This window comes from Ferdinandcohnia sp. SAFN-114, from assembly GCF_059415045.1.
On the sequence record NZ_JBPFDQ010000050.1, the window covers coordinates 1 to 40,870 of the forward strand.

Genomic DNA, 40,870 nt, shown 5'->3' on the forward strand with positions numbered 1-40,870 from the left:
ATCAAATTAATGAAAAAGTGTTAAATTTAATATGGATAGGTGTTTTATATATGTCTCATTTGGCTAGGTCAGTTCAAACCGCGCTTTTTTTATCACCCATTATGATACTTATACATCCATAATACCCCTGATTTTAACATACGAGGTACGCGTCCTGTGAGAGCTCGTTCTGCAACTAATCCAAATCCTTCTTTTTTACCAAGAGAACCAAGAACACCTTTTAGTTTAATTTTAGGAAACTCAGCTGGAGGTCCTTCACCCTTCCAACGTTTTAAAAGGACCTGAACAATTTGTTCAGCCTGACCTTCGGCTAGTTGAGCACTTGGTGCATGTGGTAAGCTTGCACAGTCACCAACAACATATACATGTTCATCATTTGGAAGATTGTGTTGTTTTGTTAATACTACTCGGCCGCTTCCGTCTTTTTCAACATCTAAGTCACGAACAATTTTATTAGGCTGGATACCAGCTGTCCACACAACTACATCACTTTGAACAGGTTGGTCGTTATTAAAGAGTACATTCTCTTCCACTCTTGTAATATTTGAGTTATTGATAATCTCTACTTCGTTTTTATCAAACCAGTTTTCTACATACATACTCAATTTTTCAGGGAAAGCTGAAAGTATATGTTTCCCTCTATCGAATAGTTTGATTTTTAAGTCAGGTCTGCTTTCATACAGCTCACTCGCTAGTTCAACTCCACTTAGGCCTGCACCAACAATGGAAACAGTAGCACCAGCAGGAAGATTATTAAGCTTTTGATAGGTTTTTCTTGCTTTATCGATGGTTTGGATGCTATCTGTGTATTCTTTCGCACCTGGAACATTGTGATATTTGTCCTCGCATCCAAGTCCAATTATTAAATCATCATACTTAACTGGTTCTACATCATTAATGTGAACAAGTTTTTCATTTAAATCGATGCCTGTAATCTCCCCATACTTTACGTGCAAACGTGGATGTTCTGGAAAAGTTACACGTACATGTGAGTCTGAAATAGTCCCTGCTGCTAGCGCGTAAAATTCCGTTTTTAAACTATGATAAGGCGCACGGTCAATTAAGGTAATCTGTATATCCTCGGGTAATTGACTTGGCAAAAGGCGGTGTAAAACCCGCATTCCACCATAACCTCCACCTAAAATGACAAGATTTTTCATGATGATTATCCCCTTTGTTACTCTCTTTAGTTAAAGCGTATTCATCCATTGTTAGTACAAAGTTTATAGCTAATTCGTTATCCTTTTCAAACACTAAAAGTATAGCGAAATTATGACAAAATAACAACCGATATTCTAAAAATTGACGAATCGAAAAAAAGAGAGTACGATAAATAGTTGTAGTGAGGTGAATACCAGTGAATCCTATCATTGAGTTTTGTGTTAGTAATTTGGCAAGTGGCTCACAGAAAGCTAAGGAAATTCTTGAACAGGATCCAAATCTTGATGTGATTGAATACGGATGCCTTAGCTATTGTGGACAATGCTTTGAGTCGCTATATGCTCTTGTAAATGGGGATGTAGTTACTGGTGAAACAGCTGATGAGCTTGTTGAAAATATCTATACCTATTTAGAAGAAAACCCAATGTTCTAATACAAAATATTATATATACGAGAAAGCAGTCTATTTTGACTGCTTTTCTTACATTTTGGGCAAAAAAAGAAAACCCTTCATTAAATGAATGAAGAGTTTCTAAAAAAAACGGGGGATAATCTTATTGTGCTCCAAATAATACCATTTTATACTAGAAGTAATAAAAAAAGTTAGCATTAGACAGATTATTTGTAACAAAACCCGATTACCATTATACTAATAGTAATAACCTATTTTAGTAAGCTTGAAAAAGAAGGAGGTTACAAACATGACAGATCGTGTGGTTACCATTTCTGAAGCGGCTGCTTTTCAAATTAAAGATATGATGAAACAGAATGAAGAAGAAGGATCATTCTTACGTGTTGCTGTAAAGGGTGGCGGTTGTAGTGGGCTTTCTTACGGAATGGGCTTTGAACAAGAAGTAAATGAAGATGATCGCCAGGATGAACAGCATGGTATTAAGATTATCATTAATAAAGAAGATGCTCCAATACTATCTGGTGTGAAAATAGACTTTAAACAATCCCTTATGGGTGGCGGATTTACGATCGATAATCCAAATGCAATTGCATCATGTGGGTGTGGTTCTTCCTTCCGTACAGCAAAAGTTACGGGTACACCTGAAAACTGTTAATTGTAAGTTGGGCTTCTAGTGTGGGCCCGACTTTTTTATCCTAAATATGGCAAGTTTTAGTCTAAAAAAATAACAAATTTCCAACAACCTCCAAAAAGGGTTGTTTTTTTATTTTTTTAATATTTAAAAAGGTCCTCAAACACTTGAAAAATCAATATAAAAGGCATAATATAGGATGTGGGTAATAAATAGTACAACTTATCGACAAATATCGGAATCTTTTTTGTCCAATAATGGTATCTTACGTGAAAGATATCACAAACTATTTAATCAATAAAATTAGAGCATACAGTTGAAAATAGAAATAAGTATTTTTGACTGCAAAAAAGAAAAGGTGGGCGTGATTACAGTGAGAAAGCCAAAAATCGTAGTTTTAGGTGCAGGATATGGTGGATTAACCACTATTGTTAATTTACAAAAGACTTTGGGTGTAAATGAAGCTGATATTACACTAGTTAATAAAAATGATTACCACTATGAGACCACTTGGTTACATGAAGCTTCTGCTGGTACTTTAGAGGCAGATCGTGTACGTTACCAAATTGAAGACGTAATTAGCGGACATAAGGTTAAGTTTGTAAAAGGCTCTGTAGCAAAGATTGATCGTGAAGGCAAACGTGTAATTCTTGAGGACGATTCACAGGTTGAATATGACTATTTAGTTGTAGCACTTGGTGGAGAATCCGAAACTTTTGGAATTAAAGGCCTAAAAGAATACGCATTTTCAATTTCAAATGTAAATACAGCTCGTCAAATTAAAGAACATATCGAATATCAATTCGCAACATATAACACGGAAGAAGAAAAAGACGATACTCGTCTAACAATCGTTGTTGGTGGAGCAGGATTTACGGGTATTGAGTTCTTAGGAGAACTTGTTAATAGAGTTCCTGAACTTTGCCGTGAATTCGATATTGACCAAAATAAAGTAAAGATTATTTGTGTGGAGGCTGCACCAACCGCATTACCTGGATTTGATGCTGAATTAGTTGAATATGCAGTGAACCACTTGGAGAAAAAAGGTGTGGAATTCAAAATCGGAACTGCGATTAAAGAAGGTACACCTGAAGGAATCATCGTTGGAAAAGACGACGTAACAGAAGAAATTAAAGCGAAAACTGTTGTATGGGCAGCGGGTATTCGTGGAAACAGCGTAATAGAAGCTTCTGGTTTTGAAGCAATGCGTGGTCGTGTGAAAGTTGAAAAAGACCTTCGTGCACCGGGTCATGAAGATGTTTTCTTTGTTGGAGATAGCTCACTTGTTATTAATGAAGAAATCAATCGTCCATACCCTCCAACTGCACAAATCGCAATGCAACAAGGTGCATTAGTTGCGAAAAACATTGCGGTACTAGTTCGTGGACAAGGAGAACTTGGTGAATTTACCTTTGATAACAAAGGAACTGTATGTTCACTTGGTGAGCATGATGGAATCGGTGTAGTATTTGGCAGAAAAATTTGGGGCTCAAAAGCAGCATTCATGAAGAAAGTAATTGATAACCGTGCTCTATTAATCGTAGGCGGACCATCACTTGTTCTTAAAAAAGGTAAATTAAAATTCATTTAACATAATAAAAAAGGAATGCTTTTATCTTAGCATTCCTTTTTTACATAATTGTCCGTTTTGCTAAGTGAAATCAATTGACTCATTAATCATACCTTTAGTAAACTAGGAAGGGATTTGTCCTTATTCGTCCAGCACAAGTGCCTAGCCCTCTAGGTCACAAGCCAATCTGTCATTTAGGTCAAACAGTGCGCCTTTTGCCAGTTCGTCTTGTGCTGTCGCGGCTGATCAAGGAACTTGCGCATTTGTAATGGAGGTGAGTTGCCATGTCACTCAGTTTTTTACCGATATTTTTAATTTCGATGTTATTATTTTTCGTTTTATTTTTTGGAATAGGATTCATTCTTAACATGCTATTACGTATGTCGTGGATTATGGCCATTATTTATCCAATAATTGCCTTGGCAATCATTCAAGAGGTATCCTTTCTAGATTATTTTACATCACCGGCTAGTGCATTTAGCTCTTTAGGAGAGAGTATTACGACATTAGCTCCGCTAGATATTGCGATTTTACTTAGTGGTCTTGCTGGTGCAATTTTATCAGGAGTAATCATAAAACTCCTACGAAAAAAAGGATACAGAATGTTTTAGGTAGTCACTTCTATTGAGAATTTCCAAGAGGAAACGTAAGGATTTAGTTATAAAATCTTTACGTTTATTTTTTTCTACAATTATCTTCCACTCATAAACGAATATTTTTTTGCCAAATTGGAAAGAAATAGAGTCGTGAGAGGAGTGGAAAAATGTGTTTCGTTTAAACACAATGATAAGAAGAAGTGCAATGACATTCCTATTTGCATTAGCACTAATTACTACGTTCCAATCTTTTTCCGGAGTGCAGACGAAAGACCTTACAAACTGGATAGGCAACCAATTTCAAGAGAAATCGCAATCAGTAGGAATTAAAAGTGTAGAATGGGTATCACAATTATTATTTATAAATAATGGAAATAAGGCGGTCTCGGCCACTGGCTTAGAAACCACATTACCAATTGAAGAAGCGATTGATTTTTCAAAATACCCAACACAAACAGTTGTCGCGACTGGATATACGGCAGGTGTTGAATCAACAGGTAAGGATGCGAAACACCCTTCCTATGGGATTACCTATTCAGGTGTTAAGGTGAAACGTGATTTGTATTCAACCATTGCTGCGGACTTAGATGTGTTTCCAATAGGAACAATTCTATTTATACCCGACTACGGGTATGGAGTAGTCGCTGACAAAGGCGGAGCTATCAAAGGAAATAAAATAGATTTGTACTATGATACAGTTGATGATGTCTATAAAAAATGGGGGAAGAAAACCCTTGATGTTTATATCATCAAGATGGGTGACGGAAGAATATCTGAAGAAGAAATTGCTGCAATGAATGAGGATAAGTCAATGCAAGTATTTCGACAACAAATTTTAGGTGAAAAAAGTTAAAGGCTAATCATAAAGATTAGCCCATTTTGTATTTTAAAGGATATGAAGTAATAAAGTTAACAAGACCCCAGTTAATCCACCAAAAAATACCTCAATCGGTTTGTGACCTAATAACTCCTTTAATTCTTTTCTTTTACTATCCTCATCAAGCTTAGGCCATAGTTTTGCATCATCTGCAAATTTCTGGAAATCCGCAACAAGCTGATTGAGAACGGTCGCCTGTTCACCAGCATGTCTACGAACGCCAGAAGCATCAAACATGACAATGACAGCAAATACTGTTGATATCGCGAAGAAAGGGGAATCTACGCCTTGTTCGAGGGCGATACCGGTTGTTAACGCAGTAACTGCTGCTGAATGGGAGCTGGGCATCCCACCAGTACTTGTAACTAACGACCAATCAACTTTTTTTGTTACAAAAAAATGTAGTGGGACTTTAACAAATTGTGCAAATCCTATTGCAGCAAGTGCAGCCCAAAGTGGAAAATTTGTAAAAAGCTCCATGTAAACTTCTTCCTCTCGTTAACATCCATTTTCTAACTTTGTTTTTGTTTAAAAAAATTTTGACATTTCATCTAATATAAAGTTACTTTTTATCATTATAAAAGAATTTGGTTGAGCCTGCAAAATGAATTTTAAACTGGTGGATTGATGATGAAATTTAGTGCCTCGAAGTTTATAATAAAAAGGTAAAATATAATGGAGGTGTAACAGTGTTTAACGTTAAAAATGAAGCAAAAGCAATAGAAGCAAATGAAGCATTACTAATCGGTATTTTCGCGAAAAACCAAAAGACAACAGGTCTTACAAAAGAATTAGATTTATTATTAGATGGACAGATTACAGAACTGTTAAAAGAAGGCGACATTCGTGTAGAACAAAATAAGGTTTCAAAGGTACATACTTTAGGGAAGACACCGATAAAAAGAGTTTATTTTTTAGGTCTAGGAAAAGAAGAAAAGCAAACCCTTGAATCTCTCAGAGAGGCGTTTGGAAAAGCTGTTAAAATAATCTCAGAAACAAAGGTTGAAAGCTTTGCCGTTAGCTTAGATTCCTTTGTATCTGAGGAATTAGATGCACTTGATGTTGCCCATGCGTTCGGAGAAGCCCTTGCATTGTCTACATATAAATTTGCAGATTACAAGCAAAAGTCAAATGAACCAGAAAAGAAAATTGAAGAAGTCGTTGTTTATTCTAGCAGCGATTCAGAAGAAATCAAGGCAAGTATAACTGTCGGATATGCGTATGGACAGGGAACAAACTCTGCCAGAACCCTAGTAAATCTTCCAGGTAATATGTTAACAGCTACAGATTTAGCAAATTATGCAGCAGAGCTCGGAAAGAAATATGGATTTGAAGTGGAAATACTAGAAAAAGAGGATATGGAAAGGCTCGGGATGGGCGCACTCTTAGCGGTTAATAAAGGTTCTGCAGAGCCTCCTAAAATGATCGTCCTTAAATATCAAGGTAAAGAGAACTGGGAAGATGTCATTGCACTAGTTGGAAAAGGAATTACCTTTGATACAGGTGGATACTCCATCAAGCCAAAGGACGGCATTGTTGGCATGAAATCAGATATGGGTGGAGCAGCAGCTGTTTTAGGAGCTATGGAGGTCATTGGGGAATTAAGACCTGAAAAAAATGTTGTTGCTGTCATCCCATCAACCGATAATATGATTAGCGGTGATGCATTCAAGCCAGATGATGTAGTAACCTCTATGAATGGTAAAACAATTGAAATCTTAAATACAGATGCAGAAGGTCGACTTGCATTAGCAGATGGCATCACCTATGCGAAATTTCATGGTGCCTCTTATTTAGTAGATGTTGCGACATTAACTGGAGGAGTGATTGTCGCTTTAGGTAATGATATTACGGGTGCAATGACAAACAACGAAGCCTTTTTTGAGGAGGTTTTAGAAGCATCCATTGAAGCTGGTGAACCTATTTGGCGTTTACCGATCACTGAAAATCATAAGAAGCGTGTTCGAAAAAGCCTGGTTGCCGATTTAAATAATTCACCTGGTCGCGATGGTCATGCGATTTTCGCTGGTACATTCATAGGTGAATTCGCAGAAGATACACCATGGGTACATCTAGATATCGCAGGAACAGCAACGACGACTTCAGCTCACAATCTTGGCCCAGCCGGTGCAACTGGGGTTATGGTCCGTACACTCGCAACCCTAGTTGAGCGTTTTGGAGAAACAGAAGAATAAATGACAGAGAAGTCTACCTAACGGGTAGGCTTCTTTTTAATAGGAATGCGTATCATCATATCGCTATATGATAACTGAAATGGCGTATTGCCCGATTTATGATATATCTCTATATCGCAGCCCGATATGTGGTGTATAGAAACCGTTTAATCGGTCTATCAGCATACCGCAATACGCTTGCTTACTTAATAGTGTATTGGTACCCGATATGTGGTATATCGCAATATATTAAACGATATATCGGCAAAATACTTAAATGTTAATGCTATAATCACAACCTGATTTATCGAAATATATCCCTATATCGCAACCCGATATATCGGAACATCCTTATATCACAAGCCGCTTTTATAAGTTTCGTCCTATGAAATCCCAATCAACAAAAAAGTGTTCCACCAGGATCATAACCAACTTCTCCTATAAAAAACCATTGACGATTTCTAATATCATATGGTATTTTAGTTTAGTATTTTAATTCTCTACCAATTTAGCAAACTAAAGTATTTGAAGAATAATAACCATACTAAAAGGAGTTTTCACCATGAATGCAGTTGTTATAGCAGTTCTTGTCATGCTAATTCTAAGCTTATTCCGTATAAATGTGGTTGTAGCTCTTGCTATAGGGGCAATTGTTGGGGGACTAACAGGTGGTCTCGATATTGCAACAACAGTATCTACATTCACAGAAGGCTTAGGTGGAAATGCTACAGTCGCATTAAGTTATGCACTACTTGGAAGTTTTGCAGTAGCTATTTCAAAAACAGGATTACCAGATGCGATGGTAGACCTTGCCATCAAACTTGTTGGGAAGCAAGGAGATAGCAAACGGAAAACCTATTCAAAGGTACTAATCATCTTAATTATTCTAGCAATTTCTATTTCATCACAAAACATAGTACCGGTTCATATTGCTTTTATTCCTATTTTAATACCACCTTTATTAAAGGTATTTAATGAACTCGAAATTGATCGTCGACTTATCGCTACCGTTATTACTTTTGGTTTAACAGCTCCATACATTGCGCTACCAGTTGGATTTGGAGAGATTTTCCACGGACTTCTGCAGCAATATATGCAAGAAAGTGGATTAGAAGTAGTAAAACGAGATATCCCAATTGCCATGTTGATTCCATCTGCAGGGATGGTAGTTGGTTTACTTATCGCAGTTCTATTTTCCTATCGTAAGCCAAAACAATATAAAACGATCGAAATTGCAAATGAGTCAGGTTCAGGAGTAAACACAACTTATACTAAAAAGAGCCTTAGCTTTGCTACACTTGCCGTGATTGTTACATTAGGTATACAGTTAACACTTTCGCAAGTATTTGATGTGGATGGCATGATTTTTGGAGCATTAGCCGGAATAGCTGTTCTTTATTTCAGTGGCTCGATGAAAGTAAGTCAAGCTGACGAAGTCATAACTAGTGGTATGAAAATGATGGCATTCATTGGATTTGTTATGATCACAGCTTCAGGGTTTGCATCTGTTATTAAAGAAACAGGGCATGTTGAGGCACTGGTTTCACAATCTGCGGATCTTATCGGTGGAAATTTATCACTTGCTGCTTTAATGATGTTAATTGTAGGTCTTTTGATTACCTTAGGAATTGGTTCATCATTTTCAACGATACCAATCATCGCAACGATTTTTGTTCCATTATGTATTGAAGTTGGATTTAGTCCAATGGCGACAATTGCTCTTGTAGGAACTGCGGCAGCTCTAGGAGACGCTGGATCACCCGCATCAGATAGTACGCTAGGTCCAACGGCTGGATTAAATGTCGATGGTCAGCATAATCATATTTGGGATACTTGTGTTCCAACATTTTTACACTATAATATTCCACTCATTATTTTCGGCTGGATTGCTGCAATTGTCTTATAAAAACTTACCCCCACGAATTTTCGTGGGGGTATTTCACTTAATTTCATAGATTTGTTGAAGACGGATTTACAGAGTTCCTAGAAACTGCTCGATAAATTCTTGGTGAAATAAGTGCGGCGAAAATGGTAAAAGCAAGGTCCTTTACAATAAACCAAGCCATAACAGCCCAAGCTGCTCCATAGCTCATTTTAACCTCTAACCAAAAATTGAAAGCAAAGTACATATAGTTCGTGCCAATGAAATAGTTCATAAACAAACCAACAAATGCAGCAATCACGAACGTTTTTAAGGTTGGATATCCCTTAGCATGCTCAACGATCTTTCCTGAGAAATAAGCTGTTGCAATGAACGAAAATATAAACCCACCCGTACCGCCAATGATTGGAGCAAGCCCTGCTTCGAACCCTGAAAAAACAGGTGCTCCAGCAATTCCAATTAACATATACACAGTCATAGAAATCGCGCCTAATCGACTTCCGAGAAGAAGCCCAGCCAATACGGCAAAAAAGGTTTGCATTGTTAAAGGTACACCCGCAACCTGTAAAAAAGGTACCATTGAGGTAATGTTTGCACCAATCGCCATAAGTGCTGCAAACATCCCAACATATGTAATTTCGATTGCTCGAATGCGTGGTTTTGATAGTGTTGTCATTATGTGTTAACCTCCGTGTATTTTAGTTAACAAAATCGTAAAACAAGATTCATTATATGTCAACAAAAAAAAACAGAAGTTAACAAATGAAAGTGAAGTCATATGATTAAGATGACGTTGATAAAATAGATGTAGATAATCTTAAAGAATGACAAGTAATCATCTCTAATTGTTATATTTAAAAAATTTTTTTGCCGTTCAAAGTAATAAAAAAGTGTCAAAAGGGATGTCTTTTAAATATAATGCCCATATCCGAAAATGTTGGGAGCGGTCGGAAATGAGTATTGGAATTGTATTAATGGGCCTTTTTGTCGGTTTTTTGGTCGGACTAACAGGTGTTGGTGGAGCGGCATTATTAACCCCATTCTTGATCTTAATTGGTATTAATCCACTAATTGCAGTTGGAACAGACTTTGTTTATAACTCAATTACGAAATTTTTTGGATCTGTACAGCATTTTCGGCAGAAAACAATTAATTTTAAGCTTGTAAAATATTTGGCTATAGGAAGTGTTCCTAGTGCAATTCTAGCGGTGACTACTTTACATTTTGTTGGAGGAGATAAACTCCTGCAAGGGGAAATCGTAAAGCATGCACTTGGATATGTTCTTATGATGGTTGCCGTTGCGACCGTAATAAAAACCTTGTTCAGTTCTCGTTTTAAAAGCAGGTCCTATAGTATAAAACCTATTGAGGATAAAGCAAAAGCAACCATTCTTTTAGGTGCCATCCTTGGTTTTATAGTAGGGTTAACCTCAGTTGGTTCCGGGTCGTTATTTGCCCTGGCCATGTTGTTATTTTATCAGTTGCGTGCTTCGGAGTTAGTTGGAACGGATATCGCACATGCGTTTATATTAGTCACGGTAAGTGGTTTTTTTCACTTAGGTTTTGGAAATGTTGACCTGCTATTAGTTGCAAATTTACTTTGCGGTTCGATTCCAGGTGTAATCATTGGGAGTACCCTGTCTGCAAAGGTTCCTATGAAACCATTGCAAACGGTAATAGGAGTCATCATTTTTATAAGTGGTTTGAAGTTAATTTATTAGTCCAAAAAAGGTGAAAATATTGCTTACTATACTGCCTTAGTGTAAAATTACACTAAGGCTTTTGTGTTTGTTATAATAAGTAGCAGTACTTTTGAAATAGGTGATTAACATGGATAAAGAACAATTAACGAAATTGCTTTCTGAAAAAATGAAGCTTATAAGGATTGAAAAAGGATATACACAAGATAAAATGGCAGAAATCTTGGGGATCTCAAAAAAGACGTTGGTGCAAATTGAAAAAGGAAGAATTCAAGCAGGTTGGACTTGTGTTGTCGCTGTTTGCGCATTATTTCGGGATAGTGAAATTATTCAAACGACGTTAGGAGGAGATCCAGTTGATGTCATTGAAATCGTTGGTCGCAACGGGATTGACCGGGCTAAGGAACGTACCCTAGGCGGAAAGCTTTGGTGGAAAGATCTTCAGAGGGAGGGGAAGTTTCGTCTCCAACAAAATGTAATTAGCCAGCATTATCGTATTTTGGATGAAGCTAATTTTCGATGGTATTCTTCGTTTGACAAAGAGGAAGCTTACATTAGACTAACAGAATTTTCAATTGAATCCAATTAAAACGGGGCAAATTACTTAGCCCCATTTTTCTTTTTCTTTGCGGATTTACTCTTTGAATACGTAGATGAAGTTAAGTTGTTGTTTACCGCTGCTTCTTCGTTAAGACGTTCTTTATTAGCCATTTAACTTCCTCCATGTCATTCATTAGTGGTCGATGGAAAAATCGTCGAAGCGTTCATTTAAGTATTCATTTTCGCCTGTTGCGAAATTTATATTTCGAAGATCAAGCTCTGGATCAAGCTGATTAACAAGCTGTTCTTCCTTGCTTCGTTTTAGTCTAAACATGTCTCTATCTCTATCATTCATTGTTTTTTTACCTCCTCGTATTTTATCATGTCCTAAACCGAATAACTTTCATTCTTTAAATAAAAAAGAACGATAGGCAATTTTTTACCATCGTTCCACAGCAGGGTATTCATACTAACGCCATCTTAATGCAATTGTTAACTCACTGGCTTTAGTGCCGCCTACACTAGCTTCTAATTTAAGATTTAAACTATCTGGATTATAGGTCGCCTTAACATCTGACTTAATTCCTGTCGATTTTAACAGGCGAACTACTTCCTTACTATTTGATGCCTGTGCAGCAGCCATTACTTGTTTCGCAAACTCCTTTGAGCCAGCTAATTTAGCCAGCATTTTGCTTGCATCCAACATTAGAATTCTCATTTCTTGTGCGGATTCCTTAAATAAACTCGGGTCTACCTCGGGTAATTTTCGATAATATGGGGATGGATAATTCGTCTTTGGGTCAGGAAACACGGAATGGTGTGTGATGTTTGAATTATAACCTGGATATAAAACCGTCCTTGGTGGCCCTTGATGCCCATAGTTAAACGGATAATAGTACAATTCTAGACCTCCCTTATCAAAATTCCCTTACAATATATGTTAATTTTTTGATAAGGTGCTTTTTACCTATGTTCTTCTGTTACTTCCGTTCAATGCCCAACATCTTTAACACCAGCCTTTCCCACATGGTCCAAGGAAGAACATTCTTAAGAAATATAGAGGTTCTTACTCCTTTTCCTACAGGGTAGCGAAGTTTGGACAAAGATTCCTTTTGGGCTAGCTTTACAATGAATTGCGCAACCACATGCGGGTCTCCGTATGATGCTTGGCCTTTTTCAAGTCTTGCTTCGATTTTTTTCATCATATATTGATATGGAGACGTGAGTTGCATTGATTGTTCCGCAATCTTTGTTCCACTGCTCCAAATATTGGTTTCGAATGAACCAGGTTCAATTAGGGCAACGTCTATACCAAAGGGTCTTACTTCTAGTTGTAATGACTCACACCAGCCTTCTAAGGCGAATTTAGAGGCAACATAAGGAGATAGACCTGGAAATCCGATTTGTCCACTGATACTACTAAGATTGATGATTTTTCCCGATCCTTGATTTCTCATAAATGGAAGAATAAGTTTTGTAACCTCGATTAGACCAAAAAAGTTTGTTTCAAATTGAGCTTTGTATTCATTCAGTGAAATTTCCTCGACAAACCCACCTGTTGCAAATCCCGCATTGTTCAAGAGGATATCAATTCCCTTTAGCTTATTTAAAGTTCGCTTAAAATTATGTAAGGACGTAGCATCCGTCACATCTAACTGACAAAAAAGAAGATTTTCTTCTAGAGTAGAATCATTTAATTTATGTAGTACGTTTTTTTTCTTTTCTAAATCTCTCATTGTTGCTACAACAAAGTATCCTTTTTTTAGAAATTCGATTGAAGTTAAGAGTCCGAATCCACCTGAAGCACCGGTTATGATCACAATGGGTTTTTTCACATTTTTCTCTCCTTAAACCATTTAAAAAGGTTTCTAATATTATCCATTTAATCTTATAATAGAAAGAAGTAAGTATCTACAATTTAGTAACTTCAACCTGATAAGGCAGGGATAAGATGGATATAAATGAAATCGTGTCAATTATTCAGGAACACGGATATATAGGACTTTATTTATGGTTGTGGGTGGGGGCCTTTATCATTCCAATCCCTAATGAGGTCATTGTTTCAACAATTGGATTTTTTGCTTCAGAGGATGTTTTTGTACCTTGGAGGATCTTTTTAGTTACATATGCTGGCATTCTCACAGCTGTCACTACCAGTTATATCTTTGGTCGCTTTGCAGGACATGCGATGGTTGTCCTCTTAAATAAACAAAACAAAATGAGAAAAAAAATTGCACGTGGATTATCTCTTATTGAAAAATACAATACGTTTGCGTTGGCTTTTTGTTACTTCGTACCAGGCTTTCGTATTCTATTTCCGTTCTTATTCGGTTTTAGTAAATTATCCTTTTTAAAATTTGCAACTACGCTTTACACAGCTATATTTTTATGGGTGTCCATCATTTTTTCAGTAGGGTATTTTGCAGGTGAAGAGTTCATAGAGGGTTTTATTAAATATTATGATATTGTTATTGGAATAGGTGTTGCAGCATTTGCAATAATTGTGTTGGTTAAGTTAAATAAGACGAGAAAACAACGTAAGCTTTCACATTGAGAGGATGTCCTAAAAAATGAAAAAGCTGTCTTTATTACTAGTATTTTTAATAATAGCAGGTTGTTCACAGAAACAACCCCTTGATGAACCTATAAAGGAAACTGTTTCAAACCCGACTATTATTGCGACAAACCTTACCATTCCATGGATGATAACCATAACAGACGGTACCTTCCTCATACCTGAACGTGTAGGGAGGTTGTCGGAAATTGAAGAAGATACAGGTAAAATAACTTCACAACGGCTAAACCTTCTTAAAGAAATTGTACACCAAGGGGAAGGAGGTTTTCTTGGGTTTACGCTTGCACCTGATTATGAGAATTCTAAACAGGCATATTTGTATCATACATATATGGAGGACGGGGAAATATTAAATCGCGTAATCCTTGTCGAAAGAAGCGATACAACCTGGGAAGAGAAAAGCATTTTACTTGAAGGAATTCCCGGAGGAAGAATCCATAATGGGGGACGAATTAAAATTGGCCCAGATCAAAAATTGTATGTTACTGCAGGTGATGCAGGAGTTCCGGAAAACTCCCAAGACATAACAAGTCTTGCAGGCAAAATCCTCCGAATAAACCTTGATGGTTCTATCCCGACAGACAACCCTATTCCTAACTCTTATGTCTATTCGTATGGTCACCGGAACCCACAAGGGCTTGCATGGGATGAAGAAGGAACATTATACAGTACAGAACATGGACAAAGTGCACATGATGAGATTAATCTGATTGAACCGGGGAAGAACTACGGATGGCCTGTTATTGAAGGGGATGAGACAGAGGTTGGTATGATTTCACCAATTTATCATACGGGCGAGGAAACATGGGCACCTTCTGGAATTGATTATGCAAATGGCAAGCTGTATATTGCCACGTTACGCGGATTAAAAGTGAGAAGCTACGATGTTGCATCCGGTAAAATTGAAACGTTCCTTGATATCAATAGCAGAATGAGGGATGTATACATAGTAGATAATATCCTTTATACCATTACAAATAACACGGACGGACGTGGGAATCCAAAAGAAGATGATGACAAACTTCTTTCGATCCCATTATCAGGAATTCGTAAATAAACAGAAATGAGGAGAAGAAGAGTGACAGAAAATTCGTTAATTGAAGCTTTGGGGATTACACTTGAAGAGGTGACACCTGACCGAGTGACGGCGACTATGCCTGTTGATGAACGGACGCGTCAGCCTTTTGGTGTTTTACATGGTGGGGCATCTGTGGCGTTAGCGGAAACGGTTGCAAGTGTAGGCACATACAATTTAGTAGATAAAGAAACACAAGGTTGTGCAGGTTTAGAAATTAATGCGAACCATATTCGTGCAAAAAGGGATGGTATCGTAAGAGCAATCGGTACATCCCTCCATAAAGGAAAAACAACAATGGTTTGGGATGTGAAAATAGTGGACGAAGAAGATAACCTAATCTGTGTATCACGCTGCACCACAGCGATTATCAATTTGAAAAAATGAACTTTTTAGGTTAGGGACATTTCGGTGATAAAGCGGGAATCTGAAGATAACGCGATTCCCAGTTGAAATAACGCAATTACGAAGGAATAGAGGGCAAAAAAAAATAGCATGCATTTACCGAAAACAGCACATAATCTCAAACCTAGCAGTCAGAAAAAGCGAGGACTTTACAAGTCCTCGCTTTCCTTTATGGACTAATTCTTTCTTTTGAATGATGTACCTTGTCTTTTAAATCATCCTGAGAGCTTTTTTCCCAAAGTGGAACCTTTGTATTATAGGCAGCACGGCTAATTAAATGTCCGGCAACTGGTGATGTCAGAAAGAGAAAGACGAATCCCAGAATCAACCTCGCATTCATATAGCCTTCGATGAGCCAGAAGTATAGAAACGTTCCAAGTAATATTGAAAGAACCCCTAATGTCCCACTTTTAGATACTGCATGGTTTCTTGTGTACACATCCGGTAAACGAAGTATTCCTATCGCACTTAACACGCTTAAAAGCGCTCCGAACAAAATAATGACTGCAAATAATATCTTAAGCGTCTCGGTCATGTTCAATTACGACTCCTTTCTCAAGGAACTTCGAAAAGGCTACCGTGCCAACAAAGGCTACAATCGCAATCAGTAAGATGACCTCAAGGAATGAATTTGAGCGTAGAATGACTGATATAATCGCCGTGATTCCAACTAAATTGACTCCAATTGCATCGAGTGCAATGACCTTGTCAGAAATCGAAGGTCCCTTAATGACACGGTATAAATAAGCAATCGTTGAAACCGATAAGCAGACAAGTGCAATATTAAGTATAATCTCAAACATTATCGGCTCACCTCCATAATTGCTTTTTCAAATGTACTTTTAATTGAATCTATTGCCTCATCCACATCTTGTAAATCCATGGCGTGAACATAGATTAATTTTTTATCATCTGAAATATCCATTACCAAAGTACCGGGAGTAAGTGTAATTAAATTTGAGAGTACCATGATTTCCCAGTCTTTTTCGACTTCGATAGGTAATGCAAAAATCCCAGGTTTGATATCAAGCTTTGGCCTTACAACTACCTTCATAATGGCATAATTTGATAGAATTAATTCTCTAAAGAAAATTAAGATTAGTTTAATCACTGCCCACACATTATTGAGATAAAATCGGTGTGCGAAGGACCGACGTAAGACAAAAATTAGAAAAAGACCAATCAAATATCCGCCAAAAAAGGCCCCAAAGTCATATGAATTCGAGATAAACATCCACGACACGGCAATAAATATATTTAAAACTAATTGCAACAACATAATATCTACTCCTTTAAGACAGCTTGGACATAGATGGATGGGTCCGTTAAATCTTGAGCTGCTTGCGAGATATACGGATAGAACCATTCAGCACCAAATCCAAGTGCAATTGAGAGTGAAAGTAGAAGAGTGATCGGAAATAGCAGTCCTTTTGTTGTTCCTTTTTCTTCTTCTTTCCTAAGCTTTGCTTCGCCCCAGAAACCGTTAATAAAGATTTTCATTACCGAATAGAGGACTAGAAGACTTGAAATTAAAATTGCCGCAACCAGTGCATAATGCTCAGCAGCAAGGCTACCTTTAACAATTAGAAGTTTGCCGATAAAACCACTAAATGGAGGAATACCTGCAAGTGAAATGGTTGCAATGAAGAACATCCAGCCTAAATATGGATGATGGTTAATTAAACCGCCCATTTTCTTCAAATTGCTTGTTCCAGTTATGACAATCATCGCCCCAACTAATAGGAAGAGGGCCGCTTTGATAATCATGTCATGAATTAAATAATAAATCGAGCCAGTAAGTGATGTCGGTGTTAAGGTTGCAACACCTACTAAAATCACACCTACTGCGGTTAAAATATTGTAAATAATAATTTGTTTAACATCCCAGTATGCAACAGCTCCAATTACTCCTACTAGAATTGTAAAACCTGCAAGGATGCCGATTAAGGTATGAGTAAAACCCGTATCGTGATAAAAAATAATTGTAAACGTACGAATGATTGAATATACCCCAACCTTTGTTAATAAGGCTCCAAATAGAGCGGTAATCGGTGTTGGTGGAGCATTATAAGATCCAGGCAACCAGAAAAATAGCGGGAAGATTGCACCTTTTAATCCGAACACGACTAAAAATAGGATTGAGATAACAGTCACAATACCTGGCTGTCCAAGTTGACTAATTTTTGTTGATAAATCTGCCATATTAACTGTTCCAGTTACTGCGTATAAATAGGCAACTGCAATAACAAAAAGGGCAGATGAGATCACGTTTACCAAGATATATTTAATGGATTCACGTAATTGTGGCTTTGTCCCACCATGAACAATTAAGACATAAGAAGCCATTAGCATGACCTCGAAAAAGACGAAGAGGTTGAAAAGATCTCCTGTTAAGAATGCACCTAGTACCCCAACCATTAGGAATTGTACTGCTGCATAGTAGAAGAAAGCTTCTCTTTCTTTCCCGATATTCTTGAATGAATAAATTGTACATGCTAAGACTACAATACTGCCTGTTGTAACTAGTAATGAAGCAAGCATATCGGCTACTAGTACAATTCCAAAAGGAGCGTCCCAGTCACCGAGGTTAAGAGTTTGAATCCCATTATGATATACCTGATTAACAAGGCTTAGTGACACAATAACAGTTAGTATAGTTGAGATTAAGCTGATAACTCTTGATGTTTTTGTATATTTATTTACAAAGATAAGTATGATTCCCGTCATGAGAGGAATCAATATTGGAAGGATTACAAAATTATTCATCGCTATCATTTCCCCTTAATTTATCCATGTTATCCGTTCCAAGCTCTTGATAGGAGCGATACGCGAGTACTAGAATAAACGATGTTACTCCAAAGCTAATTACGATCGCTGTTAAGATAAGGGCTTGTGGAAGTGGATCAACATATGCCTTCGTACCTTCTACTAAAATAGGAGCAGCTCCATGCTTTAACCCACCCATTGTTAAAATCAATAAATGGGCTCCATGACTTAGCAAACCTGTCCCAATAATGACACGAATAAGACTTTTTGAAAGCATCAAATATGTCGCTGCCGTAAATAAAATACCGATAACAATAGCCATTAAAATCTCCATTAATCATTCATCCTCCCCGATTGTTTGGATAATGGTCATGGTTACTCCTACAACAACTAAATAAACACCGGTATCGAATAATACAGCAGTGGCAAGTTCTGTTTTCCCGAAAATTGGTAAATTAAAGTAACCAAATGTATGGGATAAGAAGGGAACATCGAAAAAGAATGAACCCATTGCAGTTAAAGTTGCAATTAATAACCCGAGAGCCGCAACCTTTTTAAAGTCAAAAGGCAAGGCTTTTTTTACTGTTTTCATATCGAATGCTAATAGGAGAAGGACGATTGCTGCAGCAGAAATCAGTCCACCGATAAATCCTCCTCCTGGAGTATTATGACCTGCAAAAAAGAGATTCAAGGAATAGGCAAGAATAATGAAAACAGTTATTTTTGTTGCTGTTTGTAGGATTAAATCATTTGTTTTCATCCTTCTTTCCTCCTTGTTAAACGTAATTTGATCATTGTAAATATACCTAGTGCAGCAATACCAAGCACGGTAATTTCAAACAATGTATCAAAGCCACGGAAGTCTACTAATATGACGTTAACTATATTTGTACCTCCGCCTTCTTTATAACTATTTTCTACAAAATAACTTGAGATAGAATCAATCAATCTTGTGCTATTTGCTGAAATTGCAAGCAAAGTGACAATGGTTCCAACCCCTAATGAAATAATTAGGTTTGTAAGACGAAAACGCATTGGTTTTTCTTTTTTGTGTAGCTTTGGTAAGTGATAGAAACACAAAAGGAATAATGAGACTGACACTGTTTCAATTACGAGTTGAGTCAACGCTAAATCAGGTGCTCGGAATAGCACAAAGAATAACGAAACTGAATAACCAACTGCACCAAGTGCGATAATTGCCGTAAGCCTTGATTTCGCGAAAACAGTTGTCGCAACTCCACCAACCAGAACAAATGCTAGCACAGCTTCAAAAAGTCGAACTGGCGCAACATGTGTTAAATCAAAAGCAAATGCATTTTTAATAATAAGCGCACTTCCAATTGCTAAGATAAAGAACGCAAACATAATAACTAAATAGTCACGAATAACTCCAGTCATATAGAAGCGATTTATCTTTGATGCAGACCTCTCCATTCCAATAATCCCATTGTCATAAAGATTGTTTAAAGTTAAACGCTTGGAAAAGACATTATAAATGCCTGTCCATTTTGCAAGCGAGAGAAACATAAGAGTTCCTAACACAACAACTCCAATTGACATAAAGAGCGGTGCATTCCATCCGTGGAAATATTCAAAATGAACATGATAGGTTGAATCGCCAACAAGTAAGCTTGGAACGATGGATGTCACAGCTGGTTCAATTAAACTTGGAGCCAGAATGTTTGAAAATAAACCGAAAATGATAACAAGTGAAGCTAGGATAATTGGTGAAATTAACATCCCAATTGGTGCTTCATGTGGTTTTTTATCTAGCTTTTCAAACTGAGCCTTTCCAGTAAAGGTTTTAAAGACAAGGATCATACTGTAAATGAACGTGAAAACACTGGCAACCCAACCAATGATAGGGAAAAGAATACCTAATGTTTCCATATTGAAAATATCAAGTGTTGTTGCATTTACAATTGCTGTAAAGAATGCTTCTTTACTTAAGAAACCATTAAATGGTGGTAGACCTGCCATTGAAAATGCACCAATAACAGCCAATGTGAATGTAATTGGCATTACGGTCATTAATCCACCAAGTTTGCGAATATCACGAGTACCGGTTTCATGGTCGACAATACCTACAACCATGAACAAACTTCCTTTGAATGTCGCGTGGTTTATTAAGTGGAAAATAGCGGCTACTATTGCAGCCAAATAAATATTGGTATCAAGATGATCATAATGAAGAGCAGCTGAACCAATTCCTAGTAGGGACATAATCATCCCCAGTTGACTTACTGTTGAAAATGCAAGAATACCTTTTAAATCTGTTTGTTTAACCGCACTAAATGAGCCCCAGAACAAGGTAATGATTCCGAAGGTTGATATAATCCAAAACCATTCACTTGATCCAGCAAAAATAGGACTTAAGCGCGCAACTAAATATATACCTGCTTTTACCATTGTCGCTGAGTGTAGATACGCACTAACAGGAGTTGGTGCTTCCATTGCATCCGGTAACCAAATATGGAATGGAAATTGAGCTGATTTTGTAAAAGCACCTAGTAATATTAATAGCATCGTCGGAATGAATAGTGGATTTGATGGTAATGTGTCCACTTGAGCAATCATTTCACGAATACTGAATGTATTCGTCATGAGTGATAGTAAAACAAATCCAGCTAGCATGGATAAACCACCGAACACGGTGATTAACATCGATTTTTGTGCACCATACCTAGACTTTTCCCGATTATGCCAGTATCCAATTAGTAAAAAAGAAGATAGGCTTGTTAACTCCCAAAACGTATAAAGCATAATCACATTATCTGAGAGGACAACCCCAAGCATAGCTCCCATAAAACAGAGCAAGTACACATAAAAGTTATGTAGGGATTCTTTTTCCTTTGATAAGTAGTAGATAGAGTAGAGGACAACTAATGCACCAATACCTGTAATCAGTAAGGCAAACAAGAGTCCTAAACCATCAATGTACGCAGTGAAATTTACACCAATGGAAGGTATCCACTCCGCAGTACGAATGATCGGATTTCCATTCATCGTATCCTTCATAAATGGAAAGAAATAAGAAAATAGTAGTACAGGTAGAATTAGTACAAACCAACCTGTATGAATCCCTCGCAAATATTTGCGTAAAAAAGGAATAAAGATAGCCAATATAAATGGAGATAATATGGCCAAATGTAAAAGTGACAAAACAGTACCCCCTTAACCTATTCTTTTTTAGAGTATATAACAATTAGTGAGAACTTGCATGCCTTGCAATTCCTAGTGTTACCAAGAATTTCAGTTGTTATTAAATATGTAGGAACACGTATTTTTTGACTGAAAAAAGTTTTTAAAATGATAGTAAAAATAGTGCTTATAGTTCTTTTTTAGAAAATATTATTGTTTCAAGTTAACTTGAGAAAGCTTGTATGCTATCAAACTTATGTCCTATATTTAGATTCTAGCATTTAGATAGAATTTTGTGATATGTTAGTAGTGTAATAAAGTACAGTGTGAAAGGAGGAGGTTAAGGTTTTGCCTTAACTATATAATTTTATGAATATCTGGGATTCTATTGTTACTTCCGTTCAGGAAGCTAGTGGTTTTTATTTTTTATTTGAATTGGCAATCATCGTTTTTGCAGTAAAATTGGTAGGGCATCTCAGTACCAAAATCGGACAACCTTCTGTTTTTGGAAAACTATTAGTCGGAATTATACTAGGTCCTTCCTTATTAGGAATCATCCACCCGAATGAATTAATTAGTGAATTGGCTGAGGTTGGGGTAATTCTATTAATGTTTTTAGCGGGGCTTGAGACAGACCTGAAAGAATTTAAGAAAAATGCATTTGCATCTACATCCGTAGCTATCGGAGGGGTCATTTTACCATTCTTAGGTGGAATGGGATTATCGATTGCTTTTGGATTTGATACAACCGTAGCTATCTATATGGGTGTCTTATTGGTTGCGACGAGTGTAAGTATTTCTGTTCAGACATTACGGGAATTAGGTAAGTTAAAATCAAGAGAAGGGGTTACCATCTTAGGTGCAGCTGTCCTTGATGATGTTTTAGGTATTATTATCTTATCAGCCGTTTTAGGATTAATGGCCGGTGGTGCAGCAGGTGCAGGCGGAATCAGTTCTATTTTAATATTACTTGTTAAAATCGCTCTCTTCTTTGTCCTAGCAATTGCAATCGGTTATTTTGTATTACCAAAATTATTAAAAGTTTTCCAACGCTTTAACGTTTCACAAACTGTACTATCATTTGCTGTAATTGTTGCGTTGTTATTCGCATATATGGGAGAGGTCTTTGGAGTTGCAGGAATCGTTGGTTCCTATGTTTGTGGTCTAATGCTTAGCTTAACACCGCAAAGTGAGGAAATGACACATAAAGTGGAAACCTTCAGTTATCCATTTTTTGTACCACTTTTCTTTGTGAACATTGGACTGGTTGCAAACTTTAGAGAAGTTAACCCAGAAATCCTCTGGTTTAGCATTCTATTAGCTCTTGTTGCAATCGTAGGTAAAGTTCTAGGTGGTGCATTAGGGGCTAAAGTCGCTAAGTTTAGTACATCAAGCTCATTCGGTATTGGGGCAGGAATGGTTGCCCGTGGTGAAGTGGGATTAATCATTGCGATGATTGGTATTGAAAGAGGCATCATTTCAAATGATCTCTTCAGTTCAGCGATTATTGTCGTAATCGCGACAACACTGGTAACGCCTCCACTTATCAAGCTCTTGATGAAAACAGAAACGGATGGAAACCAAATTGAAACCAAAAAAAGTGTAGGCTTCTAACAATTAAATGTTAATGAAAGAGGGACATGGGTTTAACCCATGTCTCATTTTTTTTTAAAAGTTTGTATAAAACCTCTTTTTATAATAAATGCTAGTAGCAAGAGGTGAGTTTTGTGAATGTAAAAAAAGGAATTGTGGCAATTGCGATTTTTGCCTTCTTGTTTACTATAGCGTGGGTGATTCACGACCAAACGAAGAGAGAATATATCGTAGAAGAACAAATCGATAGCCAGCAGCAATTTCAAATACAAACAATTGATTCTACACAAACTGAGGAAACCACGGTCTATCCAAAGTTCAAACCCCGTGAATACATTCGGATTGAACATCGAAAATAAAAAAGGATGGGACAAAAAGCATCTCATCCTAAAACGTACTGTTATTTCTTACCATTGGAACCGGAATAGCCTTATTATGGAACATCATAATTAAGATAGGACATCCAAGAAGAGCCAAGAGAATAAATAAACTAAATAATAAATTCGAGGTTAATGAAATACCAGCTTCATAACCAGCATTCATATAATCATCGTATAGTGCAGCGATTTCTTGATCATCAGGGAAATTTGAAAGCATTAGGAATTCTTGGTTTTCTGTATCATAATAAAAGAATTCATGTTTTTGAATATAAAAAATGCTATCGCGTTTTAATTTATATGCTACGTGCCCTACGACAACATTTGCTTTATACGTATCAATTTCTTCTTCATTTTTCTCTGTGCTTGGATCATCCGCGGTGATGACTTTTGTAATTTCTGCTTCCTTTGTAATGGTATTAATCACATCAGCAGAACCTTCCGCATAATAATTTATTTCCTTCAATTTCTCATTAACCGCTTTTGTGAAATCTGATTCACCAGAAGCACCTGCCGTACTTAAGAAGGTGAAAAAAGCAAAACAACAGATAAGTATTAAAAAGAATAACCCTTTTTTCATCTAACCCCTCTTTTCTCAGAATAGTAGTCCTTACTCTATATGTATTTACAAAAAAGAGATTTACCACTAAAATCGAAAAGAACAACACAGTGAAGTATTGATATGAGGAATTGAAAATGAAGAATACATATTTTACGAGTTACTTTCCGCTTATTTCTATTATCCTTTTTAGTGTCTCTTTTGCGGTTTTGACGGAATTGAATACATTAGAGCTACTTAAGCAAATTGGTATTTACCGTGGCATGCAGGAGTTTTTCTCCCCAACCTGGATTAATTTTGCGATTTTTTTTGTGTTTTTCCTGATTTATTTCATGATATTTGCCGCTTTAAAATTAATCTCGAATACATTGCTTGAACTTTCTCTTTTGTTTTTCACGAGGGACAGTAATGGAGAGAGTTTACCAAAAATCCGAGTAGGTTCCTTCTTCTATCTTTTTGGAGGTACGGTTTCACTTGCTTTTGTCCAGTACTTTTATGGCATCGTCATTGTCCTGTTACTTGCAACTCTTGGATATTTTATTTTTTTCGTCTATAAAATTCAGGACACCTTAACTTTCGGTGGATTAATTGGATTAGTCTTTTTTCATACACTAAGCTGGTTCACGTTTTTTATGACGGTAACCTATGTATGTATACGGTTATACAACAGTATTATCGCTAGCTTACCAATCTAAAAAAGCGAGCCAATTATTGGCTCGCCTTCATAATATCCTTCCATATATAAATTTGCGGTTTGCTTGATTCCATATAGTAAATGCTTTTGTTTTGATCATGCCCAACCCATACACCAGCTGTGTATTTTTCGGTTAATCCGACAAACCATAGATCTTTTACATCATTTGTGGTTCCTGTTTTCCCACCAATATAATCACTTGAAAAATTCGCTTCTTTAGCTGTTCCAGATTTTACTACGTCCTCAAGTAATGACTTTACCTTTTGATTAGCTGAAGGACTCCAAACCGGTGAAGGTTGTTCCTTCCATTCATATAGGATCTTTCCTTGTAAATCAGTTACCCTCGTAATTCTACGAGCTTGAATAAATTCACCATTATTTGCAAATGTTGCAAATGCATTTGTCATTTCTAAAGGGGACATTCCGTATGTAAAACCGCCAATGGCCGCGGGTAAATGGTGGTCTTCTTTTACCACCTTTGAAAAGTTAAGTTTATCTAAATACTTGAAACCATTCTCAACCCCAACCTTTTCAAACAGTCGAACGGCAGGGGTATTATAGGAATACTTGAAAGCCGTTTGTAAACTAACATTTCCATACTGGCCACCGCCATAATTTCGCGGGCAATATCCGTTCTTGCAATAATTGTTTGCATTAATAGTCTGTGAGATAGAGGAACCGGTTTGATCAAGATAAGGTGCATAAACAAGCAATGGTTTAATCGCTGAGCCAGGTTGACGGAATGCTTGGTATGCACGGTGAAAGGAAAACTTTTCGTAATTTTTCCCCCCAACAATCGCGACAAGTTGATTCCTGCCATGTTCGATAACTGCAGCAGCACCTTGAACGTTTGCGTTTGGTAAATATCGTTTTACGGAATGGATAGCGGCTTCCTGTATTGTAGGATTCAATGCTGTTTCGATGATGATCCCAGATTTAAGAATTTCTGCTACCTTAGTATCTAATTCTTTCTGCAGTTTTTCTTTTTCAGTAATTGAAGATATTGAATTTATTTTTTGATTAAATCCTTCTTTTTCAGCAATTAATTCCTCAAACTCTTGATAAATATAGGTTGTATAATCAGGATACCGGTCGATAATGTTCTCCTTTTTTGTAAGTTCGATTGGTTCATGTATGGCTTTTTCATATTCCTCTTTTGTGATTTTGCCTGCATCGACTAAGTTAAGTAAAATTCGCTCTTGTCTTTCTTTAGTATTTGAAAAATGCGTAACTGGATTATAAAGTGAGGGATTATTTGGTATGGCACATAAAAAGGCAATTTTCGCAAGTGAAACATCTTTGATGGATTGATTAAAATAAAGCTGAGAAGCAGTTTCAATCCCATATGCCCCATTTTGAAAATATATTGCATTTATGTACAATGTTATTATTTCTTCTTTAGAAAGGTTCCGCTCAAGTTGGTACGAATACAAAAGCTCACTTAACTTTCGGTTATAGGTTTTTTCGTTGGTTAAATAGAGATTTCTTGCTAGCTGCTGCGTAAGTGTACTTCCACCTTGGTCAATAGAATCATTTTGTAAGTTAACAAGAGCAGCCCTGCTTATTCCGGATATATCAAAGCCTAAATGCTCATAAAAATGCTGATCTTCAATAGTAATAAACAATTCCTTCACAATTTGCGGAATCTCGTCCTTAGTGAGAGTGAGCCGATTCTCACTATGATGAATCTCTGAAATAACATTTCCAGTTCGATCAGTTATGTAACTTGTTTGTGGTAACACAACTTTATTAATTGGGATTTTTTCATCCAGCACAGCTGGAAAACTTTTTGCAACTTTCAATTCTCCAGTCAATTGGAATAGTACAAACAAAAACAATAGAAAAAGGAAAAAAGTGATAATGTATCCTGTTTGTCTTCTCATAATCTAACACTCTCTCAAAAAGTTATACTATTATTATATATAATCAAATGCGCCTTGGCGTATTTGCGCCCGATTTTTTCAAGCATGCTATGAAAAATTGTTGCATCCACCGGATGCTTACACCCACGGATAAAATTAAAACAGATGGCAATCGCCATCTGTTTAAGCAGCTTGTTGAGTTGATTTTTGAGAATGCCGAACAACACTTAGCCATAAGATTATAGCACCGGTTAAAAAAAGGCCACTTGTTACGAAAAAGACAGTAGAAATTCCGAAAAATCCACTAAGAATTCCACCAGAGATCGGACCGATAACATTACCTAAAAACCGAAAACTTACATTATAGCCCTGAACTTCGCCTTGCATAGAAAGTGGTGCAACCTGACGGATATACGCAGTCATGCAAGGAATGAGCCCTCCAACCGCCATACCAAATAAAAATCGGCAAACCACAAGCTGCCATAATTCGGTTACGAGTCCTTGCGGAATAAACATTATCGAGGACGCAAGCAAGAGGAATGTTAGGATTTTTTCATGACCAATGCGGTCACCGACTTTACCCCATTGTCTCGTAAATAATAAATTTCCAAAACCGGTCGCGGAAAATGCCATTCCAGCTAAAAACACAATATTACTACTGTCTGTTAAATGCGTGACATATAATGCAAGTAAGGGCTGAATACTAAAATTAGCGACTTGGATGAGTGTTGAGATAAGCATAATAGTTAGTAAAACAGGATGTCTGAGAATATGGATTAAAACCTCTTTGCGTGTATACTTTTTTGCAGTAGTACTTGTTTCATTGGTCCGTACCTCTTTAATACCAATAGCAACGAGTCCGACTGCCCCTAAAATGACGATTGCAGTAAGGACAAAGGTATATTGGAAACCGACTGCATCTGCAAGCAATCCACCTAATAAAGGGCCGAATAATGCGCCTGACACATTTCCCATTTGAAGTGTTCCTAACGTTTTTCCGGCAATTTCTTTAGGAGTTTGTGCAGAAATGAGGGCAAGGGAGGTTGGAATAAAACCTGTCACAGCACCCATGAAGAGTCTTAAGAAAAATAATTGCTTTACAGAGTGCACATAGCCCATTAAAAAAATACTAACGGCAATACCAATGCCTGTAATGATAAGAATTTTTTTATAGCCATTTCGATCACCAAAACGTCCCCATATCGGTGAAATAAAAAAAGCCGTAACAAAGGTTGCTGCAAAAACTAATCCAGCCCACCGTTGTACAAAGCTATCTGAATAATCACCAAATGTTTCGATGTATAAAGAGAGAAATGGCATTATCATTGTAGCACTTGCAGCAACAAAGAAATTGGCAAACCACATGATCAAAAGATTTCGCTTTGCTGTTTGAATCGGAAACACCTTCTTAACTCGAATATTTCGACTTACTAAATATTATAGAATATTATTGTTACTTAATCAAATACGCCTTGCCGTATTTGCGCCTGATTTTTTAGGCCCACAGGATGTGGGTCACAAAGACGTTCCCACAGGAAGTGGCGTTCTTATTCTTTGATCTTAAGTTCGAAAATTTCCTCTGAAAAATCATGGCATCCGCCGGAGGCTATAATTATATTCAAACGGGCCCAAAGCCCGTTTGAATATAGTTAAGGAGAAATAGCATATATATTATAAATATATTCTGAAAAATGCAGTAAACCGTGCTATAATATTTAAAAGATGTTCGTCGGTTTTGTATTGTAAAGGTAGTATTTCATATTAATAGACTGATATGACAAAGGAGGTTAAGGAGTGGATAATCAGCATCAATACTTGTTTATTGATTTTGAATTTACTATGCCAGAGAAAAAAAACAACCCACAAGGATTTTACCCCGAGATTATTGAAGTTGGCCTTGTTTGCGTGAGAAACCAAAAAATAATCGAACAATACTCATCATATGTGAAACCAATAAAATTTCCTACATTAACAGAACGATGTAAATCCTTTTTAAACATTTCTCAAGAGCAAGTCGATCATGGTATCACATTTCAGGAGTTGGTTAATAAGCTCGCAGGGTATGAAAATCATTCATCTAGTACCATCATCACATGGGGAAATATGGATATGAAGGTATTGCGCCATAATTCTCAACGGGCTGGAATTCCTTTTCCTTTTAAAGGAAAGCAAAGGGACTTGTCCATGGAATATAAACGCTTTTTTGGGGACCAAAATCAGACAGGTCTTTGGAAGGCGGTTCAAGAGTACGGCAAAGAAGGGACAGGCAAACATCATTGTGCCCTCGATGACGCACTTACAACCTTTAATATATTCAAATTAGTCGAAAATGATAAACGCTATTTAGCCAGACCCGAGCCAACAACTATCGGCGATCGAGTGGATTTCTCGAAAGTATTAAATAAGTTTGCATTATAAAAAACCAATTCGCTAATCAAGTGAATTGGTTTTTATTTTTATCATTTGAAAGCACTGTCGAATTTTTACAATTGATTTGAAAAATAATCGCATCCCGTTAGGATATCCTAATTTCAAAAGGAGGGATGCATTATGTTTATTGGCCATAAAATAGAAAATCCACAAACTGTATGTTTATATATAGATCCCCAGTTGGAGGAATTTTCAAGTGAAATTGGTATACCGGAACATGGAAAAAAGCTTCATCTAAACGAAAGCATTCGAATGTACCTCAAAGAAAAAGTCCCTACCCTAAATCCGAATATCGTAAAAGTCATGATGGGGACAATGGTAATCGCTACAATTACTTTAGTGGGAGGACACCAATCCTCTAAAGTAGAAGCAGCGAGCAATAACCAAGCAAGTACCCAAACAACACATACGGTTGCAAACGGTGAAACACTATATGGAATTGCAAAACAATACAATTTAACCGTGTCCCAGGTAAAACAATTGAACCATTTAACTGGTGATATGATCTACCCAGGACAAACACTTGTAATTAGTGAGGCCAAACCTCCACAAAAGACAGCAACGTATACGGTAACCCGTGGAGACACACTTTACTCCATTGCTAATTCTTATAACATGAGTGTTGATCAAATAAAGCAATTAAATAATCTAACTTCAAACACCATCCATGTGGGACAAACCCTACAAGTAATCGGTACTGCACCTCAGACTACTCAAATACAAGGCAACACTTATACTGTGCAACCAGGGGATTCTTTGTATTCGATAGCCCAGCGTGCTAACACAACGGTTGACCAAATCATGAAAAATAATAACTTAACATCATCGATGCTATATGTGGGACAAAAATTACAACTAGGAACTACAGCGAAAGCCCCACAGCAAAATGTAGCAAGTGCTACATATACTGTAAAAGCAGGAGATACCTTGTATGGAATTTCTCGAACTTATAATATGAGTGTGACAGAGCTTAAAAGCATCAATAATCTGGCAACAGATACACTTTCAATTGGACAAGTTTTAAATGTGAGTGGGACTGCTCAAGCTGAACAAGGAACACAAAATCGTGAGCAGGTGCTTCAAGATTTAGTGAATGACTCTTATAACTTTGTAGGAATTCCGTACCTGTGGGGAGGAACGACAACAGCAGGATTTGATTGTTCTGGTTTCGTTTCTTTTATGCATGCACGGCATGGAATTGACATCCCAAGAACCACCTCAGCAGGCTATTATACGATGGGTTCGCCTGTCTCTAAATCAAATTTACAACAGGGAGACCTCGTGTTTTTTGCGGTCAATGATACAGGCCGAATCTCCCATGTTGGCTTTTATGTAGGGAATAACAAATTTATTTCCGCCACATCCTCAAAGGGAATAGACGTTGTTTCGATGGATAATACGTATTGGTCCAAATACTATGTAGGAGCCAAGCGGGTTTACTAAAAAATAGAAAAACCTACGGAACAATTTAATCCGTAGGTTTTCTATGTTTTCGGCCAATAATTGTGATTTATGGCCGATAAGATAAAAATATGGCCGATAAAATAAATTTACGGACAATAAATAAATTTGATGGTCATTAGCCCAAAATTCAACTGGAATGACTTATTTAAAATAATCCTTCTCCAACACGTTCATGTTTTCAAGACTGCGCAGTGCCCATTCTGTTCCTTCAGCTTCTAAATCATTTTTTGCTTTTTCCACTGCTTCTCTTAATGAGGATTTATATTCTGGAACGTCCTCTGTGTAATGACGTACCATCTTTTTCGGAACATTTGTCTGCTCGTTAAATGCAAGTGCTCTCCGTTCTTGAAAAAGTGGAACATGAACATCCTTCGGTGAATGAATGTCCCCTTGCATTGGATGCTTTAAGACAGCCTTTACCTTTACAAGATAATGCTCAGGCTTAATTGCTGTAATTTCTCCAATATATTTTCCAGTCTTATAAATTCCAGTTACAATGTCACCAACTTTAAATTCATCAGACATTTCAAATCACTCCTTCTGCATATTTATAACTCTATCCATTATAACCGACGTCATTCGAACAAGCATCTTATAACACGTCTTAGGTTTGTGTTATAATGTAAAAAGCTATCATTCTAGGTTGAAAGGTGTGTAGGAATGCTGCTTTTACCAGTATTAAACCTGTTTCTATATTTCCCTGAGGATAAAACAGAATATATTCCAGCTGCAATAACCACTGTTATTTGCTTAATTGTTGCGTTTATTGTGTTCCGTTTATTTATCAAGCATTCGAAAAAAGAACAAGCGAAAGCTGAGGAACTAGAGAAGCAATTAATAAAACATGACAAAAACAATCTCACGAAGTAATTTTAGGTGATTCTATGGAAAATCAACAGGCCAATTTACAAATTATGATTGTGCTGCAAGAATGGGATCCACTAGGTTATGGAGTCGGTTCCTATGAAACAGAAGCGGTGGATGTTTTACAGGCAGCCCATCAATTTGATAATCCAAGTAAATTAGCAAGAAAAATACAGTCTATTTTTGAATTCTCTTTTGAGGAAGTCATCCCGCTAAAAGAGTGTGAGAAAATGGCTGTGAAACTCTTAGCCATTTTAAATAATGCAACGTGCGAACTGTAAAAAAGATGGGGCAACCCATCTTTTTTGTTTATTAAATTTGTTTTGTACGGGTCATTGCTGATTTGGACGAGGAGGAATATTGGCTCTCTTGGTTTACCCTTCATAGACGTGAAGAAGAGGACTGGAGCGGAAACTTATGTTACAAATCCCCTTCATAGACGCGATGAAGAGGAAATGAGTGGGAAAAGCCGCACCAAACCCCCTTCATAGACGTGATGAAGAGGAAATGAGTGGGAATAGAGGTACCCAATCCCCTTCATAGACTCGATGAAGAGGAAATGAGTGGAAATAGCCACACCCAATCCCCTTCATAGACGTGATGAAGAGGAAATGAGTGGGGATTGCCGCACCCAATCCCCTTCATAGACCTAATGAAGAGGAAATGAGTGGGAAAAGCCGCACCCAATCCCCTTCATAGACCTAATGAAGAGGAAATGAGTGGGAATAGTGGTACCCAATCCCCTTCATAGACGTGATGAAGAGGAAATGAGTGGGAAAAGCCGCACCAAACCCCCTTCATAGACGCGATGAAGAGGAAACGAGTGGGGATTGCCGCGCTCAGTCCCCTTCATAGACCTAATGAAGAGGAAATGAGTGGGGATTGCCGCGCTCAATCCCCTTCATAGACTCGATGAAGAGGAAACGAGTGGGGATTGCCGCACCCAATCCCCTTCATAGACCTAATGACGAGGAAATGAGTGGGAAAAGCCGCACCCAATCCCCTTCATAGACGTGATGAAGAGGAAATGAGTGGGAATAGAGGTACCCAATCCCCTTCATAGACGTGATGAAAGGGGATTGGACCTAGAACAGCTAGATAAACTGTGAAATATATTCGGATACCTTCTCAGGACATTCTTCCGGAACCAAATGTCCTGTATTCTTAATGGCAACAAAACTAGAATTAGGCAGGTCCTGATGAAGCCTTTTTCCTACAGAAATTGGAACGACTCGATCTTTTTCTCCCCAAATTAATAAGACAGGATGCTTGATCTTTTTTAATTCCTCAGACGGTAAATCTCCCTCACGATGGCGAATCATTCGTGTTAATCCCATAAAAATTCGGTTATCCATAAAGGGCTCTGTATATCCATCAATCATTTCTTGGTCAATGAGCTCATGGTTATGCACGACATTACGTAAATTATGTAATACCCCTTGCTTAGCTAGCTTCCTTTTTACAATAAAATGAAAATAGGGAAGATAGGAAGAATAGATTAAAGACTTTGGCATTCGTTTCATATAGCCTGAACTGCACAACAGTATTAATTTATCTACTAAATCAGGTGCTTGCTTTGCAATGTATAGACATATTTGTCCACCCATCGAATGGCCAACTAAATTCACTTTTGAAAAATGAAAAGACCGAATCAAGTCACATACCACATACGCGATATTTGAATAGGAATATGTAAAGCTAGTCGATTTTTCACTTTTCCCAAAAGGGGGAAGGTCAATTGATAAGATGGTATACTCTTCCTCTAAAAAGGGAATCAGTCTTCGAAAGCTAAATGAGGATGATAAAAAACCGTGCAACATGACAAGAACGGGCTTCTTTTTATTATGTTGGTATAACTCATAATGAAGATTTACTCCTTTAATTTGTATCGTATCCATTGATAAACGTCCACATCCTACACTATTGATTTATCCCTATTTTTACCTAAGGGGATAGAAAAACTCATAAAATTTCGAATGAATATAAAATAATTCAATATACTATTCATTTATCTGATATAATAAATGACAAAAATTCATTTCAAATTACTAGGAGTGACCATTATGCAGTTACAGGAAAATGAAATTGAAATACTTGAGATAATTGAAAACAACGGACGACTTCCTGTGGAAACAATTGCAAAATTAGTTGGCAAAAGTGTTGATGAAGTCGATGGCATTATTCAAAAACTTGAAGATCAAAAGATTATTGTGGAGTATAACACAATCGTTGACTGGAAGAAAGTTGAAGGTCATGAAGGTGTAACAGCTATGATTGATGTCAAGGTAACCCCGAAAAAGGGTGTAGGCTTTGATGAAATTGCTAAACGCATCTATCATTTTAAAGAAGTAAAATCGGTTTATTTAATGTCTGGTGCATATGATTTATCTGTGGTAATTGAAGGTAAAACGATGTCGGAAGTTGGTTCTTTCGTATCTGAAAAGCTTTCAACACTTGATTCTGTTCTTTCGACTACAACACATTTTATTTTGAAAAAATACAAACATGATGGAACTATTTTTGATCAAGGTGAAGATGACAAACGGATTGTGGTGACACCATGACTTCTCAGTACCTTTCTAAAAAAGTTCAAGAATTACAACCTTCCGGAATCCGTCGATTCTTTGATTTAGCGGTAACGATGGAAGGTGTCATCTCGTTGGGTGTGGGTGAACCTGATTTTGTAACACCTTGGTCAATTCGGGAAGCAAGCATCCAATCTATCGAGTCAGGAATTACATCTTACACTGGAAATGCAGGACTTCTTGAACTACGACAGGAAATTTCAGCTTATTTACATAGGTCATTTGGGGTGAAATATACTCCTGAAAATGAGGTTATTGTGACGGTTGGCGGAAGCCAAGCAATTGATTTGGCATTGCGTGCAATTGTCGACCCAGGTGATGAAGTTATCATTGTAGAACCAACCTTTGTTGCGTACAGCCCAATCGTTTCGCTTGCAGGTGGAGTTCCAATCCCTGTACACACTAGACCTGAAAATGAATTTAAGCTACAGCCAGAAGAAATAGAAAAAGTAGTAACAGAACGTACAAAGGCCATTATTATTTGTTCTCCAAATAATCCAACAGGAACTATGTTGAAGAAGGAAGAACTTGAAGCAATTGCTAAAATTGTGGAAAAGCACGATCTACTTGTGATTTCAGATGAGATTTATGCTGAGCTTTCCTACGAAGGCAAATATACAAGTTTTTCAAGTATCCCTGGGATGTTTGAGCGCACAATCCTGGTATCTGGATTTTCAAAGGGTTTTGCTATGACTGGATGGCGCTTAGGTTATTCTGCTGCTCCAAGGGAAATTTCGGAAGCAATGTTGAAAATTCATCAATATACAATGATGTGTGCTTCGACTATGGCTCAGTACGGAGCAATCGAAGCACTTCGAAATGGACATTCAGATGTAGAATATATGAGAAAAAGCTATCGTCAGCGTAGAAACTTTTTTGTATCTTCGTTACAGGAAATTGGACTAACTTGTCATATGCCAGGCGGTGCTTTCTATGCATTTCCGTCTATAAAAGCAACAAGATTATCATCTGAGGAATTTGCGCATCGTTTACTAATGGAGGAAAGGGTAGCAGTTGTCCCTGGTAATGTATTCGGTGAAAGTGGTGAAGGGTTTATTCGCTGCTCATATGCATCCTCACTAGAGCAACTCCAAGAAGCAGTCAAACGAATGGGCCGATTCTTGAAAAACAACAATCTTTTATAAAAAACTGTATAAAAAAATGGACAAAACCAATTTTGGTTTTGTCCTACATACAAAAGGGGAATACTAGAAAGCCTTTGAAAGTAGTATCTCCAATAATCACCTATTTTAAACACCGCACAGATCCCGCTATTATCGAAATGATAAATATTACCTCTTTCATAATTTCATCTCGAAATGGTAACTCTAAAAGCGAAAAGGTTCTTTTTTTGAATAAATGGCCATTCTGTGTTATAATTATTTATTGCGTATATAAAAGGTATGTAAACTAAAGTTTTAGGAGTTGGGTAGCATGACAGAAAAATTCGAAGTAGGAAGTGTTGTTAAGGGTAAGATTACAGGAATTCAACCTTATGGAGCATTTGTTGCTTTAGACGAAAATACACAAGGTTTAGTTCATATTTCAGAAGTAACTCATGGTTTTGTTAAAGATATTAACGAACATGTTAAAGTTGGCGATGAAGTAAATGTAAAGATTTTATCTATTGATGAAGGAGCAGGAAAAATCGGTCTATCAATTCGTGCAACTGAGGAAGCACCAGAAAAGCCGGCACAAAGAACTGCTAAGCCAAAAAAACGTCCAGCACAAGCACAACCAGCAAATGCTGAAAGCCCTCAAGGTTTCAACACTTTAAAGGATAAGCTTGAAGAGTGGATTGAACAATCGAATTTTAACTAAGAACCAGAAAAAGAGGCATTCACTGAATAGCCTCTTTTTTTACATATATAAAGAAAAATAGAAGATAATGTTAAGAGCAAACTGCTTTACAACATGTTGTAACATTGCCATAATTTTTTACAGGAGGCGATAATTTTGGAAAACTTTACATATTACAACCCAACTAAGCTTATCTTTGGTAAAGGTCAGGTACAAGAACTTAAAACTGAAATACCCCAGTACGGAAAAAAAGTATTGCTTATATATGGTGGCGGTAGTATCAAGAGAAATGGTTTGTACGACCAAGTCATTGACCAATTAAATGAAATAGGGGCAGAGGTACACGAGTTTTCTGGAGTAGAACCCAATCCTCGTTTGTCTACAGTCAGAAAAGGAATCGAAATTTGCCGTAAGGAAGGCATTGAGTTTTTGCTCGCTGTGGGCGGTGGAAGTGTTATTGACTGTACAAAAGCAATTGCAGTGGGCGTAAAATATGATGGTGATGTATGGGATTTTATGTCTCGAAAAGCAGTGGCTACTGACGCTCTACCTTTAGGAACAGTTTTAACAATAGCTGCGACAGGTTCAGAAATGAATTCAGGATCTGTCATTACAAATTGGGAAACGAATGAAAAATATGGATGGGGAAGCGCTGCGGTGTTTCCAAAGTTTTCAATATTAGATCCAGTTTATACATATTCACTGCCAAAGGATCAAACGGTGTATGGAATGGTGGATATGATGTCACATGTGTTGGAACATTATTTCCATCATGAACCTAACACATTAACCCAAGATAGATGGTGTGAGTCTATACTAAAGACGGTCATTGAAACGGCGCCAAAACTAATTAATGACTTAGAAAATTATGATTACAGAGCAACCATTATGCTTAATGGAACGCTTGCACTAAATAAAATGTTAAACATGGGATATAGTGGGGATTGGGCTACACATAATATTGAACATGCCGTATCCGCTGTTTATGATATTCCTCATGGTGGTGGACTTGCGATCCTATTCCCGAATTGGATGAAGCATGTTCTGGATGAAAATGTAGACCGTTTCAAGCAATTGGCGGTTCGTGTCTTTGAAGTCGATACTGAAGGAAAAACGGAACGTGAAGTAGCACTTGAAGGGATCGAAAAGCTAAGAGAATTTTGGAGCAGCATCGGTGCACCATCAAGATTGGCAGATTACGACATTGGTGAAGAAAACCTTGAACTAATGGCTGACAAAACAGTTGTATTCGGTGAATTTGGTCGCTTTAAACTATTAGGCAAACAAGATTCGCTTGAAATACTAAAAGCATCTCTATAATTGATCGTTATAAACTGTGAAAAAGGCTCATACTACATGTGTGAGCCTTTTAACTTTATTCACCCCCATGGCTATATAAAGTTAAAGCTATCGGCGGAAGCCACTATTTTTCGATGGGAGTTTTTTCTGTAATTAACTGGTGCTAAGCCCCCATGAAGGGCAACTACCAGTAAATGCCCGATTGGTTCAACTAACAAACGGCAGAATAATTTCTACTGATTGAAGCTTCACTGTATCTCGCAGTAAGTTCAAAGACTAAGAACACCACTGCTTGTGGCAACTTCTTTATGACCCACGTGGGCCTAAAAATCGGGCGCAAATATGCCAAGGAAGATTTGCTTTAATTATTTTTTCAATGGTTACGCTTACAGTAAGCCGGCGGTCTTGATTTAACAGAAAAGTTTGGTTACAGTGAAAAGAGGCATTGAAAATTAAAGGGTGGAGGTATTAATAATGACACATGTTCGTTTCGATTATTCAAAAGCATTAACTTTTTTTGGAGAACATGAAATTACATATCTACGTGATGCGGTTAAGGTCGCACACCATTCTATACATGAAAAAACAGGCGCAGGTAGTGATTTCTTAGGATGGGTAGACCTTCCTTCCGAATATGACAAAGAAGAATTTTCACGCATTCAAAAAAGTGCTGAAAAAATCAAATCAGATTCTGACATTTTACTAGTAATTGGTATCGGTGGTTCTTATCTTGGTGCTAAAGCAGCTATTGATTGGTTAAACCACTCCTTCTATAATTCCCTAACAAAGGAACAGCGTAAAACCCCACAAATCGTATTTGTAGGGAACAATATCAGTTCTACATATATGAAAGACCTTATGGACTTACTTGAAGGTAAGGATTATTCAATTAACGTCATTTCTAAATCTGGAACAACAACTGAACCAGCACTAGCCTTCCGTATCTTCCGTAAAATGTTAATTGAAAAATACGGAAAAGAAGAAGCACGTGGCCGTATCTTTGCAACAACTGACAAAGCACGTGGCGCATTAAAAACTTTAGCAACTGAAGAAGGCTATGAATCCTTCGTTATTCCTGATGATGTTGGTGGCCGTTACTCTGTTTTAACAGCTGTTGGACTACTTCCGATTGCCGTAAGTGGTGCAAATATTGAAGAAATGATGAAGGGTGCACAAGCAGCAAGTGTTGATTTCTCTAAATCAGAGCTTGAAGAAAACGCTGCTTACCAATATGCTGCGGTTCGTAATGCACTATACAACAAAGGCAAAACAATTGAAATGCTAATCAACTATGAACCAGGTCTTCAATATTTCTCTGAATGGTGGAAGCAATTGTTTGGCGAAAGTGAAGGGAAAGACCAAAAAGGAATTTACCCATCATCAGCAAACTTCTCAACAGACCTCCATTCACTTGGACAATATGTTCAAGAAGGACGACGTGATTTATTTGAAACAGTCATTAATATCGAGAAATCCCGTCATGAATTAATTGTTGAAGCTGAAGACAATGATTTAGATGGATTAAATTATTTAGCTGGAAAATCAGTGGATTTTGTTAATAAAAAAGCATTCGAAGGTACAATGCTTGCTCATACAGACGGAGGCGTACCAAATCTAATTGTCCATGTACCAGAAATGGACGAGTATTCATTTGGATACCTTGTGTACTTCTTTGAAAAAGCATGCGCGATGAGTGGATACCTCTTAGGTGTAAATCCATTCGACCAACCTGGTGTAGAAGCATATAAAGTAAATATGTTTGCACTATTAGGTAAGCCTGGCTATGAAGAGAAGAAGGCTGAACTAGAAAAACGCTTATAAGCTGAATCATTGTAAAAGGGATTCCCGAATGGAGAATCCCTTTTAACTTTTTATAATTAGAATGTGATCATTTTTTCGTATTTCAAGTGAAAGAGGAGGATTAATTGTTATTTCTTCGCCTCGCTTAATTCCGATTAATATTTTTCCTTCCTTTAATAAAGTTTCACTCGCTTTTTGAAAAGTCAGTCCCACTAAATCAAAAGTAGTTTCCAAAAACTGAAGTTTAACACCTTTTAAATCAACCAACATGGACAGTAATGCATCAGACACTCCATGTGAAAAAATACTATTGACCATCACCAAACTTGAAAGCCGGTTTGTTTGGATAATTTCATCAGCACCACCACGCTTTGCATTTTGAATCTGATGAGTGGTTAATATTTCTACAATTGTATAAACCGTTGGATTCAACCCTTTTATCGCGAGTAGTGTCAGGATGGTTAGCATATCAGCATGTACTTCATCCTTGCCTTGGTCGGCAGTAACTAAGACCATATCTGCATTCTGAACATTTGCTTGTTTTAATGTTTCATCACGAGTCGGATCCCCTTTAATAAAATGAAAATGATTGCCAGGCATCGGGTTCTTTTCTAAGGAATCATCAATTAACAAAATTTCAGTTGCTGAACCTGGAGCTTTAAGAAACGAAATGGTTTCCCTTACACGTTCATTCCATCCAATGATAATTATGTGTTTTTTTCCGTGGAATCCTGACGTGCCTTCAAGGTATGCATTTTGGGTAACGAAGGTTGCAGTTGAAATTGCAGCGAAATACCGGGTTACAATGCCAGCACCGATAAAGATAAGAAACATCCCCACAATTCTTCCTATTAATGAAGTTGGAGTATAGTCACCGTACCCTACTGTTGCAGCGGTGACAATCGACCACCAAACCCCATCGAAAACGGTTGGAAAGTTTTCGGGCTCAATTAAGTGAATAATGGAGCCAAAGATGATGATGACTAATAAAACAATCCCAACGAGCTTGGCTATCAAAAAGCGCTTAAAAAAGGAAGCTAAGATACTTGTTAACAAACACTCCACTCCTTTTTACATCTATTTTTTTTCCTCTTTTGGTAGAAAGGCAAAGATCTCTTTTATAATTGTATTAATCCTACGAGTAATCTCCTCTTCTCCAAAGGTTTCCTTCGCTTTTTCAATGGCTTCAATAACTTCTTGATCAAATTCAATCAGGGGCTTGTCTTCTTCTGCCTCATTGTATAACTGAATGACAACATCTATGCCTTCATTTAACCGATCAATCGAATCACTAAGTGTCTTCTTCTCATTTTCATTAAGCTTCATACGTTTACTCCTATCCTTGGTCCTTTCCTATATAGTGTGTTCAAAAACTTGCTATCTTTGCATAAATTTCCTAGAAATTCGGAAACTATTGGAGGGAAGAAAATATTAATTTGGAGTGAGTAGAATGGATATTCGTAGAGCAAAGCAAATCTTATCTTCATCAAATGAAGTAACCGTTCATTATCAAGGTACTTCAGTATGGATTGATAGCTGTGATGAGCAGGGGAATATGTGCACAGTACACCTAAGAGGTAGGGAGCATGAAAAAAATATTGTCCCAGTAGCTGAATTAGAGGAAATGTAAGTACATAAGTCTTTTGAGCCGGTTGAGTTTAGTTGGTGTAACCTGGTGTTACTCTGTCTGAATCATCCGGGCATAGTGTCTTGATTTAGAGGTAACTGGTGCTCAGAGTAAATGAGCCTAGAATTCTTACATAGAGTACAAATTACATGTTAAGGCTGTCAGAAAACCCTTGTATTCGGACTCACCGTAGGGTTTTCAGGTTCACAGAGTCCGAATGAGGCTAACATACAGACACAGGGGATAAGTTTCTGGTTGAGTCTGTCAGAAAACCCCTTGTATTCGGACTCACCGTAGAGTTTTCAGGTTACTGAGTCCGAATTCTCCTGTCATTCTATAAATGCTAACCTAAGAATGTACAAAAGTGATTGTTTAAATATGTACACTTTTGACGAATTTTCTGCATAATAT

The 40,870-nt window shown here is 37.2% G+C and carries 45 protein-coding genes; 25 read left to right on the plus strand and 20 right to left on the minus strand.

Annotated elements, in window-relative coordinates; translation table 11 throughout:
• Positions 1-92 precede the first annotated feature (92 nt).
• On the minus strand, positions 93-1,160 hold the full coding sequence (locus ACR65M_RS16160) for an NAD(P)/FAD-dependent oxidoreductase (RefSeq protein WP_341330510.1): 1,068 nt from the start codon (positions 1,158-1,160) through the stop codon (positions 93-95).
• 197 nt (positions 1,161-1,357) lie between these two features.
• Between ACR65M_RS16160 and ACR65M_RS16165 the strand changes: the two genes are divergently transcribed.
• The 5 genes from ACR65M_RS16165 to spsC all read left to right on the plus strand — a co-directional run bounded on the left by ACR65M_RS16165 (position 1,358) and on the right by spsC (position 5,223).
• Positions 1,358-1,594 (plus strand): YuzB family protein, encoded by a 237-nt coding sequence (locus ACR65M_RS16165; protein WP_099361734.1) that lies wholly within the window; start codon positions 1,358-1,360, stop codon positions 1,592-1,594.
• A gap of 268 nt (positions 1,595-1,862) precedes the next feature.
• The gene (locus tag ACR65M_RS16170; RefSeq protein ID WP_341330511.1) at positions 1,863-2,228 is read left to right on the plus strand and encodes a HesB/IscA family protein; all 366 of its coding nucleotides are present in this window, start codon (positions 1,863-1,865) and stop codon (positions 2,226-2,228) included.
• Between the two features lie 340 nt (positions 2,229-2,568).
• Complete coding sequence (locus ACR65M_RS16175; protein WP_341330512.1) at positions 2,569-3,795, plus strand: NAD(P)/FAD-dependent oxidoreductase; 1,227 nt, start codon at positions 2,569-2,571, stop codon at positions 3,793-3,795.
• A gap of 263 nt (positions 3,796-4,058) precedes the next feature.
• Positions 4,059-4,385: a YuiB family protein gene (locus ACR65M_RS16180; protein ID WP_121446198.1), complete on the plus strand. Its 327-nt coding sequence runs from the start codon at positions 4,059-4,061 to the stop codon at positions 4,383-4,385.
• Between the two features lie 154 nt (positions 4,386-4,539).
• A complete protein-coding gene (spsC, locus tag ACR65M_RS16185; protein WP_440273809.1) occupies positions 4,540-5,223 on the plus strand; it encodes a stationary phase survival protein SpsC in 684 nt (227 codons plus the stop codon).
• 33 nt (positions 5,224-5,256) lie between these two features.
• On the opposite strand, the gene ACR65M_RS16190 is transcribed toward spsC, so the two are convergent.
• Positions 5,257-5,727 carry a divergent PAP2 family protein gene (locus tag ACR65M_RS16190; RefSeq protein WP_341330513.1) on the minus strand — a complete coding sequence of 157 codons (471 nt, stop codon included), beginning with the start codon at positions 5,725-5,727 and terminating at the stop codon, positions 5,257-5,259.
• Positions 5,728-5,936: 209 nt separating this feature from the next.
• Here ACR65M_RS16190 and ACR65M_RS16195 point away from each other — a divergent pair, with 209 nt between their 5' ends.
• On the plus strand, positions 5,937-7,442 hold the full coding sequence (locus tag ACR65M_RS16195) for a leucyl aminopeptidase (protein ID WP_341330514.1): 1,506 nt from the start codon (positions 5,937-5,939) through the stop codon (positions 7,440-7,442).
• A 541-nt stretch (positions 7,443-7,983) separates the two neighbouring features.
• On the plus strand, positions 7,984-9,327 hold the full coding sequence (locus ACR65M_RS16200) for a Na+/H+ antiporter family protein (protein ID WP_341330515.1): 1,344 nt from the start codon (positions 7,984-7,986) through the stop codon (positions 9,325-9,327).
• 43 nt (positions 9,328-9,370) lie between these two features.
• Here ACR65M_RS16200 and ACR65M_RS16205 read toward each other — a convergent pair whose 3' ends face one another.
• Complete coding sequence (locus ACR65M_RS16205; protein WP_341330516.1) at positions 9,371-9,979, minus strand: biotin transporter BioY; 609 nt, start codon at positions 9,977-9,979, stop codon at positions 9,371-9,373.
• Between the two features lie 277 nt (positions 9,980-10,256).
• Here ACR65M_RS16205 and ACR65M_RS16210 point away from each other — a divergent pair, with 277 nt between their 5' ends.
• On the plus strand, positions 10,257-11,024 hold the full coding sequence (locus tag ACR65M_RS16210) for a sulfite exporter TauE/SafE family protein (RefSeq protein ID WP_341330517.1): 768 nt from the start codon (positions 10,257-10,259) through the stop codon (positions 11,022-11,024).
• 109 nt (positions 11,025-11,133) lie between these two features.
• Complete coding sequence (locus tag ACR65M_RS16215) at positions 11,134-11,592, plus strand: helix-turn-helix domain-containing protein (RefSeq protein WP_341330518.1); 459 nt, start codon at positions 11,134-11,136, stop codon at positions 11,590-11,592.
• Positions 11,593-11,736: 144 nt separating this feature from the next.
• On the opposite strand, the gene ACR65M_RS16220 is transcribed toward ACR65M_RS16215, so the two are convergent.
• The 3 genes from ACR65M_RS16220 to ACR65M_RS16230 form a co-directional block, all read right to left on the minus strand.
• Positions 11,737-11,898 carry a hypothetical protein gene (locus ACR65M_RS16220; protein ID WP_165918143.1) on the minus strand — a complete coding sequence of 54 codons (162 nt, stop codon included), beginning with the start codon at positions 11,896-11,898 and terminating at the stop codon, positions 11,737-11,739.
• Between the two features lie 114 nt (positions 11,899-12,012).
• Positions 12,013-12,444, minus strand: a complete 432-nt coding sequence (locus ACR65M_RS16225; RefSeq protein WP_341330519.1) for a YuzC family spore coat inner layer protein — start codon at positions 12,442-12,444, stop codon at positions 12,013-12,015.
• A gap of 79 nt (positions 12,445-12,523) precedes the next feature.
• Positions 12,524-13,378 carry an SDR family oxidoreductase gene (locus tag ACR65M_RS16230; RefSeq protein WP_341330520.1) on the minus strand — a complete coding sequence of 285 codons (855 nt, stop codon included), beginning with the start codon at positions 13,376-13,378 and terminating at the stop codon, positions 12,524-12,526.
• A gap of 116 nt (positions 13,379-13,494) precedes the next feature.
• Here ACR65M_RS16230 and ACR65M_RS16235 point away from each other — a divergent pair, with 116 nt between their 5' ends.
• From ACR65M_RS16235 to ACR65M_RS16245, 3 genes are read left to right on the plus strand one after another with little or no spacing between them, the layout of a single operon-like run.
• Entirely contained in the window at positions 13,495-14,097 is a 603-nt protein-coding gene (locus tag ACR65M_RS16235; RefSeq protein ID WP_341330521.1) for a DedA family protein, read from the plus strand.
• Positions 14,098-14,113: 16 nt separating this feature from the next.
• Complete coding sequence (locus ACR65M_RS16240; protein WP_341330522.1) at positions 14,114-15,175, plus strand: PQQ-dependent sugar dehydrogenase; 1,062 nt, start codon at positions 14,114-14,116, stop codon at positions 15,173-15,175.
• 6 nt (positions 15,176-15,181) lie between these two features.
• Positions 15,182-15,580 carry a hotdog fold thioesterase gene (locus ACR65M_RS16245; protein WP_341330523.1) on the plus strand — a complete coding sequence of 133 codons (399 nt, stop codon included), beginning with the start codon at positions 15,182-15,184 and terminating at the stop codon, positions 15,578-15,580.
• 187 nt (positions 15,581-15,767) lie between these two features.
• On the opposite strand, the gene mnhG is transcribed toward ACR65M_RS16245, so the two are convergent.
• The 7 genes from mnhG to ACR65M_RS16280 are packed head-to-tail and all read right to left on the minus strand — an operon-like array spanning position 15,768 to position 21,526.
• Positions 15,768-16,133, minus strand: a complete 366-nt coding sequence (gene mnhG / locus ACR65M_RS16250) for a monovalent cation/H(+) antiporter subunit G (protein WP_440273810.1) — start codon at positions 16,131-16,133, stop codon at positions 15,768-15,770.
• A complete protein-coding gene (locus tag ACR65M_RS16255; protein WP_099361750.1) occupies positions 16,117-16,401 on the minus strand; it encodes a Na(+)/H(+) antiporter subunit F1 in 285 nt (94 codons plus the stop codon). The genes mnhG and ACR65M_RS16255 overlap by 17 nt, the downstream gene beginning before the upstream one ends.
• Entirely contained in the window at positions 16,401-16,877 is a 477-nt protein-coding gene (locus ACR65M_RS16260; protein WP_440273811.1) for a Na+/H+ antiporter subunit E, read from the minus strand. The genes ACR65M_RS16255 and ACR65M_RS16260 overlap by 1 nt, the downstream gene beginning before the upstream one ends.
• Before the next feature lie 5 nt (positions 16,878-16,882).
• On the minus strand, positions 16,883-18,364 hold the full coding sequence (locus ACR65M_RS16265; protein ID WP_440273812.1) for a Na+/H+ antiporter subunit D: 1,482 nt from the start codon (positions 18,362-18,364) through the stop codon (positions 16,883-16,885).
• On the minus strand, positions 18,357-18,698 hold the full coding sequence (locus ACR65M_RS16270; protein ID WP_309100307.1) for a Na(+)/H(+) antiporter subunit C: 342 nt from the start codon (positions 18,696-18,698) through the stop codon (positions 18,357-18,359). Before ACR65M_RS16270 ends, ACR65M_RS16265 begins: the two co-directional genes overlap by 8 nt.
• A 3-nt stretch (positions 18,699-18,701) precedes the next feature.
• Positions 18,702-19,124 carry a Na(+)/H(+) antiporter subunit B gene (locus ACR65M_RS16275; RefSeq protein WP_099361754.1) on the minus strand — a complete coding sequence of 141 codons (423 nt, stop codon included), beginning with the start codon at positions 19,122-19,124 and terminating at the stop codon, positions 18,702-18,704.
• Positions 19,121-21,526 carry a Na+/H+ antiporter subunit A gene (locus ACR65M_RS16280; protein ID WP_440273813.1) on the minus strand — a complete coding sequence of 802 codons (2,406 nt, stop codon included), beginning with the start codon at positions 21,524-21,526 and terminating at the stop codon, positions 19,121-19,123. The genes ACR65M_RS16275 and ACR65M_RS16280 overlap by 4 nt, the downstream gene beginning before the upstream one ends.
• Positions 21,527-21,874: 348 nt before the next feature.
• Here ACR65M_RS16280 and ACR65M_RS16285 point away from each other — a divergent pair, with 348 nt between their 5' ends.
• Both ACR65M_RS16285 and ACR65M_RS16290 read left to right on the plus strand, forming a co-directional pair.
• On the plus strand, positions 21,875-23,119 hold the full coding sequence (locus ACR65M_RS16285) for a cation:proton antiporter (RefSeq protein WP_341330528.1): 1,245 nt from the start codon (positions 21,875-21,877) through the stop codon (positions 23,117-23,119).
• Positions 23,120-23,232: 113 nt separating this feature from the next.
• Entirely contained in the window at positions 23,233-23,457 is a 225-nt protein-coding gene (locus ACR65M_RS16290; RefSeq protein WP_440273814.1) for a hypothetical protein, read from the plus strand.
• Between the two features lie 28 nt (positions 23,458-23,485).
• Here the strand turns inward: ACR65M_RS16290 and ACR65M_RS16295 are convergent, their stop codons facing one another.
• Positions 23,486-24,055, minus strand: coding sequence for a hypothetical protein (locus ACR65M_RS16295; RefSeq protein WP_440273815.1), 570 nt, complete (start codon positions 24,053-24,055; stop codon positions 23,486-23,488).
• A 116-nt stretch (positions 24,056-24,171) separates the two neighbouring features.
• Here ACR65M_RS16295 and ACR65M_RS16300 point away from each other — a divergent pair, with 116 nt between their 5' ends.
• Positions 24,172-24,729, plus strand: coding sequence for a DUF5366 family protein (locus ACR65M_RS16300; protein ID WP_440273816.1), 558 nt, complete (start codon positions 24,172-24,174; stop codon positions 24,727-24,729).
• Between the two features lie 13 nt (positions 24,730-24,742).
• On the opposite strand, the gene ACR65M_RS16305 is transcribed toward ACR65M_RS16300, so the two are convergent.
• The gene (locus ACR65M_RS16305; protein WP_440273817.1) at positions 24,743-26,611 is read right to left on the minus strand and encodes a transglycosylase domain-containing protein; all 1,869 of its coding nucleotides are present in this window, start codon (positions 26,609-26,611) and stop codon (positions 24,743-24,745) included.
• Between the two features lie 162 nt (positions 26,612-26,773).
• Positions 26,774-27,955 carry an MFS transporter gene (locus ACR65M_RS16310; protein ID WP_440273819.1) on the minus strand — a complete coding sequence of 394 codons (1,182 nt, stop codon included), beginning with the start codon at positions 27,953-27,955 and terminating at the stop codon, positions 26,774-26,776.
• 429 nt (positions 27,956-28,384) lie between these two features.
• Between ACR65M_RS16310 and kapD the strand changes: the two genes are divergently transcribed.
• Both kapD and ACR65M_RS16320 read left to right on the plus strand, forming a co-directional pair.
• Complete coding sequence (gene kapD / locus ACR65M_RS16315; protein WP_121446173.1) at positions 28,385-29,008, plus strand: 3'-5' exonuclease KapD; 624 nt, start codon at positions 28,385-28,387, stop codon at positions 29,006-29,008.
• Positions 29,009-29,140: 132 nt separating this feature from the next.
• The gene (locus ACR65M_RS16320) at positions 29,141-30,463 is read left to right on the plus strand and encodes a C40 family peptidase (protein WP_440273818.1); all 1,323 of its coding nucleotides are present in this window, start codon (positions 29,141-29,143) and stop codon (positions 30,461-30,463) included.
• A 162-nt stretch (positions 30,464-30,625) separates the two neighbouring features.
• Here ACR65M_RS16320 and kapB read toward each other — a convergent pair whose 3' ends face one another.
• The gene (gene kapB, locus ACR65M_RS16325) at positions 30,626-31,009 is read right to left on the minus strand and encodes a kinase-associated lipoprotein KapB (RefSeq protein WP_341330534.1); all 384 of its coding nucleotides are present in this window, start codon (positions 31,007-31,009) and stop codon (positions 30,626-30,628) included.
• A 135-nt stretch (positions 31,010-31,144) separates the two neighbouring features.
• On the opposite strand from kapB, the gene ACR65M_RS16330 reads away from it, so the two are divergent.
• Together ACR65M_RS16330 and ACR65M_RS16335 are read left to right on the plus strand one after the other, a co-directional pair.
• On the plus strand, positions 31,145-31,354 hold the full coding sequence (locus ACR65M_RS16330) for a hypothetical protein (RefSeq protein WP_341330535.1): 210 nt from the start codon (positions 31,145-31,147) through the stop codon (positions 31,352-31,354).
• A 14-nt stretch (positions 31,355-31,368) separates the two neighbouring features.
• The gene (locus tag ACR65M_RS16335; protein WP_121446170.1) at positions 31,369-31,629 is read left to right on the plus strand and encodes a DUF1871 family protein; all 261 of its coding nucleotides are present in this window, start codon (positions 31,369-31,371) and stop codon (positions 31,627-31,629) included.
• 813 nt (positions 31,630-32,442) lie between these two features.
• Here ACR65M_RS16335 and ACR65M_RS16340 read toward each other — a convergent pair.
• A complete protein-coding gene (locus ACR65M_RS16340; RefSeq protein ID WP_341330537.1) occupies positions 32,443-33,246 on the minus strand; it encodes an alpha/beta fold hydrolase in 804 nt (267 codons plus the stop codon).
• 165 nt (positions 33,247-33,411) lie between these two features.
• Between ACR65M_RS16340 and ACR65M_RS16345 the strand changes: the two genes are divergently transcribed.
• The 5 genes from ACR65M_RS16345 to ACR65M_RS16365 all read left to right on the plus strand — a co-directional run bounded on the left by ACR65M_RS16345 (position 33,412) and on the right by ACR65M_RS16365 (position 38,853).
• Positions 33,412-33,912, plus strand: coding sequence for an Lrp/AsnC family transcriptional regulator (locus tag ACR65M_RS16345; RefSeq protein ID WP_099361766.1), 501 nt, complete (start codon positions 33,412-33,414; stop codon positions 33,910-33,912).
• Positions 33,909-35,078, plus strand: coding sequence for an aminotransferase (locus ACR65M_RS16350; RefSeq protein WP_341330538.1), 1,170 nt, complete (start codon positions 33,909-33,911; stop codon positions 35,076-35,078). Before ACR65M_RS16345 ends, ACR65M_RS16350 begins: the two co-directional genes overlap by 4 nt.
• Positions 35,079-35,367: 289 nt before the next feature.
• A complete protein-coding gene (yugI, locus tag ACR65M_RS16355) occupies positions 35,368-35,754 on the plus strand; it encodes a S1 domain-containing post-transcriptional regulator GSP13 (RefSeq protein ID WP_121449589.1) in 387 nt (128 codons plus the stop codon).
• A gap of 135 nt (positions 35,755-35,889) precedes the next feature.
• Positions 35,890-37,053, plus strand: coding sequence for an iron-containing alcohol dehydrogenase (locus ACR65M_RS16360; protein WP_341330539.1), 1,164 nt, complete (start codon positions 35,890-35,892; stop codon positions 37,051-37,053).
• Between the two features lie 453 nt (positions 37,054-37,506).
• The gene (locus tag ACR65M_RS16365) at positions 37,507-38,853 is read left to right on the plus strand and encodes a glucose-6-phosphate isomerase (protein WP_341330540.1); all 1,347 of its coding nucleotides are present in this window, start codon (positions 37,507-37,509) and stop codon (positions 38,851-38,853) included.
• A gap of 42 nt (positions 38,854-38,895) precedes the next feature.
• On the opposite strand, the gene ACR65M_RS16370 is transcribed toward ACR65M_RS16365, so the two are convergent.
• Positions 38,896-39,888 (minus strand): potassium channel family protein, encoded by a 993-nt coding sequence (locus ACR65M_RS16370; protein ID WP_341330541.1) that lies wholly within the window; start codon positions 39,886-39,888, stop codon positions 38,896-38,898.
• A gap of 21 nt (positions 39,889-39,909) precedes the next feature.
• The gene (locus ACR65M_RS16375) at positions 39,910-40,158 is read right to left on the minus strand and encodes an atypical membrane-integrating protein (Mistic protein) (RefSeq protein ID WP_341330542.1); all 249 of its coding nucleotides are present in this window, start codon (positions 40,156-40,158) and stop codon (positions 39,910-39,912) included.
• Between the two features lie 124 nt (positions 40,159-40,282).
• Here ACR65M_RS16375 and ACR65M_RS16380 point away from each other — a divergent pair, with 124 nt between their 5' ends.
• On the plus strand, positions 40,283-40,462 hold the full coding sequence (locus ACR65M_RS16380; RefSeq protein WP_121449594.1) for an H-type small acid-soluble spore protein: 180 nt from the start codon (positions 40,283-40,285) through the stop codon (positions 40,460-40,462).
• The last annotated feature ends 408 nt before the right edge of the window (positions 40,463-40,870 follow it).

What these genes read in the sequence shown, in the direction of transcription:
- ACR65M_RS16160 (WP_341330510.1), bottom strand. Translation starts at nt 1,160, where the DNA reads ATGAAAAATCTTGTCATTTTAGGTGGAGGTTATGGTGGAATGCGGGTT.
- ACR65M_RS16170 (WP_341330511.1), top strand. Translation starts at nt 1,863, where the DNA reads ATGACAGATCGTGTGGTTACCATTTCTGAAGCGGCTGCTTTTCAAATT.
- ACR65M_RS16180 (WP_121446198.1), top strand. Translation starts at nt 4,059, where the DNA reads ATGTCACTCAGTTTTTTACCGATATTTTTAATTTCGATGTTATTATTT.
- ACR65M_RS16190 (WP_341330513.1), bottom strand. Translation starts at nt 5,727, where the DNA reads ATGGAGCTTTTTACAAATTTTCCACTTTGGGCTGCACTTGCTGCAATA.
- ACR65M_RS16200 (WP_341330515.1), top strand. Translation starts at nt 7,984, where the DNA reads ATGAATGCAGTTGTTATAGCAGTTCTTGTCATGCTAATTCTAAGCTTA.
- ACR65M_RS16205 (WP_341330516.1), bottom strand. Translation starts at nt 9,979, where the DNA reads ATGACAACACTATCAAAACCACGCATTCGAGCAATCGAAATTACATAT.
- ACR65M_RS16210 (WP_341330517.1), top strand. Translation starts at nt 10,257, where the DNA reads ATGAGTATTGGAATTGTATTAATGGGCCTTTTTGTCGGTTTTTTGGTC.
- ACR65M_RS16215 (WP_341330518.1), top strand. Translation starts at nt 11,134, where the DNA reads ATGGATAAAGAACAATTAACGAAATTGCTTTCTGAAAAAATGAAGCTT.
- ACR65M_RS16220 (WP_165918143.1), bottom strand. Translation starts at nt 11,898, where the DNA reads ATGAATGATAGAGATAGAGACATGTTTAGACTAAAACGAAGCAAGGAA.
- ACR65M_RS16235 (WP_341330521.1), top strand. Translation starts at nt 13,495, where the DNA reads ATGGATATAAATGAAATCGTGTCAATTATTCAGGAACACGGATATATA.
- ACR65M_RS16240 (WP_341330522.1), top strand. Translation starts at nt 14,114, where the DNA reads ATGAAAAAGCTGTCTTTATTACTAGTATTTTTAATAATAGCAGGTTGT.
- ACR65M_RS16245 (WP_341330523.1), top strand. Translation starts at nt 15,182, where the DNA reads ATGAGGAGAAGAAGAGTGACAGAAAATTCGTTAATTGAAGCTTTGGGG.
- mnhG (WP_440273810.1), bottom strand. Translation starts at nt 16,133, where the DNA reads ATGACCGAGACGCTTAAGATATTATTTGCAGTCATTATTTTGTTCGGA.
- ACR65M_RS16255 (WP_099361750.1), bottom strand. Translation starts at nt 16,401, where the DNA reads ATGTTTGAGATTATACTTAATATTGCACTTGTCTGCTTATCGGTTTCA.
- ACR65M_RS16260 (WP_440273811.1), bottom strand. Translation starts at nt 16,877, where the DNA reads ATGTTGTTGCAATTAGTTTTAAATATATTTATTGCCGTGTCGTGGATG.
- ACR65M_RS16265 (WP_440273812.1), bottom strand. Translation starts at nt 18,364, where the DNA reads ATGAATAATTTTGTAATCCTTCCAATATTGATTCCTCTCATGACGGGA.
- ACR65M_RS16270 (WP_309100307.1), bottom strand. Translation starts at nt 18,698, where the DNA reads ATGGAGATTTTAATGGCTATTGTTATCGGTATTTTATTTACGGCAGCG.
- ACR65M_RS16275 (WP_099361754.1), bottom strand. Translation starts at nt 19,124, where the DNA reads ATGAAAACAAATGATTTAATCCTACAAACAGCAACAAAAATAACTGTT.
- ACR65M_RS16285 (WP_341330528.1), top strand. Translation starts at nt 21,875, where the DNA reads ATGAATATCTGGGATTCTATTGTTACTTCCGTTCAGGAAGCTAGTGGT.
- ACR65M_RS16295 (WP_440273815.1), bottom strand. Translation starts at nt 24,055, where the DNA reads ATGAAAAAAGGGTTATTCTTTTTAATACTTATCTGTTGTTTTGCTTTT.
- ACR65M_RS16300 (WP_440273816.1), top strand. Translation starts at nt 24,172, where the DNA reads ATGAAGAATACATATTTTACGAGTTACTTTCCGCTTATTTCTATTATC.
- ACR65M_RS16305 (WP_440273817.1), bottom strand. Translation starts at nt 26,611, where the DNA reads ATGAGAAGACAAACAGGATACATTATCACTTTTTTCCTTTTTCTATTG.
- ACR65M_RS16310 (WP_440273819.1), bottom strand. Translation starts at nt 27,955, where the DNA reads ATGTGGTTTGCCAATTTCTTTGTTGCTGCAAGTGCTACAATGATAATG.
- ACR65M_RS16320 (WP_440273818.1), top strand. Translation starts at nt 29,141, where the DNA reads ATGTTTATTGGCCATAAAATAGAAAATCCACAAACTGTATGTTTATAT.
- kapB (WP_341330534.1), bottom strand. Translation starts at nt 31,009, where the DNA reads ATGTCTGATGAATTTAAAGTTGGTGACATTGTAACTGGAATTTATAAG.
- ACR65M_RS16330 (WP_341330535.1), top strand. Translation starts at nt 31,145, where the DNA reads ATGCTGCTTTTACCAGTATTAAACCTGTTTCTATATTTCCCTGAGGAT.
- ACR65M_RS16335 (WP_121446170.1), top strand. Translation starts at nt 31,369, where the DNA reads ATGGAAAATCAACAGGCCAATTTACAAATTATGATTGTGCTGCAAGAA.
- ACR65M_RS16340 (WP_341330537.1), bottom strand. Translation starts at nt 33,246, where the DNA reads ATGGATACGATACAAATTAAAGGAGTAAATCTTCATTATGAGTTATAC.
- ACR65M_RS16345 (WP_099361766.1), top strand. Translation starts at nt 33,412, where the DNA reads ATGCAGTTACAGGAAAATGAAATTGAAATACTTGAGATAATTGAAAAC.
- ACR65M_RS16350 (WP_341330538.1), top strand. Translation starts at nt 33,909, where the DNA reads ATGACTTCTCAGTACCTTTCTAAAAAAGTTCAAGAATTACAACCTTCC.
- yugI (WP_121449589.1), top strand. Translation starts at nt 35,368, where the DNA reads ATGACAGAAAAATTCGAAGTAGGAAGTGTTGTTAAGGGTAAGATTACA.
- ACR65M_RS16365 (WP_341330540.1), top strand. Translation starts at nt 37,507, where the DNA reads ATGACACATGTTCGTTTCGATTATTCAAAAGCATTAACTTTTTTTGGA.
- ACR65M_RS16375 (WP_341330542.1), bottom strand. Translation starts at nt 40,158, where the DNA reads ATGAAGCTTAATGAAAATGAGAAGAAGACACTTAGTGATTCGATTGAT.
- ACR65M_RS16380 (WP_121449594.1), top strand. Translation starts at nt 40,283, where the DNA reads ATGGATATTCGTAGAGCAAAGCAAATCTTATCTTCATCAAATGAAGTA.